Annotated in this window: 60 protein-coding genes, 1 pseudogene and 1 riboswitch (2 of these 62 running past the window's edge); of the genes and pseudogenes, 30 read left to right on the top strand and 31 right to left on the bottom strand. The window is 67.9% G+C overall.

Translation table 11 applies throughout. From position 1 onward, the window contains the following. The 4 genes and pseudogenes from ACWF9G_RS04580 to ACWF9G_RS04565 all read left to right on the top strand — a co-directional run. On the top strand, positions 1–124 hold the final stretch of the coding sequence (locus tag ACWF9G_RS04580) for an SPFH domain-containing protein (RefSeq protein ID WP_379305386.1). Its footprint begins 974 nt before the window's first position; only the last 124 of its 1,098 coding nucleotides appear in the window; the start codon falls outside the window, past its left edge; the stop codon is at positions 122–124. Between the two features lie 88 nt (positions 125–212). Continuing rightward, positions 213–560, top strand: coding sequence for a hypothetical protein (locus tag ACWF9G_RS04575; RefSeq protein ID WP_452513641.1), 348 nt, complete (start codon positions 213–215; stop codon positions 558–560). 77 nt (positions 561–637) lie between these two features. After that, positions 638–790 (top strand): annotated as a pseudogene (locus tag ACWF9G_RS04570) (type II toxin-antitoxin system Phd/YefM family antitoxin); the annotation flags it as partial. Positions 791–882: 92 nt separating this feature from the next. Then, complete coding sequence (locus ACWF9G_RS04565) at positions 883–1,284, top strand: type II toxin-antitoxin system VapC family toxin (RefSeq protein ID WP_452513639.1); 402 nt, start codon at positions 883–885, stop codon at positions 1,282–1,284. A 136-nt stretch (positions 1,285–1,420) separates the two neighbouring features. Here the strand turns inward: ACWF9G_RS04565 and ACWF9G_RS04560 are convergent, their stop codons facing one another. The 3 genes from ACWF9G_RS04560 to ACWF9G_RS04550 form a co-directional block, all read right to left on the bottom strand. Next, a complete protein-coding gene (locus ACWF9G_RS04560; protein WP_452513637.1) occupies positions 1,421–2,629 on the bottom strand; it encodes an O-succinylhomoserine sulfhydrylase in 1,209 nt (402 codons plus the stop codon). A 10-nt stretch (positions 2,630–2,639) separates the two neighbouring features. Continuing rightward, a complete protein-coding gene (locus ACWF9G_RS04555) occupies positions 2,640–3,056 on the bottom strand; it encodes a rhodanese-like domain-containing protein (RefSeq protein ID WP_379305392.1) in 417 nt (138 codons plus the stop codon). A gap of 18 nt (positions 3,057–3,074) precedes the next feature. Continuing rightward, a riboswitch (SAM riboswitch) is annotated at positions 3,075–3,191 on the bottom strand. 45 nt (positions 3,192–3,236) lie between these two features. Continuing rightward, a complete protein-coding gene (locus tag ACWF9G_RS04550; RefSeq protein WP_379305394.1) occupies positions 3,237–3,695 on the bottom strand; it encodes an Rv0361 family membrane protein in 459 nt (152 codons plus the stop codon). 191 nt (positions 3,696–3,886) lie between these two features. On the opposite strand from ACWF9G_RS04550, the gene ACWF9G_RS04545 reads away from it, so the two are divergent. Continuing rightward, positions 3,887–5,275 (top strand): FAD-dependent oxidoreductase, encoded by a 1,389-nt coding sequence (locus tag ACWF9G_RS04545; protein ID WP_379305396.1) that lies wholly within the window; start codon positions 3,887–3,889, stop codon positions 5,273–5,275. Between the two features lie 129 nt (positions 5,276–5,404). Continuing rightward, complete coding sequence (locus ACWF9G_RS04540; protein ID WP_379305398.1) at positions 5,405–6,271, top strand: amidohydrolase family protein; 867 nt, start codon at positions 5,405–5,407, stop codon at positions 6,269–6,271. A gap of 1 nt (position 6,272) precedes the next feature. Here the strand turns inward: ACWF9G_RS04540 and ACWF9G_RS04535 are convergent, their stop codons facing one another. Further along, a complete protein-coding gene (locus ACWF9G_RS04535; protein WP_452513634.1) occupies positions 6,273–6,755 on the bottom strand; it encodes a DUF456 domain-containing protein in 483 nt (160 codons plus the stop codon). A gap of 125 nt (positions 6,756–6,880) precedes the next feature. Between ACWF9G_RS04535 and ACWF9G_RS04530 the strand changes: the two genes are divergently transcribed. Together ACWF9G_RS04530 and ACWF9G_RS04525 are read left to right on the top strand one after the other, a co-directional pair. Further along, a complete protein-coding gene (locus ACWF9G_RS04530) occupies positions 6,881–7,978 on the top strand; it encodes a CaiB/BaiF CoA transferase family protein (protein ID WP_452513632.1) in 1,098 nt (365 codons plus the stop codon). 78 nt (positions 7,979–8,056) lie between these two features. Next, positions 8,057–8,422 carry a hypothetical protein gene (locus ACWF9G_RS04525; protein WP_379305404.1) on the top strand — a complete coding sequence of 122 codons (366 nt, stop codon included), beginning with the start codon at positions 8,057–8,059 and terminating at the stop codon, positions 8,420–8,422. 1 nt (position 8,423) lies between these two features. On the opposite strand, the gene yczR is transcribed toward ACWF9G_RS04525, so the two are convergent. Continuing rightward, positions 8,424–9,926, bottom strand: coding sequence for a MocR-like transcription factor YczR (yczR, locus tag ACWF9G_RS04520; RefSeq protein ID WP_379305406.1), 1,503 nt, complete (start codon positions 9,924–9,926; stop codon positions 8,424–8,426). Positions 9,927–9,987: 61 nt separating this feature from the next. Here yczR and ACWF9G_RS04515 point away from each other — a divergent pair, with 61 nt between their 5' ends. The 3 genes from ACWF9G_RS04515 to ACWF9G_RS04505 all read left to right on the top strand — a co-directional run bounded on the left by ACWF9G_RS04515 (position 9,988) and on the right by ACWF9G_RS04505 (position 11,848). Continuing rightward, positions 9,988–10,266 (top strand): hypothetical protein, encoded by a 279-nt coding sequence (locus ACWF9G_RS04515; protein ID WP_452513630.1) that lies wholly within the window; start codon positions 9,988–9,990, stop codon positions 10,264–10,266. Between the two features lie 49 nt (positions 10,267–10,315). Next, a complete protein-coding gene (locus tag ACWF9G_RS04510; RefSeq protein ID WP_379305410.1) occupies positions 10,316–10,879 on the top strand; it encodes a methylated-DNA--[protein]-cysteine S-methyltransferase in 564 nt (187 codons plus the stop codon). Positions 10,880–11,029: 150 nt separating this feature from the next. Then, entirely contained in the window at positions 11,030–11,848 is an 819-nt protein-coding gene (locus ACWF9G_RS04505) for an alpha/beta fold hydrolase (protein ID WP_452513628.1), read from the top strand. Between the two features lie 22 nt (positions 11,849–11,870). On the opposite strand, the gene ACWF9G_RS04500 is transcribed toward ACWF9G_RS04505, so the two are convergent. Further along, entirely contained in the window at positions 11,871–12,164 is a 294-nt protein-coding gene (locus ACWF9G_RS04500; protein WP_379305414.1) for a hypothetical protein, read from the bottom strand. Positions 12,165–12,264: 100 nt separating this feature from the next. Beyond that, complete coding sequence (locus tag ACWF9G_RS04495; RefSeq protein WP_379305416.1) at positions 12,265–13,554, bottom strand: adenylosuccinate synthase; 1,290 nt, start codon at positions 13,552–13,554, stop codon at positions 12,265–12,267. A 266-nt stretch (positions 13,555–13,820) separates the two neighbouring features. On the opposite strand from ACWF9G_RS04495, the gene ACWF9G_RS04490 reads away from it, so the two are divergent. Genes ACWF9G_RS04490 through ACWF9G_RS04480 form a run of 3 tightly spaced genes read left to right on the top strand, consistent with a single transcriptional unit; the run spans position 13,821 to position 16,163 of the window. Beyond that, a complete protein-coding gene (locus ACWF9G_RS04490) occupies positions 13,821–14,480 on the top strand; it encodes a hypothetical protein (RefSeq protein WP_379305418.1) in 660 nt (219 codons plus the stop codon). Beyond that, positions 14,477–15,265, top strand: coding sequence for a site-2 protease family protein (locus ACWF9G_RS04485; protein WP_452513625.1), 789 nt, complete (start codon positions 14,477–14,479; stop codon positions 15,263–15,265). The genes ACWF9G_RS04490 and ACWF9G_RS04485 overlap by 4 nt, the downstream gene beginning before the upstream one ends. Before the next feature lie 43 nt (positions 15,266–15,308). Next, a complete protein-coding gene (locus tag ACWF9G_RS04480; RefSeq protein WP_379305422.1) occupies positions 15,309–16,163 on the top strand; it encodes a glycosyltransferase family 2 protein in 855 nt (284 codons plus the stop codon). A gap of 4 nt (positions 16,164–16,167) precedes the next feature. On the opposite strand, the gene ACWF9G_RS04475 is transcribed toward ACWF9G_RS04480, so the two are convergent. From ACWF9G_RS04475 to ACWF9G_RS04465, 3 genes are all read right to left on the bottom strand, one after another. Further along, positions 16,168–17,334 (bottom strand): FUSC family protein, encoded by a 1,167-nt coding sequence (locus ACWF9G_RS04475; protein WP_379305424.1) that lies wholly within the window; start codon positions 17,332–17,334, stop codon positions 16,168–16,170. Positions 17,335–17,352: 18 nt separating this feature from the next. Next, positions 17,353–17,787 carry a DUF3151 domain-containing protein gene (locus ACWF9G_RS04470; protein ID WP_379305426.1) on the bottom strand — a complete coding sequence of 145 codons (435 nt, stop codon included), beginning with the start codon at positions 17,785–17,787 and terminating at the stop codon, positions 17,353–17,355. A gap of 128 nt (positions 17,788–17,915) precedes the next feature. After that, complete coding sequence (locus ACWF9G_RS04465; protein WP_379305428.1) at positions 17,916–18,122, bottom strand: hypothetical protein; 207 nt, start codon at positions 18,120–18,122, stop codon at positions 17,916–17,918. Between the two features lie 1,894 nt (positions 18,123–20,016). On the opposite strand from ACWF9G_RS04465, the gene ACWF9G_RS04460 reads away from it, so the two are divergent. Both ACWF9G_RS04460 and ACWF9G_RS04455 read left to right on the top strand, forming a co-directional pair. Continuing rightward, positions 20,017–21,054, top strand: coding sequence for an Rv0361 family membrane protein (locus ACWF9G_RS04460; RefSeq protein WP_452513622.1), 1,038 nt, complete (start codon positions 20,017–20,019; stop codon positions 21,052–21,054). Positions 21,055–21,152: 98 nt separating this feature from the next. Next, a complete protein-coding gene (locus ACWF9G_RS04455; protein WP_379305432.1) occupies positions 21,153–22,211 on the top strand; it encodes a fused (3R)-hydroxyacyl-ACP dehydratase subunits HadA/HadB in 1,059 nt (352 codons plus the stop codon). A 141-nt stretch (positions 22,212–22,352) separates the two neighbouring features. Here ACWF9G_RS04455 and ACWF9G_RS04450 read toward each other — a convergent pair whose 3' ends face one another. Both ACWF9G_RS04450 and fbaA read right to left on the bottom strand, forming a co-directional pair. Further along, the gene (locus ACWF9G_RS04450) at positions 22,353–23,471 is read right to left on the bottom strand and encodes a BTAD domain-containing putative transcriptional regulator (protein ID WP_452513619.1); all 1,119 of its coding nucleotides are present in this window, start codon (positions 23,469–23,471) and stop codon (positions 22,353–22,355) included. A 36-nt stretch (positions 23,472–23,507) separates the two neighbouring features. After that, the gene (gene fbaA, locus ACWF9G_RS04445; RefSeq protein ID WP_452513617.1) at positions 23,508–24,545 is read right to left on the bottom strand and encodes a class II fructose-bisphosphate aldolase; all 1,038 of its coding nucleotides are present in this window, start codon (positions 24,543–24,545) and stop codon (positions 23,508–23,510) included. A 157-nt stretch (positions 24,546–24,702) separates the two neighbouring features. On the opposite strand from fbaA, the gene ACWF9G_RS04440 reads away from it, so the two are divergent. Together ACWF9G_RS04440 and ACWF9G_RS04435 are read left to right on the top strand one after the other, a co-directional pair. Then, the gene (locus ACWF9G_RS04440; protein ID WP_379305438.1) at positions 24,703–25,422 is read left to right on the top strand and encodes a DedA family protein; all 720 of its coding nucleotides are present in this window, start codon (positions 24,703–24,705) and stop codon (positions 25,420–25,422) included. A 4-nt stretch (positions 25,423–25,426) separates the two neighbouring features. Continuing rightward, entirely contained in the window at positions 25,427–26,116 is a 690-nt protein-coding gene (locus ACWF9G_RS04435) for a DedA family protein (protein WP_379305440.1), read from the top strand. Between the two features lie 3 nt (positions 26,117–26,119). Here the strand turns inward: ACWF9G_RS04435 and ACWF9G_RS04430 are convergent, their stop codons facing one another. Next, positions 26,120–27,208, bottom strand: coding sequence for a glycoside hydrolase family 76 protein (locus ACWF9G_RS04430; RefSeq protein WP_452513694.1), 1,089 nt, complete (start codon positions 27,206–27,208; stop codon positions 26,120–26,122). Between the two features lie 201 nt (positions 27,209–27,409). Then, a complete protein-coding gene (locus tag ACWF9G_RS04425; protein WP_452513615.1) occupies positions 27,410–28,093 on the bottom strand; it encodes a TrmH family RNA methyltransferase in 684 nt (227 codons plus the stop codon). A 143-nt stretch (positions 28,094–28,236) separates the two neighbouring features. On the opposite strand from ACWF9G_RS04425, the gene ACWF9G_RS04420 reads away from it, so the two are divergent. Beyond that, complete coding sequence (locus tag ACWF9G_RS04420; RefSeq protein ID WP_452513613.1) at positions 28,237–28,683, top strand: hypothetical protein; 447 nt, start codon at positions 28,237–28,239, stop codon at positions 28,681–28,683. 10 nt (positions 28,684–28,693) lie between these two features. Here the strand turns inward: ACWF9G_RS04420 and ACWF9G_RS04415 are convergent, their stop codons facing one another. The 8 genes from ACWF9G_RS04415 to clpB all read right to left on the bottom strand — a co-directional run bounded on the left by ACWF9G_RS04415 (position 28,694) and on the right by clpB (position 37,578). Beyond that, positions 28,694–29,632, bottom strand: a complete 939-nt coding sequence (locus tag ACWF9G_RS04415) for an alpha/beta fold hydrolase (RefSeq protein WP_452513611.1) — start codon at positions 29,630–29,632, stop codon at positions 28,694–28,696. A gap of 67 nt (positions 29,633–29,699) precedes the next feature. Next, positions 29,700–30,398 carry a lysoplasmalogenase gene (locus tag ACWF9G_RS04410; protein WP_452513609.1) on the bottom strand — a complete coding sequence of 233 codons (699 nt, stop codon included), beginning with the start codon at positions 30,396–30,398 and terminating at the stop codon, positions 29,700–29,702. Position 30,399: 1 nt separating this feature from the next. Continuing rightward, on the bottom strand, positions 30,400–31,458 hold the full coding sequence (locus ACWF9G_RS04405; RefSeq protein WP_379305450.1) for a beta-ketoacyl-ACP synthase 3: 1,059 nt from the start codon (positions 31,456–31,458) through the stop codon (positions 30,400–30,402). 68 nt (positions 31,459–31,526) lie between these two features. Further along, entirely contained in the window at positions 31,527–32,090 is a 564-nt protein-coding gene (pyrE, locus tag ACWF9G_RS04400; RefSeq protein WP_378853601.1) for an orotate phosphoribosyltransferase, read from the bottom strand. A 76-nt stretch (positions 32,091–32,166) separates the two neighbouring features. Next, positions 32,167–32,925, bottom strand: coding sequence for an SDR family NAD(P)-dependent oxidoreductase (locus ACWF9G_RS04395; RefSeq protein ID WP_379305540.1), 759 nt, complete (start codon positions 32,923–32,925; stop codon positions 32,167–32,169). A 44-nt stretch (positions 32,926–32,969) separates the two neighbouring features. Then, positions 32,970–34,091: a hypothetical protein gene (locus ACWF9G_RS04390; protein WP_452513607.1), complete on the bottom strand. Its 1,122-nt coding sequence runs from the start codon at positions 34,089–34,091 to the stop codon at positions 32,970–32,972. Positions 34,092–34,159: 68 nt separating this feature from the next. Continuing rightward, positions 34,160–34,942: a DUF5666 domain-containing protein gene (locus ACWF9G_RS04385; RefSeq protein WP_379305454.1), complete on the bottom strand. Its 783-nt coding sequence runs from the start codon at positions 34,940–34,942 to the stop codon at positions 34,160–34,162. A gap of 62 nt (positions 34,943–35,004) precedes the next feature. Beyond that, positions 35,005–37,578, bottom strand: a complete 2,574-nt coding sequence (gene clpB, locus ACWF9G_RS04380; RefSeq protein ID WP_452513605.1) for an ATP-dependent chaperone ClpB — start codon at positions 37,576–37,578, stop codon at positions 35,005–35,007. 252 nt (positions 37,579–37,830) lie between these two features. Here clpB and ACWF9G_RS04375 point away from each other — a divergent pair, with 252 nt between their 5' ends. Next, a complete protein-coding gene (locus ACWF9G_RS04375; RefSeq protein WP_452513603.1) occupies positions 37,831–38,820 on the top strand; it encodes an NADP-dependent oxidoreductase in 990 nt (329 codons plus the stop codon). Positions 38,821–38,845: 25 nt separating this feature from the next. Here ACWF9G_RS04375 and ACWF9G_RS04370 read toward each other — a convergent pair whose 3' ends face one another. Both ACWF9G_RS04370 and ACWF9G_RS04365 read right to left on the bottom strand, forming a co-directional pair. After that, positions 38,846–39,688 (bottom strand): hypothetical protein, encoded by an 843-nt coding sequence (locus ACWF9G_RS04370; RefSeq protein WP_452513601.1) that lies wholly within the window; start codon positions 39,686–39,688, stop codon positions 38,846–38,848. Then, complete coding sequence (locus ACWF9G_RS04365; RefSeq protein WP_452513599.1) at positions 39,669–40,748, bottom strand: helix-turn-helix domain-containing protein; 1,080 nt, start codon at positions 40,746–40,748, stop codon at positions 39,669–39,671. Before ACWF9G_RS04365 ends, ACWF9G_RS04370 begins: the two co-directional genes overlap by 20 nt. A 94-nt stretch (positions 40,749–40,842) precedes the next feature. Here ACWF9G_RS04365 and ACWF9G_RS04360 point away from each other — a divergent pair, with 94 nt between their 5' ends. The 5 genes from ACWF9G_RS04360 to ACWF9G_RS04340 all read left to right on the top strand — a co-directional run bounded on the left by ACWF9G_RS04360 (position 40,843) and on the right by ACWF9G_RS04340 (position 47,952). Beyond that, positions 40,843–41,553, top strand: a complete 711-nt coding sequence (locus tag ACWF9G_RS04360) for a DUF6882 domain-containing protein (RefSeq protein ID WP_452513598.1) — start codon at positions 40,843–40,845, stop codon at positions 41,551–41,553. Positions 41,554–41,767: 214 nt separating this feature from the next. Beyond that, positions 41,768–42,082 carry a WXG100 family type VII secretion target gene (locus ACWF9G_RS04355; RefSeq protein ID WP_452513595.1) on the top strand — a complete coding sequence of 105 codons (315 nt, stop codon included), beginning with the start codon at positions 41,768–41,770 and terminating at the stop codon, positions 42,080–42,082. Between the two features lie 4 nt (positions 42,083–42,086). Further along, complete coding sequence (locus ACWF9G_RS04350; protein WP_452513593.1) at positions 42,087–46,829, top strand: WXG100-like domain-containing protein; 4,743 nt, start codon at positions 42,087–42,089, stop codon at positions 46,827–46,829. 8 nt (positions 46,830–46,837) lie between these two features. Continuing rightward, positions 46,838–47,242, top strand: a complete 405-nt coding sequence (locus tag ACWF9G_RS04345) for a hypothetical protein (protein ID WP_452513592.1) — start codon at positions 46,838–46,840, stop codon at positions 47,240–47,242. Between the two features lie 29 nt (positions 47,243–47,271). Beyond that, on the top strand, positions 47,272–47,952 hold the full coding sequence (locus ACWF9G_RS04340) for a hypothetical protein (RefSeq protein ID WP_452513590.1): 681 nt from the start codon (positions 47,272–47,274) through the stop codon (positions 47,950–47,952). A gap of 79 nt (positions 47,953–48,031) precedes the next feature. On the opposite strand, the gene ACWF9G_RS04335 is transcribed toward ACWF9G_RS04340, so the two are convergent. After that, positions 48,032–48,160, bottom strand: coding sequence for a hypothetical protein (locus tag ACWF9G_RS04335; protein WP_379305472.1), 129 nt, complete (start codon positions 48,158–48,160; stop codon positions 48,032–48,034). 134 nt (positions 48,161–48,294) lie between these two features. On the opposite strand from ACWF9G_RS04335, the gene ACWF9G_RS04330 reads away from it, so the two are divergent. Then, positions 48,295–48,783: a hypothetical protein gene (locus tag ACWF9G_RS04330; RefSeq protein WP_452513587.1), complete on the top strand. Its 489-nt coding sequence runs from the start codon at positions 48,295–48,297 to the stop codon at positions 48,781–48,783. A gap of 12 nt (positions 48,784–48,795) precedes the next feature. On the opposite strand, the gene ACWF9G_RS04325 is transcribed toward ACWF9G_RS04330, so the two are convergent. The 4 genes from ACWF9G_RS04325 to ACWF9G_RS04310 are packed head-to-tail and all read right to left on the bottom strand — an operon-like array spanning position 48,796 to position 51,834. Next, a complete protein-coding gene (locus ACWF9G_RS04325; protein WP_452513585.1) occupies positions 48,796–49,572 on the bottom strand; it encodes an ESX secretion-associated protein EspG in 777 nt (258 codons plus the stop codon). Positions 49,573–49,586: 14 nt separating this feature from the next. Further along, positions 49,587–50,918 (bottom strand): hypothetical protein, encoded by a 1,332-nt coding sequence (locus tag ACWF9G_RS04320; protein WP_452513583.1) that lies wholly within the window; start codon positions 50,916–50,918, stop codon positions 49,587–49,589. 3 nt (positions 50,919–50,921) lie between these two features. Then, positions 50,922–51,296, bottom strand: a complete 375-nt coding sequence (locus ACWF9G_RS04315) for a hypothetical protein (RefSeq protein WP_452513581.1) — start codon at positions 51,294–51,296, stop codon at positions 50,922–50,924. Positions 51,297–51,306: 10 nt separating this feature from the next. Further along, positions 51,307–51,834 (bottom strand): DUF3558 domain-containing protein, encoded by a 528-nt coding sequence (locus ACWF9G_RS04310; RefSeq protein WP_452513580.1) that lies wholly within the window; start codon positions 51,832–51,834, stop codon positions 51,307–51,309. Positions 51,835–51,922: 88 nt separating this feature from the next. Here ACWF9G_RS04310 and ACWF9G_RS04305 point away from each other — a divergent pair, with 88 nt between their 5' ends. Beyond that, positions 51,923–52,288, top strand: coding sequence for a hypothetical protein (locus tag ACWF9G_RS04305; protein ID WP_452513578.1), 366 nt, complete (start codon positions 51,923–51,925; stop codon positions 52,286–52,288). A gap of 750 nt (positions 52,289–53,038) precedes the next feature. Further along, positions 53,039–53,314: a hypothetical protein gene (locus tag ACWF9G_RS04300; protein ID WP_452513576.1), complete on the top strand. Its 276-nt coding sequence runs from the start codon at positions 53,039–53,041 to the stop codon at positions 53,312–53,314. 56 nt (positions 53,315–53,370) lie between these two features. Here the strand turns inward: ACWF9G_RS04300 and ACWF9G_RS04295 are convergent, their stop codons facing one another. Then, positions 53,371–53,796 carry a PIN domain-containing protein gene (locus ACWF9G_RS04295; RefSeq protein ID WP_452513574.1) on the bottom strand — a complete coding sequence of 142 codons (426 nt, stop codon included), beginning with the start codon at positions 53,794–53,796 and terminating at the stop codon, positions 53,371–53,373. Beyond that, positions 53,793–54,089 (bottom strand): type II toxin-antitoxin system Phd/YefM family antitoxin, encoded by a 297-nt coding sequence (locus ACWF9G_RS04290; RefSeq protein WP_452513572.1) that lies wholly within the window; start codon positions 54,087–54,089, stop codon positions 53,793–53,795. The genes ACWF9G_RS04295 and ACWF9G_RS04290 overlap by 4 nt, the downstream gene beginning before the upstream one ends. 334 nt (positions 54,090–54,423) lie before the next feature. Here ACWF9G_RS04290 and ACWF9G_RS04285 point away from each other — a divergent pair, with 334 nt between their 5' ends. Then, the gene (locus ACWF9G_RS04285; RefSeq protein ID WP_379305490.1) at positions 54,424–55,584 is read left to right on the top strand and encodes an FAD-binding oxidoreductase; all 1,161 of its coding nucleotides are present in this window, start codon (positions 54,424–54,426) and stop codon (positions 55,582–55,584) included. Between the two features lie 31 nt (positions 55,585–55,615). Next, positions 55,616–55,770, top strand: partial view of an FAD-binding oxidoreductase gene (locus ACWF9G_RS04280; RefSeq protein WP_452513570.1) — the beginning only. The gene runs 607 nt beyond the window's last position; only the first 155 of its 762 coding nucleotides appear in the window; the start codon lies at positions 55,616–55,618; its stop codon lies beyond the right edge, outside the window.

Raw genomic sequence — 55,770 nt, 5'->3', positions numbered from 1 at the left:
CCTCACCGTCCTCAACGGCCCCGACGGCGTCGGCGAACTGGTCAACGGGATGGTCGGCCAGGGTCTGACCGTCTTCAACTCCCTGCAGAAGGCGCTGTCGAACGGGGAGGCCGACAAAGTCTGATCCGCTTCCTGGCCGGGCGCGATTAACGGTGCCCGGCCAGCCGCCGATTCACTGTGGCGAACTCCAGGATCGAAACAAGGAATGACTGATGGGATTGTGGATCGGTAGCCCCGCACTCGGCGCATCCGAGAACATCGTCTGGCGCAAGCTCGCCAATCGAACCCAGGGCAGCCGGGCTGTCGGCGGCTGCCTCTACCTGACCGAGACCCGTCTCCTCTTCGTGCCCACCCACGTCGACGCGATCACCGGCGGCAAGCGCTGGGAAACTCCCCTGGCCCAGCTGCGCGCCGTCGGACAGCAAAGCCCGGACGGCGGCGTGTTCAGCGGCGGCCTCCGTACTCGCCTTCGCATCGACACCGACGCAGGCACCGAACTCTTCGTCGTCAACAAGATCGACGAGGTGATCGCGAACCTCGACGCCGCCAGGCCCGCGTGACGCCAAGGAGACCTACCGGCGCCTCGACCCTCGACCGACGTAGACATTGGTAGACAATTGCGCCCTATACTGGCGTCATGAAGTCCATCAGTGTTGGCGAGCTGCGACAGAACCCGTCCGCCATGGTCGCCGACGTCGAGTCGGGCGAGGTCTACGAGCTGACCCGGCACAACCACCGGGTCGGCTTCATCGTGCCCGCCGTCTCCTCGACCCAGATCATTCCGCGCAAAGTCGCCGGTCGGCCCAACACCAGTGCCATCCCCCGCCATGAGCTCAGAACCGCCACCTCGATCGACGAGTTGCTCGAATCCGAGAAGGGCGAATGGTGAAGTCGTTCTACCTCGACACCTCGGTTGCGGTCAGGATCATTCTCGGCCACTCACCGGAGGCCGCGAAATGGTTCGATAACTCCGCAGCCAGCGATGCCACGCGGGTGGTCTCGTCTCGGTTGCTGCGCACGGAGATCACCCGAGTCCTGCGACGTGAGTCGCTGCCGGTCCTGGACCGGGACCGGATCCTCGACTACATCGACATCATCCCGGTCGATCACGCCGTGCTCAACGAGGCGGAAGCGATCATCTCGCACATCAGGACACTCGATGCCATCCACTTGGCCTCGGCTCTGCGCAGCGGCTTGGAAGATCTCACCGTGGTAACCCACGACAAGAACATGGCCACCGTCGCCGAGCACCTCGGGTTCCCGGTCTACGACCCCGTGCGGTGAGCCTTCTGCTCAGAACAGCAGGCCGAGGAGCCATTCGACGAAGTTCGCGATCAGGCGGAAGATCCAGCGCAGGATTCGCGTGAAGAGGGATGGCCCGCCGGATTTCGACAAGCTGACTCGGCGGGCCATTCGTGAGCTAACTCAGGGCGTGGTCGAGGTCGCCGAGGAGGTCTTCGATGTCTTCGAGGCCGACCGAGATGCGGACCACGCCGTCGGAGAGGCCGATGGAGGCACGACCCTCGGGGCCCATCGCGCGGTGGGTGGTCGTGGCGGGGTGGGTGATGAGGGTTTTCGCGTCGCCGAGGTTGTTGGAGATGTCGATGATGCGGAGGCGGTTCAGGACCTCGAAGGCGCGCTTTTTGCCGTCGTCGCCTGCCAGTTCGAAGGTGACGACGGTGCCGCCGCCGGACATCTGGGAGGTGGCGAGGGCGTGTTGGGGGTGGGATTCCAGGAAGGGGTACTTCACCCAGTTGACCGACTCGCTGGTCTCCAGGAACTGGGCGACCTTCAGGGCGGATTCGGTGGACTGGCGCACGCGCAGCGGCATCGTCTCCAGGCCTTTGAGCAGGGTCCAGGCGTTGAACGGGCTCAGGGCGGGGCCGGTGTGGCGCATCAGGTTCTTGACGGGGCCGTCGATGTAGTCCTGGGCGCCGAGGATGGCGCCGCCGAGGACGCGGCCCTGGCCGTCGATGTGCTTGGTGCCGGAGTAGACGACCACGTCGGCGCCGAGTTCGAAGCCGCGCTGCAGCAGCGGGGTGGCGAAGACGTTGTCCAGCACCACCTTCGCGCCTGCGGCGTGGGCGAGCTCGGTGACCTTGCGGACGTCGACGAGGGTCTGCATCGGGTTGGCCGGGGTCTCGAAGAACACGGCCTGGGTGGGCACCGAGAGCGCCTGCTCCCACTGCTCGAGGTCGTCACCGTCGACGAAGACGGTCTCGACACCCCAGCGCGGCAGGATCTCGTTGCACACCACGAAGCAGGAGCCGAACAGGCTCCGCGCGGCGACGAGGCGATCGCCCGCCTTCAGCAGCGCGCCGAGCGCGGTGAACACCGCGGACATGCCCGAGGCGGTCGCGAACGCGGCCTCGGCGCCGTCGAGCAGCCGGATGCGCTCCTCGAACATCGACACCGTCGGGTTGCCGTAGCGGGAGTAGACGAAGTGCTCGACCTCGCCGGTGAACGAGGCCTCGGCGGCCTCGGCGCTCTCGTAGACGAATCCCGAGGTCAGATACAGCGCCTCGGAGGTCTCCTCGAAGCCGGAGCGGCGCAGGCCGCCGCGGACGCCGAGGGTGGCTGGGCCGACGCCCTCGGGCAGTGGCTTGTCGAACGAACCACCGGTGATCATGCGTTTCTCCTTATGCCTGACGCCACGGCAGGCCGACCGCGCGCCAACCGGTGCTGCCGCGCTGCCCGAACGCGTCGGGGCCGCCCTCGAAACCGTCGAGCACGTTGTAGGACGGGGCGATGCCCGCCGCGGTCGCCACGGTCGCGGCGCCGATGGAGCGCTGACCGGAGCGACACAGGAACACCACGGGCGCTTCGTCCGGCCGCCCGGCCAGCGCCTGCTCGAGCTCGGCGCCGAAGTTCGGGTTGCGGGTTCCGGTGCCGTCGACCCACTCGATGAAGTGGGCCGGGCGCTCGATGGAGCTGGTGTCGGGGATGCCGATGTGCGCCCACTCGCCCTCGGTGCGCACGTCGACCAGCACCGCGCCGGGGTGCTCGGCCAGGATCTCCCACGCCTTCTCAGGGGTGATGTCGCCGGCGTAAGTCATGTCGAAACCTCCTGCGTGAATCCGCTCTTGCCGTGGCGGTTGTCCGGCGCACGGCCAGGTCGTCACCCGGAGCACCCCACCGCGGAGGAGGGTTGCCGACCAGCGAGCCGGGGCTTGGGGCTGGTACTCATGACCTTGCGATCTGAGATTGCCCCGGCACAGGTCACCGTGTCAAACGGTTCATGGCGTGCAGACCAGCCAGGCGCCGTCGACCCTGGTCAGATTCCAGGTGCTGGTGGACGACTTGTCGCCGATCTGCACGGTGGCGTCGATCTTGGCCCGGTCGCCGTTGACGGTCGCCTTGTCGAAACCCTTCTTGTCGATCGCCACGGCCGATTTCGGGCCGCCGAGCCGCTCGGAGAGGCCGGATTTCTCCTCGTCGAAGCCGGGGCACGCGACACCGGGCGGCGGGCGCAGCTCACTGCGCGAGCGCGCGTCGATATAGTTGGAGACAGCGGCCGTGAGCCGGTCGGCCTCTGTGACATTTTTCTCAGCGGGTGAGAGCAGCCCGCCGAGCACGATGCCGATGAGCACGATCACCGCGATCACCGCGGCCGCTACGAACGGGACGACGGAACGCTTGTCGGTCTGATCCACCACGATGGGCTGGTCTTCCGAGCCTGATTGTTCCTCGTTCATGCTGTAATCCTGACAGACCGGGCGCGGGCAACCACACCGCGCGCCGGGTGGCTACAACGCCGCAGATAGAATCGCCTTCGAATGCGGCCTGCCGCCGACGTCGAAGGCAGCTGCCAGCCGCCGGATCGCCAACTTAGCCTAAGCTAAATTGACGCCGTCAACAGTTCTCGACCAAAGGGTGCGCGTAGAAAATGACCGAACAGAGTGCAGCGACCCGCCCGCTCCGCATTGCGATCGTGGGCGCAGGACCGGCCGGTATCTACGCCGCCGACGCCTTGATGAAGTCCGATGCCGACGTGAGCATCGACCTCTACGAGCGCATGCCCGCGCCCTTCGGCCTGATCCGCTACGGCGTCGCCCCCGACCACCCGCGCATCAAGGGCATCATCACCGCCCTGCACAAGGTCCTCGACAAAGAGCAGGTGCGGCTGCTCGGCAACATCGACTACGGCACCGACATCACCCTGGACGACCTGCGTCAGTTCTACGACGCGGTGATCTTCTCCACCGGCGCCAACGCCGACCGCGCCCTGCCGATCCCTGGTATCGACCTCGACGGTTCCTACGGTGCCGCCGACTTCGTCTCCTGGTACGACGGGCACCCGGATGTGCCGCGCTCGTGGCCGCTGGACGCGGAGAAGGTCGCCGTCCTGGGCGTCGGCAACGTCGCCCTGGATGTGGCGCGCGTGCTGGCCAAGACCGGTGACGAGCTGCTGCCGACCGAGATCCCGCCGAACGTCTACAAGGGGCTCAAGGAGAACAAGGCCGTCGAGGTCCACGTCTTCGGACGTCGTGGCCCCGCCCAGGCCAAGTTCACGCCGTTGGAGCTGCGCGAACTGGATCACTCGCCGACGATCGAGGTCATCGTCAACCCCGAGGACATCGACTACGACGAGGGCTCCGAGGCCGCGCGTCGTAACTCCAAGCAGGTCGACATGGTCGCCAACACCTTGGAGCAGTGGGCCATCCGCGATCATGGCGGCCGCCCGCACAAGCTGTTCCTGCACTTCTTCGAATCCCCGGCCGAGGTCATTGGAGAGGACGGCAAGGTCGTCGGTCTCAAGACCGAGCGCACCCAGCTCGACGGCACCGGCAACGTCAAGGGCACCGGCGAGTTCAAGCAGTGGGATGTCCAGGCGATCTACCGCGCCGTGGGCTACCTGTCGCAGAACGTCACCCAGCTGCCGTTCGACGACCAGGCGGGCACCGTGCCCAACGAGGCCGGTCGCGTGATCTCCGACGAGACCGCCGAGGGCTCGGACCGTTTCATGCCCGCCACCTACGTGACCGGCTGGATCAAGCGCGGCCCGGTCGGCCTCATCGGCCACACCAAGGGCGACGCCAACGAGACCATCGCCTGCCTGCTCGACGACGCCAAGGACTTCGCCCCGGCGCCGCAGCCCGAGCTGGACGCGGTCACCACGTTCCTCGAGGGCAAGGGCATCCCGTTCACCACGTGGGCGGGCTGGTACCGCCTCGACGCGCACGAGCGCGCCCTCGGCGAGCCCGAAGGCCGTGAGCGCGTGAAGGTCGTTGAGCGCGAGGACATGCTGCGCGCCTCCGAGCCGAACAAGGTCTAGGATCGGACTCCCAGAGGCCGGTGGGTGACAGGACGCCACGTCCTGCAACCCACCGGCTTTTCTGTTCTACGGCCACTGTCACAGGGGCCGGACTGTTCCAATCCGCCGAACTCGAGGCATTCTGTACAAGTGTTCGATGCCCACGTCCACATCATCGATCCGCGGTTCCCGCTGATCGAGAACGAAGGCTACCTGCCTGACCCCTACACCATCGCCGCCTATCGAAAGCGCATGGCGCACTTCGATGTTCGCGGTGGTGCGGTGGTCAGCGCGTCGTTCCAGGGTTCCGACCAGTCGTACCTGAAGGCCGCGCTGGCCGAACTCGGGGACGGCTGGGTCGGGGTCACCCGGCTGGATCTGGATGCCACCGACGACGAGATCATCGAACTGGACCGCGCCGGCGTGCGCGCCCTGCGGTTCAACCTCAAACGCGCCGCCGCCGACATCACCGAGATGACCCTGCAGGCGCTGCGCGCGCACGAGCTGGCCGGCTGGCACGTGGAGCTCTACATCGACGGGCAGATGCTGGCCTCGTTGCAGCCGGTCATCTCCAAGCTGCCCGCGCTCTCGATCGACCACCTCGGCATGTCCGAGGAGGGTCTGCCCTATCTGCTCGATCTGGTGGATCGCGGCGCCAGGGTGAAGGCGACCGGTTTCGGCCGGGTCGACATGGACGTGGCCGAGACGCTGCGCCGCATCCACGCGGTCAATCCCGGGGCGCTCATGTTCGGCACCGACCTGCCCGGCACCCGCGCGGGCAGGCCGTTCGAGGACGCCGATGTCGACCTGATCTGCCAGGTCGTCGGCGCCGATCTGCACGCGGTGCTCGAGGACAACGCGCGCGAGGCCTACCGGCTGCCCGCCGTGGAGCGCGCGGTGACCGACCCGATACCGACGATGCCGATCCGGCGCACCGACAATCCGACCGTGCCGATTCCACGCAACCAGCTGCCCGGCGCCGGCGAGCACACCCGCCCGCTGCCGGTCATCGAGTAGGTCAGGCCAGGATCGAGCCGGTCAGCCACACACCGGCGGCGACCAGCGCACCGAGCAGCTCGACCAGCATCGACAGCCCGACGCCCTTGAGCGCGTGCACCGTCGCGGGCCAGGCCAGCTGGTTGGTCTTCAAGCGGTACAGCTCGGCCAGGTAGACGCCGAGCACGAAGCCGATGAACAGGCCGACGATCGGGATGACGAAGAACCCGACGACGCCGAGGATCGCGCCGACCAGCAGCGCCCGGTTCGACACTCCCGCCTCGCGCATCCGCCTGCCCGGCCAGGTGTATTTCACGACGCCCGAGATGCCGAGCGCGACCGTGGCGATCGCGAGCACCGTCCAGGCCTCGGCGCCGCCGGTCATGAAGGCCCACACCGCGATCGCGGCGAAGATCAGGATGACGCCGGGCAGAATCGGCACGATCACGCCGACGAGACCGACCAGAATGACGAGGCCTATGATGACCTCACCCCACACGCTCACTACGGGTCCTCCCATTGTGGCGCCGAGTCGCGCCACCGGAATTCTCGCCCATGCCCTACCCGGGCCGCCATCCCGACGCTATTGTCAGACTGTCAATACCGTTCGACGATGAACAGAGGTCAGGTGTGAGCGAGTCCACCAACGCCAAGCAGGGCCCCCTCGCGGGGATCAAGGTCATCGAGCTGGCCGGCATCGGGCCCGGCCCCCATGCCGCGCTACTGCTGGCCGACCTCGGCGCCGACGTGGTCCGCGTGCAGCGCCCCGGCATGATGCCAGGATTCATGGAGCGGCCGCAGTGGCGTGGCCGGACCATTGTCGAAGCGAATCTCAAGGATCCCGCCGACGTCGCCAAGATCCTCGACCTGGTCGAGAAGGCCGACGTGCTGCTCGAGGGCTTCCGTCCCGGCGTCACCGAGCGCATGGGCCTCGGCCCCGACGACGCGCTCGCCCGCAACCCGCGCCTGGTCTACGGCCGGATGACCGGCTGGGGCCAGCACGGCCCGCTCGCCGATCGCGCGGGCCACGACATCAACTACATCTCTCTGACCGGCGTGCTCAACGCCATCGGCCGCAAGGGTGAGCGGCCGGTGCCGCCGCTGAACATGGTCGGCGACTTCGGTGGCGGCTCGATGTTCCTGGTGTTCGGCGTGCTCGCCGCGCTGGTCGAGCGGCAGAGCTCCGGCAAGGGCCAGGTCATCGACGCCGCGATGATCGATGGGGCGCTCGCCCTGTCGCACATGATCTGGGGCATGCGCGGGGTCGGCCTGTGGTCCGACGAGCGCGGCACCAACCTGCTCGACACCGGCATGGCGTTCTACGACACCTACGAGACGGCCGACGGCAAGTACATGGCTGTCGGCGCGATCGAGCCGCAGTTCTACGCCGAGCTGCTGGCCGGGCTGGAGATCGACCCGGAGGGTCTGCCTATGCAGATCGATCCGAACGGCCAGGAGCAGCTGCGCAAGCTGTTCGCGGACAAGTTCAAGACCAAGACCCGCGACGAGTGGGCCGCGATCTTCGACGGCACCGACGCCTGCACCACTCCGGTGCTGACCTTCACCGAGGCCGAGCAGAATCCGCACATCGTGGCCCGTACCGGCCTGATCGATATCGAGGGCGTCGTCCAGCACGCGCCTGCGCCGCGGTTCTCCCGCACTCCCGGTGGCGTGCCGACACCGCCGCCGTCGGAAACGACACCGATCGACACGGTCTGGGTTGACTGATTTGCCTGCCTGTCGTCGGTAGTCTTATCGGCTATCGACGACAAGCCACGGACCCGCACCGGCCACCGGCCACCGAAGGTGCTCGCCGCGCTCATCGCGGTCACCACCTTCGGTGCCGCGCTGCTCGCTTTCACCCTGGCCGAAGGAATGCTCGACGACCGCAAGACCCGGCTCATCGAATCCCGTTGCCGCAGTGAGTCCCCGGTGCCCGCGGCGGTCAGCGCGCTCAACGGCCTCGCGGCCGGACTGCTACTGGCCAGCACCATCTCGCTGATGTGCCTGTTGGTGCTGCTGTTCCGGTATCCGTCCGCGCGCAGCGCCGTCGCGGTGCCGCTCACCACGGTCGCCGTCCTGATCTCGATGCTGTTCATGCTCGGCGCGGGCTACGAGACCGTGCGACCCGCCTCCGCGTCGGCCGGCTCCCACCCGTGCGGATTCGGCTGACTCAGTAGCAGGTGAGCGGTTGCAGCGGATCGGCGGCGCGCGGGGTGAGAGCTTCGTAGGCGGCGGCGATGGACTTCACAGCCAGGCGCAGCTCCGGTTCGGGGTGGGTGAAGGGCAGGCGCAGGAAGCGTTCGAAGGCGCCCTGGACGCCGAAACGTGGTCCGGCGGCGAGTAGTACGCCGTGGTTGGGTGCGGTGGCGGCGAGTGCGGTGGAGACGGGGCTCGGGAGCTGGGCCCAGACCGACATGCCGCCCGCGCCGGGGGCGATGTACCAGCCGGGGAGGTCTTCGGCGACGGCGTCGAGCAGGGCGGCGCGCTGGGTGCGCAGCTGCTCGCGGCGGCGGTCGAGGATGGGTTCGGCGTTCTCCAGCAGGTGGACGGTGGCCAGCTGGTCCATCACCGGGGTGCCGAGGTCGACGGTGGCGCGGATGCCGAGAAGCTTGGTGATCAGCGCCTGATTGGTGCGGATCCAGCCGACCCGCAGACCACCCCAGAACGACTTCGACGCCGAACCGATGGTGATGATCTCCGAGCCCTTCGCGAACGCGGCGACCGGTGGCGGCATGGTCTCGCCGGACAGGTTCAGATCGCTCATCGATTCGTCGACGACGACGGTCATCCTGGTGTCGCGGGCGATGGCGGCCAGTTCGGCGCGGCCGTCGGCGTCGAGCAGCAGGCCGGTGGGGTTGTTGAAATCGGGGACCAGGTAGGCCAGCGTCGCCGCGGTCTGCCTGGCTGTGCTGCGCAGGCCGTCGAGATCCCAACCGGCGTGCGGGAATTCGGGCCGCAGCGGGAGCGGGATGGGGCGGGCGCCGACATCGCGGATCGCCTCGATCGCGTTCGGGTAGGTGGGGTGCTCGATCAGCACGCGCGCGGCGGGTGAGGTGAGGACGTTGAGCAGCAGCCGGAGCCCGTGCTGGGCGCCGAGCGTCACCAGGATCTGTTCGGGCTCGGTGGGCAGGCCGCGGGCGGTGTAGCGGCGGGCCAGCGCCTCGCGCAGGGCGACCACGCCGACCGGGTCCATGCCGTGCGTGCCGAGGTAGGCCGGAATGCCTTGCAGTGCGGTCGAATACGCCTCGTGCAATTCCGGCGGGGCCGACATCGCCGCGTAGGTCATGTCGATGGTCGGCAGTTCGGGCTGGGCCATCAGCGCCATGATCCCGCGGGTCGGCTTGGAGCCGTCGTGCTGGATGGCCGGCGGCAGCGCCACCGTGCTGCGGGAGCCCTGGCGGCTGATCAGGTAGCCGTGCTCGCGCAGCAGCGAGTACGTCGAAGTGATGGTGGTGCGGCTGACGCCGAGGGTGGTGGCCAGATCGCGCTCGCTGGGCAGGGCGACGCCGAGCGGGGCGCGGCCGTCGTGGATCAGCAGCCGGATCGCCTCGGCCAGGGCCAGATAGGCGGGGCGATGCGGGCGACGCTCGGGGGAATCGCCGCCGGTTTCGGGGTCACGCCACCGGCCGAGGTCGCGGGCCAGGCCGGATGCACCGATCACTCTTGTCGCCATGAAGTCCAGTATTCCGTAAGTGGATATTTATGAGCAAGGCCAGTCGGAGGATTCTTACGACATGACCACTTTCCTCGCCCTCGCCGTCGCCACCGCCTTCGGGTACGCCGTCTATCACTTCTCGCCGAAACGAGGGGAATTGCCGTTCTGGCCGTTCCAATATCTGCCGCACGACAGGGCTTTCGGCACCTACGATGACCAGCGCCTGTTCCGCGATCTCGATGCGGTGCGGGTGCACGAGGACGAGTCGGCGTCACCGGCGGTCGACGGAGGCAGTCCAGTCCAGTTGTCGAAAACTGGACCTCTCGAATCCGGCGAGCGCGGGCCGCTCGCCGCGTGAGCGCAGGGGCGGGCCGGAATCTGTCACCGGGTCGGCGCACACTGTGATCATGAGTTCCGGAACCAGGACCGAACCGGTTGCCGCGGCACTGTTCGACACGGCGATCGGCCTGTGCGCGATCGCCTGGCACGGCGAGACCGTCGTGCGGTTCCAGTTACCCGAGGCGAGCGAGGAGGAGACGCTGGCCCGGATCACCAGGCCACTGGGCGGCGTGCCGGTGGTCGAGGACGAACCAGGGCCCGCGATCACCGCGGCGATCGCGGGGATTCGTACCCATCTGGCGGGCACGGTCGACCCGTTGCGCTGGATCGACGTCGACCTGCGCGGTGTGCCCGAGTTCTACCGCGCCGTCTATGCCGTGACCCGCGAGATCGACCCCGGCCACACGCTGAGCTACGGCGACATCGCCACCCGCCTCGGCGCGCCGGGCTCGGCCCAAGCCGTCGGGCAGGCGCTGGGGCGCAACCCTGTTCCGCTGATCATCCCCTGTCACCGGGTTCTCGCCGCCGATCACGCGCTGCACGGTTTCTCGGCGCCGGGCGGGATCGGCACCAAGGCGCGGCTGCTGGAGATCGAGCGGACTCCCGGCTTCGGTGAGCCGACGCTGTTCTGATCCTCGAGGACCGATGAATCCTCGCGGCGTGCACCGTCTGTACGGATAGCCCAGGCATCGCCACGGCGTAAACCCGTGCCGACCTGCACCGAACCCGATCGCGTAACGTCGAGTCCGGTGGTCACACGGCCCGTATCGAGAGGAACCACAATGCAGACTGTGACGTCGGCCGACGGCACCACGATCGCCTACGACCGGGTCGGGGACGGCACGGCGGGGACGGTCATCCTGATCGGCGGCGCGTTCAGCTACCGCGAGTTCGCGACCATGGTCGAGCTCGCCAAGACGCTGGCCGCCGACTTCGACCTGACGGTGCTGAACTACGACCGGCGCGGGCGCGGTGACAGCGCCGACTCCCCCGGCGTGTACGACGTGGCCAACGAGATCGCCGATATCGCCGCGCTGGTCGAGGCCGCCGGCGGGAAGGCCGCGCTGTTCGGCTGGTCGTCCGGCGCCGCGCTCGCGCTGCTTGCCGCGGCCGAGGTGCCGGGCGTGACCGAGGTGGTCGCCTTCGAGCCGCCGTTCGTGGTCGACCCGAAAGACCATGTGCCGCCGAAGGATCTGGAGGCCAAGCTGCATCCGTTGATCGCCGCGGACAACCGCAACAAGACGGTCCGCTACTACATGACCAAGGCGATGGGTATGCCCTGGCTGATGGTCACCGCGATGCGCGTGACCCCGTTCTGGAAAGCCCTTGCCGCGACGGCCAATTCGACCGCCCACGACTGGGCCGTGATGAAGCCGTACATGCGCGGCAAGAAGCTCGACGCCACGGAGTGGAGCGGTGTCACCGTTCCGGTGCTCGTCCTCGCGGGCGACCGCACCGCCCCGATGCTCACCAAGGGCGCCAAGGCCGCCGCCGAGGTCCTGCCGAACGCGAAGTTCGCCGAGCTGCCCGGCGTCAGCCACAACCCGAAGGTCTCGATCCTCGCCCCCGCGATCGGCGAATTCCTCACCCGCACACGATGATCCACGCTGAGCGCAGCGGCGGTCAGGGTGGTGGCGGGTGGTCCCGGTAGAACTGGCAGGGATCGCCGGTGAGGTAACCGTCCATGCAGGCGAAGTAGGTCTGGACGCAGGCGTTGCTGGTGCAACCCGCCGTGTAGAGCATCCCGCGGATTCGCTCGTTGCGCTGCTGGGAGGGGGTGAGTGTCTGGGCTGGCGGGAGCACCGAGCTCACCGGTGACGGGCTGGGCGGCGGGGTCGGTTCGTCGGGCGAACTACAGCCGGGCAGGACGGCGAGGGTGAGCAGCGCCGACAGGGCCAGACCTGCACGCATCGCCATCAGCCACCTCCGTCCGGAACCGCTTCGACGGTACCCCGGGCCCTGAACCAGCGAAACTGCCCCTCTCCGAAACCGGGAAGGGGCAGTTCGCGAAGGAAACTCAGCCCAGCACGTCGTGGCGGACGATGGTCTGGTCGCGGCCGGGGCCGACGCCGATGCACGAGATCCGCGCGCCCGACAGCTCTTCGAGCCGCAGCACGTAGGCCTGCGCGGTGGCGGGCAGCTCCTCGAAGGTGCGGGCGTGCGAGATGTCCTCCCACCAGCCGGGCATCTCCTCGTAGATGGGCTTGGCGTGGTGGAACTCGGTCTGGGTGGTCGGCATCTGCTCGACCCGCTCGCCGTCGATCTCGTAGGCGACGCAGATCGGCACGGTGTCCAGACCCGACAGCACGTCGAGCTTGGTGAGGAAGTAGTCGGTGATGCCGTTGACGCGGGTGGCGTAACGGCTGATCACCGCGTCGAACCAGCCACAGCGACGGGCACGACCGGTGGTGACGCCCACCTCGCCGCCGTTCTTGGCCAGGAACTCGCCGAAGTTGTCGAACAGCTCGGTCGGGAACGGGCCGGAGCCGACGCGGGTGGTGTAGCACTTGAGGATGCCGAGCACCGTGTCGATCTTGTTCGGGCCGATGCCCGAACCGACCGCGGCGCCGCCGGAGGTCGGGTTCGACGAGGTGACGAACGGGTAGGTGCCGTGGTCGACGTCGAGCAGGGTGCCCTGCGAGCCTTCCAGCAGGATCGTGTCGCCGCGCTCGAGCGCCAGGTTCAGCTCGAGGCGGGTGTCGGAGATGCGGTGCTTGAACGACTCGGCCTGCTCGAGCACCTCGTCCACCACCTGCTGCGGGTCGAGCGCGCGGCGGTTGTAGATCTTCACCAGCACCTGGTTCTTGAACTCCAGTGCGGCTTCGACCTTCTGGGTGAGGATCTTCTCGTCCAGCACGTCGGCGACGCGGACGCCGACGCGGGCGACCTTGTCCTGGTAGCAGGGGCCGATGCCGCGGCCGGTCGTACCGATCTTGCGGCTGCCGAGGAAGCGCTCGGCGACCTTATCGATGGCAACGTGGTACGGCATGATCAGGTGCGCGTCGGCGGAGAGCAGCAGGCCGGAGGTGTCGACTCCGCGCTCTTCCAGACCGGCGAGCTCGTCGAGCAGCACACCCGGGTCGACGACGACACCGTTGCCGATGACGTTCTTGACGCCCGGGGTGAGGATGCCGGACGGGATCAGGTGCAGAGCGAACTTGTCACCGTTGGGGAGGACCACCGTGTGGCCCGCGTTGTTGCCGCCCTGATAACGGACGACCCACTGCAACCGCTCACCGAGCAGGTCGGTAGCTTTGCCCTTGCCCTCGTCGCCCCACTGGGCGCCGATGAGGACGATTGCCGGCATTTCGCGTCTCCTACAGATCGACAGCAGCACACTGTGTACTGCAGCTACCTGCCGTAGGACGCTGCGCGTCCAGTCACTGAGGCGGTGGCCGGAGACACAGTCTAGCCGACGCCTGATCAGGGACCCTCGACGTGCCCTGCCCGAGCGTGCCGCCCCCCGGCCCTCGCCGACGCCAGGATCGGCTACCGTTACTTGCCGGCAGGGGGTTTTGCCGTGTGCTTGTGGGCGACACACCGTCGGCCGTACCGAGGAGGGTGTACCGCAGTTTGAGTACCCACGTTCTCCGATGTGGTGACATACCGGTCCCGATCGCGCTCGCCTCGCTACCGACCACCCAGACCGGCCCGCTGCCCGACGTCGCCGTCATCGACGAATTGCTGCCCGTGCTGGCCGCCGACAGCCTGCCGCGGTTGATCGTGCTCGGCTCCGACGCCGGCCTCGCCGCCGTGCTCACCCATCTGATGCGCACCGAACGGCTGCACGTCGAGGTGGGATTCGTGCCGGTCGAGACGACCTACGCCGCGCGGGTCTATCAGACCGCTACCGGTAACGCCGCCGCGAAGATCGCGATCGACGGCCGCGCGATCGAGACCCCGCTGATCCGCGACGACACCGGCACCGTGCTCGTCGGCCGGGCCAGCATCACCGGCATCGACGGCGCCGCGCTGGAGGGTGAGGCCTACGTCGACGACACCCTGCTGTTCAGCGGCACCGTGGCGACGATGCTGATCTCGCCGACCATGACGATGCCCGGGGTCCGCGCGCGCGTGCGCAAGGGCTTCCGCAAGCGCACCTGGGTGTCCGGGCGCGCCGCGCAGCTCGGCACTCCGGGCGCGATCGTCACCAGGGACGGCATCACCACCGAACGCAAGGTGCCGCGCTCGACCTTCTACCGATTCGAACAACCCTGGCTCTTGGTGCGATGACCTATTCCTTCACGCCGGGCAGGCGCACCGGCCACAACGCCGTCCGTCCCAGCCCGGTCTTCCTGCTCATCGTGCTGATCACCGTGGCCGGTGGCGCGCTGGCCTGGGATGCCGACATCCAGTCGGTGCGAGCCAAGTTCGGCGTGTTCATCCTCGTGGTGTTCGGCTGGATCATCAGTCTGTGCCTGCACGAATTCGCGCACGCCTACGTCGCGTGGCGGGCGGGCGATCACGAAGTGGAAGTGCGGGGCTACCTCACCCTGAATCCACTCAAGTACAGCCATCCGGTGCTGTCGATCGGCCTGCCGCTCGTGTTTATCGCCCTTGGCGGAATCGGTCTGCCCGGTGGCGCGGTGTATGTGGACACCACCCGGTTCCGGTCGAGTGTGCAGCGGTTGGTGAGCGCTGTCGGTCCGGCGTCCAACGCGCTGTGCGCGGTGGTGCTGCTCGTGATCGTGCGGGTGTTCGGGTCGGTCCAGGAGCACGCGGCGTTCTGGGTCGGGCTCAGTTTTCTTGCGTTCCTGCAGATCACGGCATTTCTGCTGAACATTCTGCCGGTGCCGGGCCTGGACGGATACGGCATCATCGAGCCGTCGCTGAGTTACGAGACCCGCAGGGCGCTCGACCAGTTCAAGCCGTACGGCATGCTGATTCTCTTCGCTGTCATCTTTTTCACACCGCTGAGCCAGGTTTTCTTCAACGGCGTTTACGCTTTGTTCGAACTTTCCGGGGTACCAGAGGGTTGGGCTGCCTACGGCGGCCACATGACTCGTTTCTGGCGTTGATAGCCTGTCGCGGGTCAGTCACGACTCTGGAACGGAAACGCATATGGGCCCCACCGAATCGCCCGTAGTCCTGTCCGTCGTCATCCCGACGCTGGACGAAGCTTCCTGCATCACCGCCTGCCTGGAACGCCTAATCGGCCAGGACGCCGTCGACGAGATCGTCGTCGTCGACAACGGCAGCACCGACGGCACCCGCGAGATCGTCGCCGAACTCGCCATCCGCCACCCCAAGATCGAATTGCTGGAGGAGCCGGATCCTGGCGTCGCGCACGCGCGCAATACCGGCTTCGACAAGTCCCGCGGCGACTACATCGGCCGCATCGACGCCGACACCCTCGTCGGGCCCGACTGGGGCGCCACCGTGCGCGCGCACCTCGACGCGCATCCGGACACCATGGCGGTGACCGGCATCAGTACCTACCACGACTCCCCGATCGGCTTCTTCCTCGCGGCCGTCATCGGTGGGCAGGAGCGCCTCGGCCTGATCAAGCATCAGCCCGTCGGCAATGTGCACGGCGCGAACATGGCGATCCGGCGCAGCGCCTGGCAGCAGGTCCAGGAAGCCACCACCACCCGGCGCGACCTGCACGAAGACCTCGACCTGGCGCTGTGCCTGACCAAGGCGAAGCTGCGCATCGACCAGCTGCCGCAGCTACGGGCCGAGATCTCAGCGCGCCGCCGCAAGACCCCGCCGAGCGTCTGGTGGACGTACCAGCTGCGCGGCCTGCAGACCATCGCCAATCAGGGCTACACCGTGGTGCCCTTCCACCGCGCCGTGATCACCGGCGCCTGGCTGATGCACACCTCGCAGTGGCCGATCTACCGGGTGTGGGACTTCGATCGCAAGCGGTTCTCGCTGCGGCCGGGCCGTCCCCGGGTCTCCCCCGTCGGCGACTGAACCCTCATTCCTCCGGCGTCACATACGGATTGGGCACGGTAGGCGGGAGCAGCGCCATCGCCGAGATGCGCTGCATCCCGCACACCACCATCAGATCCACCACGATCGACCTGATCTGGGCGAACACCACATGCGCCGAAAGGCCCGCCCCGGCAACCAGTTCCGGGCGGGCGTTCTTGGCGACACTGCGCAGTGCGCGGGTGGCCTCGGCCTGATCCGGCTGCTCGCCGGGGTCGGCCAGCATCATCTTGCGGACCACGTCGGTGGCATTGCCCAGCTGGTTGACCAGGTCGATCAGGCGCGGGTCGAGCACCTCGTCGTCGCGGACCAGGGTGAGTGAACGGCGCAGCAGCACACGGGTATTGCGGACGGCGTTGTCGAGCGGATCCGCCGCCGAATGGATGCGGGCGAGCCGCTGGCGGGAGTTCCAGTACAGCGGCGAGATCCGGCTGACCTCACGGCCGCCCGCCAGCGCCGAACGCAGCGCATCGATCTGGCCCTGGGTGGCGCGCACCGCCGACAGCGCGTCGTGCACCTTGGCCGAGTCCTGCTCGAGCAGGCCGTCGGCACAGGTGATCATGGATTTACTCATCACCGACAGCACGTCGGCCGCGTGTTCGCGAGCCCGGCGCACCGGGTGCAAGGGGATCAGCCCGACCATCAGCACGCCGACGAGGCCGCCGACCAGCGCGTCGATCATGCGGCTCGGTCCCGCCCCGGCGGCCTGGCTCAGCGTGGAGACCAGCACCGCCGAGCCCGCCGCCTGGATCGAGATGATCGAACCACCGTCCAGGAACACCGCGCACGCCATCGCGCACGCGACGACCAGTCCCACCTGCCAGACACCGGTACCGACCTGCGCGATGAACAGGTCACCGATGCCGATGCCGACGGCGACGCCGACCACCAGCTCCACCGACCGGCGGACGCGGGCACCGAAGGAGATGCCGATGGAGACGACCGCCGCCGTCGGCGCGAAGAACGGCTCGGGATGGCCGAGGATGTTGTGCGCGATGAACCAGGCCAGCGCCGCACCGAGCGAGCACTGGATGATCGGGATCGCCGACAGCCGCAGCCGCACCGAGGACGCCTTGAAGCGATCGACGGTGCTGGTTTTAGCGGCCGCTACTACCGGGGACGCCGCGGCGACGACGGAGTGGGAATCGCTCACCTACGAATCGGCCACGACTCAGTCCAGGCCGAGTTCGGCGGCCGCGCGCGGATCGCAGTCTTCGAGCAGATCGAGGCAGCGGGCGTACTCTTCGGTCTCGCCGATCGTCTTCGCGGCCCTGGCCAGCGCGCCGACGCTGCGCAGGAAGCCCTGGTTCGGCTCGTGGTTCCACGGGACCGGGCCGAAACCCTTCCAGCCGTTGCGGCGCAACAGGTCGAGGCCACGGTGGTAGCCGGTGCGGGCGAACGCGTACGCGGCGACAGTGTCGTGATTGACCTCGCCGCCGGCGCGCTGCAGCGAGTTCTCGGCGAGCTGGGCCCAGGCGATGGACGCGGCCGGGTGGTCGGCGGCGACCTTGACCGGGTCGGTGCCCGCCGCGATGGCGTCTTCGGCGTCGATCAATTCGGGAAGGAGGACCGGCTGCGGTCCGAGCAGGTCACCGAAGGAGGTCATGGGTTCATTGTGCACCGAGCCGCCGAACGACGTCGCCCGGCCCGCCGCGGGGCGATCGGCGAACTCCCCCGCGCGGCGCGCATTAGGCTGACGCAGGAGTGGCAACGTTCGAGCCTGAGCGAGGGGTACTAGGTGTCCGACCCGACCGACGAGAACAACCCGGCAGCCGAGCCTGCCGACCCCGGCGCGACCGGGCCGAGCGCCCAGCGTGGCGCCGATTCGTCGAGCACCGCGCCGCCGACCGGCGCACCCAAGTCGACCCCGGAAGCGGTCACCGAACCGGGCAGGGCGACCGTCACCCCGACCGCAGGGGGGACCGCGGAGACGGTCGTCATCCGGCGCGGTGAGCTGCCGGGTGCCGCGGGCGCGCCCGGCGGACCGCGGTCCCAGAGCGGTCCCGGCGCGCCGCAGCAGGCGGGTCACCCCGGCAACGCACCCCAGCACCCTCCGGCACCACCCCGCCGCGCCCAGCCCGTCGGTCGATCGGGGAATGCCGCGGGTGGACAGCAAGCCTCGCGACCGGGCAGCGCTCCCGGCCAACAGCCAACGGGCCGACCCGGGACGCCGCAGGCTGGTTCACGCCCCCAGAGCGGTCCCGACTCGCCGCACGGCCCAGGCAACTCGCCTGGCGGGCAGCCGTCCGGCAACTCGCCTGGCGGGCAGCCGTCCGGCAACTCGCCTGGCGGACAGCCGTCCGGTCAAGGCACTGCGCCTGGTGGGCGACAGCCCCTCGGCCCCGGCGGACCACGTCCCCAAGGCGGGCCCGGTGGGCCACAGCCGGGTGGGCGCCCCGGCAATGTGCCGGGCGGACAACGGCCTTCAGGTGTCGGCAACGCACCTAACGGACTGCGGCCGCAGGGTGGGCCAGGCGCGAGCGCGGGCAACGCGCCTGGTGGACAACAGCATCCGGGTGGTAGCAACGCCCCTGTCGGACCGCGGCCCCAGGGCGGGCCAGGTGCGGGCGCGGGCAACGCGCCTGGTGGGCAGCAGCGTTCGGGTGGCGGCTACGCCTCCGGTGGATCGCAGGGCGCCGGGCAGCGGCCGGTCGACAGGCCGGAAGGTGCGCCGCGAGCAGGCGGACCGGGAGCGGGCTCTGCTGTCGCGGGATCGCAGGACGTCGGCGGGCAAGTGCCCGCTGCGGGTCGGGTCGGCGACCAGGGGCGTGGCGCGCAGAACTCCGCGCAGGACCAGGGCTCGAATGCCGCGGCCGCCTCGCCGTTGGCTGGACTGTCGCAGGGTCTGCCCGGCGGGGACCGTTCCGAGCAGGCGAGTTCGGAGAGCACAGGCCGTCAGGGCGATCGCCCTGTCGACCCCGCGAGCCCTGATGCGCCGACCACCGCGATGCCCATCCCTGGTCAGAAAGCATCTGCAGCTCAGGGTGATTCGACGAACGACGTCACCGCGAAGATTTCGAGCGCTCAGTCGAAAGCCGCGCAAGCGGATATCCCGACGGCCGGCATGAGCCAGGTCGACCGTCCGTCGACGTCGGCTGCGAAGTCCGGCAAGGCATCCGCCGCCGCAGGTGCAGCAGCGGGTGCGGCGCTCGCCGGTGCTGCCACAACAGGTGCAGCACCTGACGGCACCTCGGCCGACGACACATCTGCTACCGCGGATCGTCCGGCTTCGAACGAAGGCCCTGCGGACCGCACGGCCGCCGCATCAGCGGGTGCTGCCGCGGCTGGCACCACCGAAGCAGCGGATGCCTCCGCGTCGGCCACGGGTGACACGGCGGACAGGGGCACCGCGGCAGCGACCACAGGCTCCGCGACCGGTGCGGGTGCTGCGGACGCCGAGTCGGGACGCGACGCGAATCGCCAGGATTCGACCGGCGCAGGCTACAGGTCGACCGATGGCGGCGACGATTCGAGGACTCGCGGCTCGGGCGGAGCTGACGGCGGCGCGGATGCGGATGCACCCACGGTCTCCGGAGTTGTCGTCGGCAAGGGTGGTTCACCCGCTGACGCGGATACGACCGAGAAGTTCCAGACCGGAACGCCGGGGCGTGCAGCAGGCGACAAGCCGGGCGCCGACCGCACCGGGCCGGGTGGCAACCCGGGCGCAGGGCAGGCCGGGCCGGGTGCACGGCAGGCCGGGCCGGGCGACAAGTCCGGCGTGCGGCCGGGTGCTGCCGCGGCCGCGGCGGCAGCTGCTGGGGTAGCGGCAGCCGCTGGGGCGAGCTCGCTGGTGAAGAAGGGCGGGGGCGAAGTTCCCCCGTCCGAGGATCAGACCATGGTGATGCGGGTGGTCGATGCGGCGGATGCGCCGACGACGGCCATGCCGATCCAGCGGCCGACGGATCGAGTGGTGCCGCCCGCCGGTGGCAGGCCGATGACGCCGCCGCCGAATACGCCGCGTGGGCCCGCAGGGCCGCGACAGGCGGGGCATCAGGGTCCGAGTGGGCCGCACGGACCCGGGGTCGAGGAGACGCAGCCGTCGCCGCCGCGTGGGCCGAGTGTTCCGCCGAAGCCGGCGTCGGCTCCCTCGCCCGCCGATATCCAGCCGACGCGCCCCGCGCAGCAGCTGGCCGAGGGCAAGCGCCAGGTCGCGCCGCCGGACGGCCCGCGGCCGGGCCAGCCGGGCGGCCAGCCGGGTCAGCAAGACGGGCCGGGCCGAGGGCAGCAGTCACCGGACGGCCCACGGCAGGGCCAACAGCCGTCAGGCGGACGGCCGGGCCAGCAGGACGGACCGGGCCGAGGCCAGCAGTCACCGGGCGGCCCGGGTCAGCAGCCCTCGACCGGGTGGGCTGGTCAGCAGGACGGCCCGCGGCCGGTCCCACCGCCGCAGCGGTTCGACGCGCCACCGGTCGCGGTGGCCGAGGACCCGAAGGCCGCCGCGAGCTCGAAGCGCTGGCTGCTGGCCGCGGGCGGCGCCGCGGTGCTGGTGGTCGCCCTGATCGCGACCGTCGTGGCATTGATGTCCGGCGACAACTCGCCCGAGGGTCAGGTCCGTACGGCGATCGGGGCCTACGCTGACGCACTGCGCAGCGGTGACCTGGATGACCTGCGGTCGAGCACGTGCGGTCAGCTGCACGAGTTCTACCAGGGCATCACCGCCGAGCAGTTCAACGGCGTGCATCAGCTCTCGACCGAGCGTGGTTCGATCCCGGTCGTCGACAGCGTGGATGCGGTGCGCGTCACCGGCGACACCGCGCTGGCCGAGGCGACGGTGTACACCTCCGCCGACCCGTCGAAGCGGACCGCGCGCACGTTCGACCTGCAGCGCACCGACGGCAACTGGAAGGTGTGCGACCCCGCAGGCACCCCGTAACCCGGCCTCGACCCGTCGTAGCGGGCATTCCTGCCTGCTATGACGGGTCACACATAACTGGGCATCCGGTTGGATTCTCGACTAACATTTTCCGGATCATGAGCAAGGTACAGACAGTGTCGCAGCCGGACATCGAAGCTGTGGTCCCGGACGCGTCGCTGGTCGGCCAGCGCTTCGGGTTCCGCGATCACTACGAGGTCGGCCGCGAGAAGATCCGAGAATTCGCCAGGGCCGTGCAGAATCTGCACCCCGCCCATCACCAGGAAGTCGACGCGCGCAAGCTCGGCTACGAGGGCATCGTCGCGCCGCCGACCTTCGCCTCGGTGATCGGGATGAGCGCCACCAGGGCACTGCTCGACACCGTGCTCACCGAGTACGACCTGTCCCAGGTCCTGCAGACCGACCAGGTCTTCGAGATCCACCGGCCGATGCTGGCGGGCGACCGGATCAGCACCGAGATCGATATCGAGTCGATCCGCCAGTTCAGCGACAACGACTTCATCAACGTCGGCTTCAAGCTGATCAATCAGGACGGCGAGACAGCCGTGCAGGGCACGACCACCATCGTTGCCCGGCGTGGCGTCGAGGTCGACCCCGGCATCGTCGATGCCGTCGAGAACATCAGCATGCACCCGCGTCCGGCCACCATCGCCGGTCTCGACACCGCCGACACACTGATCCGCCGCACCGGCCCCGCACCGGCTACCGCGCCGCGCGAGTTCGCCCCGGTCAACACCACCCCCGAGTTCGACTCCCTGGTCAAGGGCGGCGAGCTGCCCGCCGGTATCGCCCGGGTGACCCGCGGCGACCTGGCCAACTACGCCGGCGTCTCCGGCGACCCGAACCCGATCCACTTCAGCGACCGCGCCGCCGAACTGGCGGGCCTGCCGACCGTCGTCGCCCACGGCCTGCTGACCATGGGCCTGGCCGCCCAGTACCTGACCGACTGGCTCGGCGACCCCACCGCGATCGAGAAGCTGGCCGTCCGCTTCTCCGGTTTCGTCCCGGTCCCCCCGGCCGAAGCGGGCATCATCGAGTTCTCCGGCAAGATCAAGTCGATCGACCCGGAACGCCGCGCCGCCACGATCCTGCTGAGCGGAATCTCCGAGGGGCGCAAGCTCTTCGGCCGCGCCGTCGCCGACGTCCGCCTCACCTAACCGCCTCCACGCGAATTCTGGCCAGACTCAGGGCAGGTGTCGCCTTGGGTCGGCGGCCGGCGGTGCGTGCGGAGCGGGGTTAGCCCGTCCCCCACGAGTTACCCATGTGCTTGCGAGATCTGTGGGTAGCTCGTGCTGCGCCTACGAAACGGCGATAAACGTCAAAACCGTTGCGCCGACCCGGATGACATCGCCGTCGGCCAGCAACGCACCACTGTCGATCGGCACCTCGTTCACGTAGACACCGTTGGCCGAGTGCAGATCCTTGATCAGCAGTCCGGCGCGGCTCGGCATGATGTGCGCGTGGTAGCGGCTGGCTTTCGGGTCGTCGAGCACCAGCTCGTTGTCCGTCATGCGCCCGATCCTGATGCCGCCATGCGGAATCGGGATGGTGCGGCCGTCGGCGAAGCGCAGGTTGCCGTTGCGGATCGAGCGCGGCACCTCGGTGACCGTCTCGGTCATCGCGGCGGCGAGCTGCTCGGATCGCTTGGCCTCCACCAAGTTAAGCGGCTCCTGCCGCAGCACCCGCTGTTCCAGCTCGATCAGCGCGGCGCCGGGGTCGATGCCGAGTTCCTCGGCCAGCACGCTGCGCACCCGCCTGCATGCCTCGAGCGCGTCGGCCTGCCTGCCGGACAGGTACAGCGCGGTGATCAGCTGACCCCACAGCGGCTCGCGCAGCGGGTGCTCGTTGGTCATCGAGACCAGCTCACCGATCACCGAAGAGGCGCGCCCACAGGCGATTTCGGCGTCGACACGGGCGGAGACGGCGAGCAGCCGCTCCTCGTCCATCGCAGTCGCGAAACCGTCGGCGAACTGCAGTCCGGCCAGGTCGGACAGTGCCCGGCCGGTCCACTCGCGCAGCGCCACACCGAACAGATTGGCCGCGCCGGGGTGGTCGCCCACCTCGAGACAGCGCGAACCCGCCTCGCGGGCGTTCTCGAACCGGCCGAGATCACAGGCGGTGTCCGGGATTTCGAGCCGGTAGCCCGCGCCCTCGGTCCGCAGGACCTGCGCGGAGTCGATACCGGCGTTGCGCAGCGCCTTGCGGATGTTGGAGACGAACACCTGCAGGCTGGCGGCGTAGGAGTCCGGCGGATCCTCGTTCCACACCATCTCGGCCAGCACGGCAGAAGACACCGCGCGCCGCCTATTGACGGTGAGCGCGGCAAGCAGAGCGCGCGGCTTGGGCCCGCCGACCGCCACCGGCTCACCGCCGACCAGCAGTCGAACGGGCCCGAGCACACGGACATCAAGACTCATGAGCTCGGGCCCCGTTTGATTGTTGCGAAAAACCGATCAGGAACCCGACACCGAACGACCGGCCGAATTGAGGTCGTTGCAGGCCTCGACGACGCGATCGGCCATCGAGGTCTCGGCCTTCTTCAGGTAGCTGCGCGGGTCGTAGACCTTCTTGTTGCCGACCTCACCGTCGATCTTCAGGACACCGTCGTAGTTGGTGAACATGTGACCGGCGACCGGGCGGGTGAAGGCGTACTGGGTGTCGGTGTCGACGTTCATCTTCACGACGCCGAACCGCAGCGAGTCCTCGATCTCGGACTTCAGCGAGCCCGAACCACCGTGGAAGACGAAGTCGAACGGCTGCGCGTCGGCCGACAGGCCGAGCTTGGCCGCCGCGACGCGCTGGCCCTCGGCCAGCACCTCGGGCTTGAGCACCACGTTGCCCGGCTTGTACACACCGTGCACGTTGCCGAAGGTGGCGGCCAGCAGGTACTTGCCGTTCTCGCCCGCGCCGAGCGCGTCGATGGTCTTCTCGAAGTCCTCGGGCGAGGTGTAGAGCTTGTCGTTGATCTCGGCCTCGACACCGTCCTCTTCACCGCCGACGACGCCGATCTCGACCTCGAGAACGATGTTGGCGGCCTTCGAGAGCTTGAGCAGCTCCTTGGCGATCTCGAGGTTCTCGTCGATCGGGATGGCCGAGCCGTCCCACATGTGCGACTGGAACAGCGGGTTCAGGCCCGCGTTGACACGGTCCTGCGAGATCGCGAGCAGCGGACGCACGTAGGTGTCCAGCTTGTCCTTGGGGCAGTGGTCGGTGTGCAGCGCGATGGTCACGTCGTACTTGGCGGCGACCACGTGCGCGAACTCGGCCAGCGCCACCGCGCCGGTGACCATGTCCTTCACGCCCAGACCGGAGGCGAACTCGGCGCCACCGGTCGAGAACTGGATGATGCCGTCGCTGCCCGCCTCCGCGAAGCCCTTGATCGCGGCGTTGATCGTCTCCGACGAGGTGCAGTTGATAGCCGGGAATGCGAACGAGTGCGCCTTGGCCCGGCCGAGCATCTCGGCGTAGACCTCCGGAGTCGCGATAGGCACAGCAGTGACCTCCGTCTGTGGGGGAAGCGAAAAACCAATTCTGTCAGGCCACACCCTAAGTTAGGAAGCGATCGCGGGGTTCACCGGCTTGTTCCCCGCGCATCTGCGAACACCGCAGGACACTCATGTCACAGATCGGACCGGTACTGTGGGGGCCGTGACTTTGCTGGCGGTATCCGATGCGGTGACGAACAACCTTGCGTTGACCCAGTTGCTGGACCCGTTGTATCTGCTCCAGGAGACTTGGCTGAAGAACGCGGTTCTACCCGCCATCCTGGCGATCGTCTTCATCGAGACCGGCCTGCTCTTCCCGTTGCTGCCCGGTGACTCGCTGCTGTTCACCGGCGGCATGCTGGCCGCGCAGGGCAGCCCGAACATCTGGGTGCTCGTGCCGCTGGTCATCATCACCGCCTTCGCGGGCGATCAGTGCGCGTACTGGATCGGCCGTAAGATCGGGCCCGCGATCTTCCGCAAGGAGGACAGCCGCTTCTTCAAGAAGCAGTACATCGTGGAGACGCACGAGTTCTTCGAGAAGCACGGCCCCAAGACGATCATCCTGGCCAGGTTCGTGCCGATCGTGCGCACGTTCATGCCGGTGCTGGCGGGTGTGTCGAAGATGAGCTACCGCAAGTACGTGGCGTTCGACATCGTCGGCGCCGTGCTCTGGGGCGGCGGTGTCACGATCATCGGCTACTTCCTCGGCAATGTGCCGTTCATTCGCGACCATGTGGAAGCGATCTTCCTGCTGATCGTGTTCGTCTCGATCCTGCCCGCGATCATCACGGTCGGTAAGAAGGTCCTCGATCGTCGCGGCGCCGCGCCCACCGAGGCCGCGCCCGCCACCGAGCTGGCCGCTTCGACGAACGAGGCGCACTGATCACGTGACCGCAGTACCGTCGATTCACGCTCTGGGCAGCTTCGATCCGCTGATCTCGGCAGGCCCCGCCGTGGTCTGGACGGTGGTGCTGGTCTTCGTCTTCCTGGAGTGCGCGTTCATCATCGGGCTGTTCCTGCCCGGTGACTCCATGCTCATCACCGCAGGCATCGTGATGGCCTCGCATGCCAACGGCGAGGCCCAGGTGTGGGCGTTGTCGGTGGGCACCATGCTGGCCGCGATCGCGGGCAATCAGGTGGGGTATGTCGTCGGCCAGCGCACCGGGCATCACCTTGTCGCGCGCAAGAACGGCCGCTATATCAACACCAGGAATCTGGCGAAGGTCACCGCGCTGCTGGAGAAACACGGCTTCTTCGCCGTGCTGATCGCGCGCTGGATTCCGTGGGTGCGCACGCTGTGCCCGATGGTGGCGGGCGCTGCCAAGATGGATCACCGCCGCTACACCGTCGCCAGCACCCTCGGCGCGATCATCTGGGCGCCGGTTCTGCTGCTGATCGGCTATTACGCCGGCGAGTTCCTCGAGCAGGTGCCCTGGCTGATGCCTGCCGTGATCGGCATCATGATCGTCGGCCTGGTCGTCGGCACGATCCTCGGCCTGCGGCACTACCGCCAGGAGATGGCCAAGCCGGTCGAGGACTTCGATCTGGATCGGGCGGCGGCCGACGCCGACCACTGAGGGTCACAACCCCGCGGCGGTCACCTGGTAGGCGGCTTCCATCAGCATCCAGCCGGACAGCTGCACCGACAGGTCGCGTTCCGGCACGGCGGAGGCGGTCACCGAACCGCCCGCGGTGAACTTGCCCGCACCCGCCGTGCCGCCGGGTAAGCGGGCAGGCTTGCTCCAGTCGTGCCCGAACAGCGGCTCGCCCTCCACCTCGAGGCGGTTGGCCCAGGCCGCGGTGGCCGAGGCCTTCACGATGGCCGCCGCGATGCGCCGATCGCCCTCCTGCTGCTTGCCTTCGCCGGGCAGCATCAGGGCGACGACCGCCAGGTAGCGGGCGAGGATGCCGTTGAACAGGCCGCCGTCCCCACCGCCGCCGCCGGAGATCACCAGCCGGGTGGTCATGTTCTCCTCGACCGCGGCCAGCAGCCTGCTGACCCGCTCGGCGTGCCGGTCGTCGTCGGTCTGCACGGCCAGTTCGGTCTCCAGGCCGAGCACAACGCCCTGGCAGTAGCTGAACACCGGACGCTCGATTTCGCCCGACGGCAGGTGGATGCCGTCGAGGATCAGGCCGGATTCGGGGTCGCGCAGGGTGGCGTCGAGCCAGTCGGCCATCTCCTGCGCGCGCTCGACCCGGCCAAGGCGCAGCAGCGCGATGCCCGCCGGACCGTTGGCCGGTGCGTTGAAGAAGTCGGAGCGGAGCCGCCACGGGATGCCGCCGCCGGTCTCGGGAGCCCAGGCGCCGTAGAGCTGCTGCTCGAGCGCGACCAGGCCGCGGCGGGCCTCGGTCAGGTCCTGGGTGCGCTCGGCGCGTTCCAGCGCGATCGCGAGCCAGGCCATGTCGTCGTAGTAGCGGTTGGTCCAGCCGGTGAGATTGCGGATGCGGATGGCGCGGGCGATGGCGCCGATGCGCCTGCGGCGCGCGGGGGTTGGCACCCGGTTGGCGGCGTCGACCGCGATATCGAGCAGGTGTGCCTGCCACCAGTAGTGCCAGCCGGCGAACGCGCGCTCGCGCCGGGTCGCAGGCCAGCCGACGACACCCAACTCCGTTCCGGGACAACCCCACAGCATGCGCAGGTGCCGCGAGACGATCGCCGACTCGGCCATGTCGGCACGCTCGGACCACAACGCCGGAGTCGGCACGGATCCGGCGCGATCAGTGGGCTGTGGGCGCCGGCCGCTGCGCGAGGTCATGGGACCATGGTGCCAGTTGCCGCCCGGTTTTCGCGCCCGTTCTGTTACCGATTCGAAGCTGATTCGATCACAACCAGGCCGGTACACACATCAGGACGGTCAGGAACCGACCGGTCACCAGGCCAGCGAGAGGTCGGCGTGCTGGCGGATCCAGGCGTGCATGGCGATGCCGGCGGCGACACCGGCGTTGATACTACGGGTCGAACCGAACTGGGCGATCGAAACAGTCAGCGCCGCAGCATCTTTCGCGTCATCGCTGACACCGGGGCCTTCCTGGCCGAACAGCAGCAGGCAGTCGCGCGGCAACTGGGCTGTCTCCAGCGGGACCGCGCCGGGCACATTGTCGACCGCGACGACGGTCAGCCCCTCGCCTGCGGCGAACTCGCGCAGTTCGGCCAGATCGGCGTGGTGCATCAGGTGCTGGTAGCGGTCGGTGACCATGGCGCCGCGCCGGTTCCAGCGCCGTTTGCCGACGATGTGCACGGCGGCCGCCGCGAAGGCGTTGGCGGTGCGGACCACGGTGCCGATATTGGCGTCGTGGCCGAAGTTCTCGATGGCGACGTGGAAGGGGAAGCGGCGGGCGTCGATGTCGGCGACGATCGCCTCGCGGGTCCAGTACCGGTACGCGTCGACGACATTGCGCCGGTCGCCCTCGGCCAGCAGCTGCGGGTCGTAGCGGTCGTCGGTGGGGGCGGGGGTGCCGTATTCCTGCTCCCACGGTCCGAGTCCGTACGGATGCTCGCCCCATTCGGTCGGACCCGCGACCTCGACCTCGGGCGATGGCACTGACTCGTTCACCCCGAGAATGCTAGGTGGGGCCCGGTCCGGCCGACGACCCGGCCGGGGCTGGGTACACCTGCGCGAATCGTGATCGCGAGGCCGCCGACGACACGAACACGCGACCTATCCTGGAACCGTAGGGCTCACGGGTGGTTGTCGGTATGGAGCACACGCGCATTGTTCAGGCGCTGACCTGCGTCGTCGCGATGTATCTTGTCGCGCTCGCGGTGTGGCTCGGCTGGCTCGCGCCGCACACACCGCCGGGGACGCTGCCCTATCAGGTCTTCATCATGGTCGGGCTCTTCGGCGCCGCCTCGGGCATCGCCATGGCGATCGCCTCGATGCCGACCAGAGCCGACCGGCAGCTGCGCAAACACGGCCTGGAAGGCTGGGCGCGCATCAACGGCGTGCGGCCGCTGACCCGCACCGATCATTCCAGTGAGCTCACCGAACTCGATGTCGAGCTGACGGTGCCCGGGTCCGACAGTTACCACGGCAAGATCGTGGTCGACGTGATGCCGGTGGACAAGCCACGGATAGCCATCGGGGAAACCATCCCGATCCGCGTCGACCCGACGGACCGGGACCGAATCATCCTCGTCCTGTGACTGTGTCCGCTCAGCCGGGGGCCGCGTCCAGGGAGGGCAGGGCGACGATCGGCTTGCCGCGGCGCAAGGTCCGCTGCCAGCGCTGCGGATCGAAGACGGCCGGTTGGGTGCTGTCGATGAACGCGCGGATCAGCTTCACGAAGCGGTCCGGGTCGTAGTGGTGCGGGAAGTGGCCTGCGCCTTCGAAGATTTCCAGCATGGAACCGGGGAAGGCGCGGTGCGCGCGTTCGGCGTGGCCGGAGGGGATGACGGTGTCGCGGGTGCCGCCGACGATCAGCGTCGGCAGATGCGCGGCCAGGTAGCCGCGGTCGAGCATGGTGATGGACTGGCCGCGCCGATCGGCGGCCGCGCGGATGGTGCGCAGGAACGCGTTGCGCGCCGCGGTGTCGGACAGCTGGCCGTAGAGCCGCAGCACATAGTCGGCATCCGGCCCGAGACCGAGCCCGCCGAGGCCGTGCACGACCGGGATCGATGCCCGCACGAACGTGCGCACCGGCCAGCTGGTCAACGCCAGCAGGCCGGGTCCGGCGCCGGGCAGCGTCGCCAGCCGGAACACGGGGTGCACCCCCGCGCCCATTCCGGCCGGGCAGACCAGCGCGAGCCGTTCCACCCGCTCGGGGAACTGGTAGGCGAACTGCATCGCGACGCCGCCACCGAGCGAGTGCCCCACCAGGGTGACCCGCTCGATGCCGAGCACGCTGAGCAGATCGCGCATCCCGTTGGCGTAGGCCGCCACGGCGTAATCCGCGCGCGGCTTGTCCGATTCGCCATGGCCGAGCAGATCGGGCGCGAGCACGGTGTAGTGCTCGGCCAGCGCGTCGAACACCGGCGCCCAGGTTCCCGAGCTGTCGGAGATCCCGTGGATGAGCAGCAGTGGCGGCCCCGACCCGGCCATCCGGAACGCGCGGCGATAGCCGTGCACCTCGATGAACTGCACCTGCCCGGTCATCTTCGAAGCGTGCGCGGCGGGTGTTGCGCGCGATGAACACTCAGGTAAGCGCTGTGTGACAGGGGTATCAGGCACCACGCGCTGGCGCGGCCACCTCGGGGTCCGTGAGCAGGTACTGGGCGGCCGCGTAGGTCGCCAGGATGACGCCCTCGCTGATTCGGCGGGTGCGGTCGTCGCGGGCGAAGAGGCGGCGGAGCACGATCAGGCCGTCCGAGACCGTGAACAGCAGCGCGCCGAGACCTAATCGGCTCCGTGGGTCGCTGTTCGGAATGTTCAGTCCCGCAATGTTCGTCGCGCCGGGAGACAGCGCGGGGTCCGATGCCAGGGTCGCCGCGGTGCCGAGGGTGGCGCCGTAGGCGGTGAGCGGGATCGCGAGGACCGGTGCCTTCGCGCGCAGCAGACCGGCGGCACCGGCCCACGCCACGAGGCGGGGTGCGGCGATCGCGGCGCGCGGCCGGGCGCCACGCCGCCACCACAGCAGCGAGTAGCCGGTCTGCATGACCGCGAACGAGGACGCGCCCGCGATCAGGCGCCGGTCGTCGTCGGGATCGATGAGCAGCACGTCACCGACGGTGGCCGCGGCCAGCGAACCGAGCAGGATCCGGCGCTCGGCCGGATCGAGCTCGACGCCGCTGGTGACGGTATCGGCCGCCAGCAGCGGCATCAGCAGCGGCTTGGTCAGCCATTGGAGCCGGTCGCGGCCGGTGACGGCACCGAAGACGGTGACCGCCGCCGCTGCGAGATAGCCGGCGCGCAGCGGTCGCACGTCAGAAGCTCGCTTCCTGCGGCGCGGGCGGCAGGGTGACGACCTGACCCGCGTAGCTAAGACCGGCGCCGAAGCCGAGCAGCAGCGCCAGCTGACCACCCTTCGCCTTGCCGGTGACCAGCATCTCCTCCATCGCCAGCGGGATCGAGGCGGCCGAGGTGTTGCCGGTGTTCTCGATGTCGTTGGCCATCGGGATGCCCTCGGCCAGGCCGAGGTTCTTCTTCATCAGCTCGTTGATCCGCGCGTTGGCCTGGTGCGGGATGAACACCTCGATGTCCTCCTTGGCCACACCGGAGGCGTCCAGCGCCGCCGACAGCGCGCGCGGCAGCGTCACCGCGGCCCAGCGGAAGACCTTCGGGCCCTCCATCCGCAGCGCCATCTGGCCGACCAGCTCGACCTCGGGGTCGGTGCCCTGCATGTCCTGGGCGCGCTTCTGGAACGCGAGGAAGTCGATGTTCTGGGCGATGGCCTCGGCGTTCTCGCCGTCGCTGCCCCACACCGTCGGGGAGATGCCGTTCTCCTCGGCCGGACCGACGACGACAGCGCCGGCGCCGTCACCGAAGATCATCGCGGTGCCGCGGTCGGCCTTGTCCAGGCCGACGGTCATCGTCTCCGCGCCGATCACCAGCACGTAGTCGAACGAACCGGCCCGGATCAGGTCGGCGGCGACACCGAGGCCGTAGCCGAAGCCACCGCAGCCGGAGGTGAGGTCGAAGGCGGCGACACCGTTGAGGCCGAGATCGGAGGCCACCGACGGGGCACCGTGCGGGGTGAGCTTGAGCCAGCTCGACGTGCACAGGACGACGGCGCCGATCTTCGTGCGCTCGATCGGGGTGTTCCTCAGCGCGCGGTCACCCGCGGCCACCGCGATCGACCGGATCGTCTCGTCACCGCTGATCCAGCGGCGGTTGTGGATCCCCGTGCGGTCGAAGATCCACTCGGGCGTGGAGTCGAGTTGTTCACACACCTCGGCATTGCTGACGATGCGCTGCGGTCGGTACGCACCGATCCCGAGCATCGCAACGTTGTCACGACTCTTGTTTACTGCAATGCTCACCACAGGTGACTCACACGTCCTTCAGACTTTCCGGACGACCACATCGTCATCCAGGGTTACCGTTGTTCAGGCTAACTCAGAGCAAGGTCATCGAGACCGAGGATGGATCGATACTCCAGCCCCTCGGCGGCGATGACCTGGTCAGCACCGGTTTCCCGGTCGACAACGGTAGCGACGCCGACCACGATCGCGCCCGCGTCACGCAGCGCGCGCACCGCGGTGAGCGGCGAATTGCCGGTGGTGGTGGTGTCCTCGACGACCAGCACACGCTTGCCGACGATGTCGGGGCCCTCGATCTGACGCTGCATGCCGTGCGCCTTGGCCGCCTTGCGAACCACGAACGCGTCGATCGGGCGGCCCGCCGCGTGCATCACCGCCATCGCGACCGGATCGGCGCCCATGGTGAGCCCGCCGACGGCGTCGAAGTCCCAGTCGGCGACCAGCTCGCGCAGCAGCGAACCGATCAGCGGGCCAGCCTGGTGATGCAGCGTCGCGCGGCGCAGGTCGACGTAGTAGTCGGCCTCCTTGCCCGAGGACAACGTCACCTTGCCGTGCACGACCGCGAGCTCGCGCACGAGCGCGGCCAGCTGGTCGCGATCTGCCTCGGTGAGCGCCTGACGTGCCTGGTCGATCATCGTTTGCGTGTCCTTTCGGTCATGATCCGGGCCTATGGTTACGCTACGCTCCGCGTCCGGGCCCGACGCTCATGCCCTAGGTCCGTCCGCGCGCGTTGAAGAGTCCGCGATTCATGCGGGCCACCAGTGTTCGTGGGACGAAGCCCGCCACCGCGGTGAGCACCTTGTACTGCACCCCCGGCACGCTGATCACGCGGCCCGCGTCCAGGTCGTGCAGACACCCGTCGACGACCTGGTCGACGTCGAGCCACAGCCGCTTGGGCAGCGAGCTCATCTCGATGCCCGCCCGCTCGTGGAACTCGGTGTGCACGAACCCGGGGCACAGCGCCTGGATGCGGACACCGGTGCCCGCCAATCCACCCGCCAACCCTTCCGAGAAGGATACGACGTAGGCCTTGGACGCCGAGTAGGTCGACCCCCGTCCCGGGATCAGCCCGGCCACGCTCGCCACATTCACGATCGACCCGGTGGCCGCGGCGATCATCGCGGGCAACGCGGCCCTGGTCAGCTGTAGTACCGAGGTGACGTTGACATCCAGCTGAGCCTGCAATTCGGCGGGCTCCAGGGTCCAGAACTCCCCCGAATGCGCGAAACCCGCGTTGTTGACCAGGAATTCCAGCCCCTTGGCTGCCCGATCGGCGACGCGGGCGCGGTCGTCGTCATCGGCGAGGTCGGCGACGAGCACCTCGGTGGAGGTGGCGTAGCGGCGGCCGAGCTCGTCGGCGAGTGCGCGCAGACGTTCCTCGTTCCTGGCGACGAGCACCAGGTCGTAGCCGAGCGAGGCGAGGCGGTGGGCGAAGCCCTGCCCGATGCCGGACGTCGGTCCGGTAATCATGGCGACCGGGCGATGCGAGCCGGGCAGGCGAATCGGGCTGTCGGTCACTTCGGTACGGGACCCTGGTACGGACGGAAACCGGGGTGGAACGGTCCGCCGGGCTGACCCGAGTCGGCGTCCTCGTCGCGCGATGCGGGAGCATCGGCGCGCGGACGCGGTTCCGGGACGACCGCCAGCGACGGCCGCTTCGGCGGCTCACCGAGCGGACGACGGCCAGGGGCAGGCTGGTCTTCGAAGTCGGGATCGTCGAGGTCGGGGTCGTAGTCGTCGCCGGTGTAGGCCTGCGGTCGGCCCGCGGGTCCGCGACGGCCGAAGTCGTCCGGTTCGGAGGCTTGGGCGGCCGGGCCACGGCTGCCGTACGGCTTGTCGCCTCCGTAGCGGTCGTCAGGATCGGCGTCGTCGGGTCCCGGGAAGCGGGCGCGGCCCGGCTCGTCGTTGTCACCGGCGGCGGGACGCCCGAATTCGGCGGGCTCGCGGTCGTCGTCGTACTCGTCGCGGAAGCCCGCGCCCAGCGGCTCGTCGGCATTGCTGCGCGGACGGGTGTATTCGCTCGGCTCGGCCACCGGCGGCAGCACATGCAGCAGGCCGGACAGGCGAAGCACCGCGTCGATCGCGGTCTCCCAGTCCTTGGAACCACTGCCGACGGGCAGCATGCCGAGAGTCCAGTTGCCCTCACTCCACAGCATCTGCACGGTGTCCGAGAGCGACTCGATGAAGCCGACCATCCGCTGATCGACCGCGTGCCTTGCGATCTCGGGATCGGTCGCGAACACGACCCGGTCGCCGATCGCGCCGAGCAGTTCCAGATCGTGGTCCTTCGGCGGCGACGCGGTCTTGAGCCGCATGTCGACGTCGATCTCGGAGCCGATCTGGCGGCGCACCGCCACCAGGGTCGCCGCGTCTTCCAGGTCGAAGAGCACGAACTTCTCGCCCTTGCGGATGCCGGAGACCACGTCGACCGCGGAGAGATAGCCGAGCTTGGCCAGGGCGCCACGACGCCACGTCGAGGCGAGCGCCGGCTCGACCGAGACGTAGGTATAGCCCTGGGACTTCGCCCAGACCTGGCGCGCGTGCCCGGTCCGCTGTCGCTGGACCCGATCGAAATAGAGCAGTACGACCGCACCAACGAGTGCGATCGCCGCCAACCCGAACCACATAGCCGTCATCGTCGCCTAGCCTATCCAGCCGTCGCCGTGATTGCCCGGCAGTGCCGGGCTTTCGACGCGCGGGTCGCTCATCGGGGGCCGCTTGGTAACGCCGTACTGATGATGATCTTGGCGTGGATCGACCCGTCTGGGTTCTTGTCGCCCTGCACCATAACCATGTCGCCGACGGGCAGCTCGCTCGCCTTCGTGCTGGTCAGCGAGATCACCTGGGTGGCATCGTCGATCAGCACCCGGACCGTCGACCCGCCGAGGGTGCTCATGGTGATCTCGGTGCCGGTGTTGGCGGTGATGCTGCCCATCGTCGCGCCGAGATCGTCGCCACCGCCGAGACCGGGCAGGCCGGGCAGGCCGCTCGTTGTCGGCGGCACGACCGGAGTCGTCTGTCTGCCGGTCGGCGGCACCAGGAATTGAGTGGTCGTCGGCGCCGCCGCCGTGGTGTCGTCGGACTCGCCGCCGCTGACGACCAGACCGGCCAGCACGCCGCCGACCGCGATCAACGCGAGGACGCCGAGGCCGAGCGCGATCCACAATCCGGTGTTCCGCCTCGGCGGTTCGCCCTGGTCACCGTCCTGCGGGCGGGGCGGGTAACCCGGCGGCGGTGCGCCTGGATAACCCTGGTCGTAGCCGGGGGGCGGTTGGTGCGGTGGTGGTTGCGCCGCGGGATAACCACTTTCGTAGGCACCCCATTGCGCGTCGTGCGGCGGCAGCGCCTGCGTCGGGTTCGACGGCTGCCCCCACTCGTCGAACCCGCCACCGCCGTACGGCTTGGTCGAATCCATGCCCGGCGAACCCAGCCGTTCGGTCGGCGAATCCTCCGGGCGTTGCCCCCACGGATCGTTCGGGTTCGTCATGAGCTCCAGCGTAGGACAGCGCGGTGCGTTGGGAGGTCCCTACGCACCGCGCTGTGGATATTTCACGAGCTGTGGACAACCTCGCGTCCGACGACCAGCTTGTCGGTGGCGTCGTCTACGCTCACCCGCACCGTGTCGCCGTCGGTGACCGCGCCGGAGAGCAGTTCCTTGGCCAGGCTGTCGCCGATGGCCTGCTGGATCAGCCTGCGCAACGGCCGCGCGCCGTAGGCCGGGTCGTAGCCGCGCACCGCCAGCCACTTCTTGGCCTCGTCGGTGACATCGAGCGTCAGCCGCCGCTGCGCGAGCCGCTTCTGCAACTGCCGCAGGTTGATGTCGACGATCGATTCCAGCTGCTCGGCGTCGAGCGCGTGGAACATCACCACGTCGTCGAGCCGGTTGAGGAACTCCGGCTTGAACGCCCGCCGCACCGCCTCCATCACCTGGTCCTTGTCGCCACCGGCACCGAGGTTGGAGGTGAGGATGAGGATGGTGTTACGGAAGTCCACCGTGCGGCCCTGGCTGTCGGTCAGCCTGCCTTCGTCGAGGACCTGCAGCAGGATGTCGAAGACGTCCGGGTGCGCCTTCTCGATCTCGTCGAACAGCACCACCGAATACGGACGCCTTCGCACCGCCTCGGTGAGCTGTCCGCCCTGGTCGTAGCCGATATAGCCGGGCGGAGCACCGACCAGGCGAGCCACCGAGTGCTTCTCGCTGTACTCGCTCATATCGATGCGGACCATGGCGCGTTCGTCGGCGAACAGGAAGTCCGCCAGCGACTTCGCCAGCTCCGTCTTACCGACACCGGTCGGGCCGACGAACATGAACGACCCCGTCGGCCGGTTCGGGTCGGCGACCCCGGCCCGCGCTCGCCGCACCGCGTCCGACACGGCCCGCACAGCCTCTTCCTGCCCGACGACACGCCCGGCGACCTCGGTCTCCATCCGCAGCAGCTTCGCGGTCTCGCCTTCGAGCATCCGGCCGACCGGCACCCCGGTCCACGACGAGACCACGTCGGCGATGTCGTCGGGCGTGACCTCCTCGTTCAGCATCACGTCGCCGTCCGGCGCCGCACCGCTGACCTGCTCGGCCGAAGCGAGCTCCTTCTCCAGCGCGGGGATCCGGCCGTAGCGCAGCTCGGCGGCCTTGCCCAGGTCACCGTCGCGCTCGGCACGCTCGGACTCCCCGCGCAACGTTTCGAGCTGCTCCTTCAGTCCGCGCACCGAGTCGATCGCGTTCTTCTCGTTCTGCCAGCGGGTGGTGAGGTGGCCGAGCTTCTCGCGGTCATCGGCGAGTTCGGAGCGCAGCTTCTCCAGCCGCTGCTTGGAGGCCTCGTCGGTCTCCTTCTCCAATGCGACCTCTTCGATCTCGAGCCGGCGCACTGCCCGCTCGACCTCGTCGATCTCGACCGGCCGCGAGTCGATTTCCATGCGCAGCCGCGAGGCCGACTCGTCGATCAGGTCGATCGCCTTGTCGGGCAGGAACCGGGAGGTGATGTAGCGGTCCGACAGCGTCGCGGCGGCCACCAGCGCGGAATCGGTGATCCGCACGCCGTGGTGCACCTCGTAGCGTTCCTTGATGCCGCGCAGGATGCCGATGGTGTCGGCCACCGACGGCTCACCCACGATGACCTGCTGGAACCGGCGTTCCAGGGCGGCGTCCTTCTCGATGTACTTGCGGTACTCGTCGAGCGTGGTCGCGCCGACCAGACGCAACTCACCACGGGCGAGCAGCGGCTTGATCATGTTGCCCGCGTCCATCGCGGAATCGCCGGTGCCGCCCGCGCCGACGATGGTGTGCAGCTCGTCGATGAAGGTGATGATCTCGCCCGCGCTGTTCTTGATGTCGTCGAGCACGGCCTTGAGCCGCTCCTCGAACTCACCGCGATACTTCGCGCCGGCGACCATCGCGCCCAGGTCCAGCGAGATGACCTTCTTGTCGCGCAACGATTCCGGCACGTCGCCTTCGATGATGCGGCGCGCCAGGCCCTCGACGATGGCGGTCTTGCCGACGCCGGGCTCGCCGATGAGCACCGGGTTGTTCTTGGTGCGGCGCGAGAGCACCTGCACGACCCGGCGGATCTCGGTGTCGCGGCCGATCACCGGGTCGAGCTTGCCGGCGCGGGCGAACTCGGTGAGGTCGGTGGAGTACTTCTCCAGCGCCTGGTAGGTGGCTTCCGGCTCCGGGCTGGTGACCCGCGCGCTGCCGCGCACCGTGGCGAAGGCATCGCGCATCGTCTCCGGGCTCGCGCCGTGCCTGCGCAGCAACTTGGCGATCTCGGAGTCACCGTCGGCGAGCCCGACCAGCAGATTCTCGGTCGAGACGTACTCGTCGCCGAGCTCGGTGGCCAGCCGCTGCGCGGCGGTGAGCGCGGCCAGCGCCTCGCGGCCCAGCTGCGGTGTCGTGGTCGCCCCGGTCGCGCGCGGCAGCCGGTCGACGATGTCGCCCGCCTCGCGCTCGACTGTCGCCGGGTCGACTCCGATGGCCTTCAGCAGCGGGGCGGCGATGCCATCGGTCTGATCCAGCAACGCCACCAGCAAGTGCGCCGGACGGATCTCCGGATTGCCTGCCGCCGAGGCGGCCTGAAGGGCGGCGGTCAGCGCCGCCTGTGTCTTGGTGGTGGGATTGAACGAGTCCACAGATCTCCTTGGGTGTGTCCGGTATCGACTGGTTCAACGCGCACAAAGTTGAGTCTGTTCCGCTCAACTCCAACTTTTCCCGATGGACGCCGGAATCGGTGTTCACGCTACGCCGCGACACCACCGAAGACGATCAATCACCGCACGTCGCAGCCCTGCCCACCTAAGATTGCGCAACGAGATGCTCGATCTGCCGCAACCCGTTTCGCGGCGCGCTCGACGACCACCCGGGTCCACCGACACAGGAGACATATGCGCGCGATCGTGGTTCAGAAGTTCGGCGCCACCCCTGAACTGGCCGACGTGCCGGTGCCGGAGCCGGGACCAGGTGAGGTGCAGGTCGCGCTGGACGCGGCGGGGGTCAACCCGTTCGACCTGAAGATGGCCGACGGCATCCTCGAGGGCAAGATGCCCACCGATTTCCCGATGATTCTCGGCGTGGACGGCGCGGGCACGATCTCGGCGATCGGGCCAGGCGTGCGCTCGTTCGCCGTCGGCGACCGGGTGGTCGGCAAGTTCCTCACCGCGCCGGCGGGCCACGGCAGCTGGGCCCAGTACGCGACCCTGCCCGAGGACGCGACCCTGGTCCCGATCCCCGACGGCGTCACCTCGGTGGCCGCGGCCGCGCTCCCCGTCGCCGGCGTCACCGCCCAGGACCTCGTCGACACCGCCCAGATCCGGCCCGGCCAGACGGTGCTCATCGTCGGCGCGACCGGCGGCGTCGGATCCTTCCTGGTCCAGCTGGCCAATATGGCGGGTGGCCACGTCATCGCCACCGCCCGCGGCGACGCCGCCGACCAGGTCGCCCGCCTCGGCGCCACCGAAACGATCGACTACACCAAAACCCGCCCCGCCGACCCCGACGTCGTCGACCCTGACCCGGCCACCAGCCGCGACTCCAGCGTCACCGGCGCCGTCCGCTTCACCCACCCCGACGGCATCGACGTCCTCTTCGACCTGATCAGCGGCCCCGCCGATTTCGCCTCCCACGCCACCCTCGTCCGCCGCGGCGGCCGCGCCTACTCCACCACCTGGGCCGCCGACGAACCCGCCCTCAGCGAACACGACATCACCGGCGGCAACTTCGAATCCAAAGGCCGCGGACCAGAACTGACCCGCCTGCTCACCCGAGTCGCCTCCGGCGACGTAGTGGTCCCGGTCGAAGCAACAGTCCCCCTGGAAGCCGCCCCCGCCGTCCTCGGCGCCGGCAGCGCCCGCGGAAAGACCGTCCTCGCAATCTGATTCGCCAGCGGCAGCGAGCGTCACATCATGACTTCCTGCCGACCGCCTTCACCAGATCGTCCGCAAGGTACGCGACCGACACGGCAACCTGATCCGGTTCACCAACACCTTCCTCGGCGCGGCCGGCCATTCGCGCCCCCTGGGCTCGAGGTCCTGAGGCGAACAAGTCGTCCAGGTATCCGATTGCCTCGCTGGTGACCTCGGCGCTGATCGGGTCGGCCAGAAGAACACGAATCGCGGCACCGAGCCGTTCGGTGTCGACAGCACGCAGGATCCGGTATGAGTCGTGGGCGTCCTTGTCGTTCAGGCGACCAGGCGTGGCGATACGTTCGAAGATCTTATGCATCTTGGCGACCAATAGCGCAGCGGGACCAGCGACGTTGGCGACGATGACTCTCTGATCGAGGGGATCAATCGCGGGCACGGCCATCGGACAGAAGTCGACGATGACGGCCTCGAGTCCGCGGGCGCGCCTCGTAGCCTTCCTACTGTGTGGCGGGATCCGCGCTCCGCGCGCCTGACTACCGCCACCACCCGCGAGCAACTCGGGCACCATGAGATCGACCGGAATACCGTCCGCGTTCACCCATGATCCAGGCTGCTGCATCGCGGACGGCTGAAATCCTGCTCTGGTCATAGCTGCTTCGATCCGTGGATCATCTGCCAGACAGCGGGGGTCGAGAGCTACATCGCTGTCCTTGGTCGCTTCAGCGAGCGCGACGTCGACACCCCCGGTACGTAGGTGAACCGCCTGAGCACCGATCACGATCACCGCGTCGCGGTGATCGGCGAGCGCCTCCAGAGCATCGAGCAGGACCGAGCGGGCAAGGGCGAGCAGGTCGGCACGATCAACGCCAGGAGTTCTCATTTCTTCCCATCCAGGAGAGGAGCTCTTCGGCTTCGGCAGGGGCCCGTCCGGGGCCGGTCATGAGGTCTACGGCCACTTGAGTCGGCGCCGCCAGGCGTAGACCGTTGAGCGCGATTTCGGTTCGGGTGAACGCGATGTCGTAGCTGGGGCGAGCCAGGAGCACGTTGGCACCGCTCTCGGCGGGGCGGAGACCCCAGGCTTCGGCAGCTGAGGAAGGATCGGGGGTGTAGATGGAGGCAGCGCGCACCGGAGCCGTTGGTTCCCACGCCTCGGCGGCCACCGAACCAGTCACCGCGTAGTCCTCGAAAGCAGCTTCGCGCATGCGATCGAGCAGAGCAGGGATACCGCGGGGAGCGATCCAGCGGGTGACCGCGTTGCTGGAAATGAACTGATAGTCGTCGCTCCAACGACGCAGGACCGCAACCCAATCGGGGATCGAGACCTCCCCGTTCTCGGCGCGGACCGCGAGTCCTTCGGATTCGAGGAACTCCAGCACCCGATACACGGAACCGATCGAGACGCCGGCTTCTGCCGCCAACTCGCGTGTGCGCCACGACCCTTCGGTATCGATCAGCGCACGCACAACCTTTGCGGCCGGAGCGCCCTTGAGATCGCCCTTCGGACGACCTCGACCTCTCCACGGATCACTATCGGCTCCCCGATCGGAGAGGTACAGAGCGGGGGAATCGTTTCGTACCAGCAGATTTCCGGTCGTGTCGACATAGGACAGGCCGGCTTCGGCGATCCGTCGCCGAACCGGTTCGGACAGATACCGGGCGGCAACAACACCACCAGCAACAGACCTACGATCGGCCTGCGAGGAGAGCCGCGTGATCACGGCAGGGACATCTCGCCCCAGCAATGACCGCCGGACTTCGACGACGAGTCGCACCCGCCTGCCGTCCGGCGCCTCCAGCCCGAGTTTCAAGTCGGCCTTACCGTCGGACTCCGGCTTGGTGACAGTCAGTTGCCACGCACTGGGCAAGCGGTCCCGGAGCAACCGAACGACGACATCTAGCACGTCTCGCTCGGAAGGCATCGCCCCTGGCCGATCAGTCATGTTCAGATAATATCACTGTTCCGTTGACAACGGAACGCATCAATTACCCGAACAGACCGGGGTTCGCCGGTGCAGCCTCGGTACCCTCGCCACCATGTCTGAAGTGACACTGGCGAACCTGTTGGACGATGCGGCCCTGTTCTCGTTCGAGCATCAACTGCATCTGATGGACGTGGTGGGGGATCGCCCGTGGAGCGTCGACCTGCGCGCGGGCCGGTTCACCTTCACCGGTGAGCAGCCGATCGAATGCTCGGCCGTCCACCTGCTCGGCTCGGCCGCCCCCGGTCCGCAATCCTGGCTGTGGTCGTGGGGCAATCCGGCCGGCTACCCGGAGACCGTCACCGGCCTGGCCCAATCGGCCCGCGACTTCGGAATCCACCACCGCATCAGCGAACTCGCGAACGTGGAAGTCCCCTTCGCTGCCCTACCCGGCACCCCGACCCAGGCCGAGGGCGCGGTGAACACCTTCATGGATGCTTGCAAAGCGATCTCCGGCGTCTGGACCGCCTACAACGGCCCCGTGGGCGGCGGCACCCGCGCCGCATTCCTCATCGAACACCCACTCTTCCAGCTCCCCGCACCCGCGGCACCGCGCATCACCCGAGTCCTCCAGCAGGGCCTCACCGAATTCCCCCTCAACGACCACCGCCGAGCCCTGCACGCCTACGCCAACCACCGCGGCCTCACCATCACCTGGTCCCCCGACTACACCCAATCCACCGTCACCGGACCAGGTTTCACGGCCCCCCTGACCTTCGACGAGCTGGCGCGAACCAAGAGCATCGACGTGCAGATGGGGCACTGATAGCGAGCGATCGACTAACGAGACATAGCGCACAATCGGGATCCGCGGTCTGATTCGAAACGTCCAATATCTCGACAGCATTGGTGCCGAGAGTGGGACTTTCGATGATCGACGAGCTGCCCGCGACGGTGTGGGCTGAGAACGACGTGGCGCGTACCGAGAGGGGACCGGCGTCGGATTCGTTGACGCCGAAGCCTTTCCGGGGGCTGCTGGCGTGAGTTCGATCAACGCTGATCCCGCTGCGCTACGCAGCACGCAACCCTCGTTCGACGCTGTCGCATCGACCATCACCACCGCGGTCGACAAGCTGGCGGCCGCCCTCGCCGCCGAAGGCGAGTGCTGGGGCGGTGACGAGATCGGGCAGGCGTTCGCCCAGAACTACACGCCGGGTGTGGAAAAGGGCAAGACCTCGGTCACCAATCTGGCGAAGTCGATGACCCAGCTCGGGACGAACATGGTCACCATCGCCACCGAGTTGTCCGAGCAGGACACGGCGACGGCAGCCCAGCTGAACCAGACCGGCACCTGACCGCGTGGGAATCGAAATCCCCGATTCGCTGCAATGGGTAGCGAAATACATTCTCGGCGCCGGTGATTGGCCCGAAGGCGACGAAACCGCCATGCGGCGAGCCGCCGACGCGTGGACCAGCATGGCGCAAACCCTCAACAGCGTCGACGACGAGGCGGCCAAGGCGCTCAACTCCGCGCTGACCGCGTTGTCCGAGGGCGAGACGCACGACGCGCTCGCCACCTACCGCGACAAACTCCTCGCCGGTGACGAGGCCGCGTTCACCGCGATCCGCAAATGGTGTGAGAAGCAGGCCGAACTCCTCGACGACGGCGCCAACGACATCGAGCACACCAAGACGGTCATCATCGGCACGATGATCGTGGCCGCCGTGGAAATCGGTGTCGCACTGGCGACCTCGTGGACCGGTATCGGTGCCGCCGCCGGTGTCGCCGCACGGATCGCGGCGCAGGTCGCGGTGCGCATCGCGATGAAATCGCTGCTCACCCGCATGATCGCCCGCGGCATCGCCAAGGCGGCGGCCCGAGCGGCACTGCGCGGAGCGGCGTTCGAAGCGCTCGAAGAAGGCGGGATCGACGGCATCGCGCGCACCATCCAGGTCGCCAACGGCGACCGTTCGATGGACGAATTCGGCTGGTCCGACCTGGGATTGGCGACATTCGGCGGCGCGGTCGGTGGCGCTGTCGGCGGCAGCCTCGGCAGCAAGCTCGACGGTGTCGGCGACGGCATCACATCCGGGCTGGGCAAGCTCGCCGCGAAAACCGCGACCGGTGCGGCCACCGAACTCGGCGCCGACCTGTCCGCTCAGGTCGCCTCCGCCGGAGCGGCATCCCTGTTCATGGGGCAGGATTTCAACCTCGATATCGGGGTGGACACGTTCACCAGCGCGGGTGCCGGTGGTGTGCAGAGCGCGCTGGAATCCAGTGGTGGAAACGGGAACTCGCCCGCGCCGACTGTTCCCGAGTTGGGCGATGATGTGCCCGGCGATACCGACGCGCCCACGACACCGGCGGGCACTGGTGAGCCGGGCGATTCGGCACCGGAGACGACTTCACCCGCGTCGACGGGTGATCCGGGAGCCACCTCTCCCGCATCGGCCGGCGCAGGGACGCCGTCGGCGGCAGAGGGCAACGGAACTCAGCCTGATGGGGCGGGAACGCCCTCGTCACCGGGTGAGGGATCGCCCTCGACCAATCCCGCCGGGACGGGACAAAGCGGCGATCCAGCCAGCGGCACTCCGTCGAATGACGGCCCAGCCGACAGCCCCAACACACCCAGCGACGGGGCTCCGAGTTCGCCGTCTGATTCCGGTGCACCGGACAACCCGAGCGGCACGCCGAACTCCCCGAGCGAGCCCAGTGGAACACAGCCTGGCACCCCCGCCTCGCCTGGTGATTCGACCCCCGCACCGAACACCGATTCACCCGCCACGCCAGCCGAATCGAGTCCTGGACCGTCGCCGCAGGGCGACACCACTCCTACAAACCCGAGTTACCCCGGGGCCCCCTCCACACCGAGCGACAACGGAAATGCCGCGCCTTTCACGCCGAGCGATGGCGGAAATACCGCGTCGCCCGCGCCGAACGATGCCGGAAATACCGCGTCGCCCGCGCCCAACGATGGCGGAAACACCGCGTCGCCCGCGCCCAACGATGCCGGAAACACCGCACCTGCCGCGCCGAATGATGGCGACTCGACCGCGCCTACCTCGACCCCCAGCAGCGGCAACCCCAGCACGCCTGCCAGCCCCGCGACACCAGCCGAATCCCCCTCTCCCACCTCAACCGGTCAGCCCAGCACACCCGCTGCACCTTCCCCCAGCCCGTCATCACCGGATCTTCCGCCAGCCGACACCCCGTCGACCACGCAGCCGACCGCACCCACCACGCCGACTGATTCATCCCCAGCCCAGCCGAATTCGACTCCGCCTTCCAACCCCACATCTACTGCGCCCGTCAACCAGCCGACGAACACGGCCGAACCGGCCTCCACCACCCCGAACCCCAGCACCAACCCGTCGACCACGGTGCCCGGAACGACTCCGCAATCCGGCAACCCGTCGACTGCGGCCGTAACGCCGACGACGCCGACGCCAGCCGACCCCAGCCGTCAGAACCCGTCGACCGACACAGACACCACCGCGGCCGCGACAACAACTGCTCCGTCCCCGACAGCCACGACACCCACCGCACCGACAACGACGGCGCCCCCGCCGACCACTGCCGCAATACCTTCCAACCCCGCCTCCACGTTCCCTGGATCGACCCCGCCGATCGGCACCACTCCGGTCACGCCGCCGAGGAATCAGCCGGCAACGACGAATACTCCACAGTTGTCCACAGGCAACCAGTCGAGTGCACCGCCACGAGACACGCCGAGCCCCACCCCCACACCGACATCAACTCCGGCAACGACGCCTACTCCAGCCACTTCCCGGCCGGGGAGCAGCACTGCCGATACCGAGCCGGAACGATCAGCCTCGCCTGCACGCATCGACACCAATTCGCCTGCAGCCACTTCGACGACCCCGTCAGAATCCAACCCCGCAACAAACCCGGCCCGGCCTACCGACCCCACAACCCCGACCGACACCCGGCCGACCCACAACACCAACCTCACCCCGCAACAACTGGAGAACGCCAACCGCGCCCGCCAGGCCCGCGAATCCCTACGCCCGCTCTCCCCAGAAAACAACCAAGCCCTACAGGTAAACCCCACCACCGGCCGCCCCTACCTGAGCGCCAGCTACCCGAACGCCCTCGGCGCACCGGTCCGCGTAGTCCGCGTTACAGCAGCCGTAACCAGCTCCCCCACAACATCACCCGACACGGTCGCCACCATCACCGACCGCACCCAACTGGCCACCGACCACACCTTCAACCAAGGCAGCCAATTCCCCCTCGGCGACTGGCTCATGGTCGACGTCGTCCCCACGACAGACCAGACCACCGCCGACCTCACCATCGACGCCGACACCGACCCAACCCTCACCGACCTGGCCAACACGGTCCGCTCCAACCTCGGCCTACCACCGAGCTCGACCCCAACTCTGACCCCCGACGACATCAGACAACTCGGCGCCGACATCTCCCGAGCCGACCTAGCCAGGTCCACCACCCCGTCCTGGGCAGACCAACACACCGATTCCACCCCACCCCCCACCGACTCCACTCCCACGCCCGAGACCAACACCGACACCGACACCGACACCGACACCACGGTCGACCTCGACGCCATCCACAACCAGTTCGCCGAAAACACCCCCGCAGGCGTCTCCCACCACCGCGGCGACCCCACCATGGGCGACCTCCCCCACCGAGTCCCCGCCGACCCCACCCGCTTCACCGCCGACACCCACATCACCCCCGACGGCCAAGCCCGAATCGGCCCCCACACCCTCACCCCCGAGCAATACGGCGACCTCCTCCGCCGCTCCGGCTGGGACGGCGTAACCCCCATCCGCCTAATCGGCTGCGACGCCTCCTCCAACGGCTTCGCCGACCGCCTGGCCCAGCACCTCGGCGTCGAAGTACTCGCGCCGACCCAAGCTGCGTGGACCGACAGCAACGGAAATGTATTCAGCACCAGCGCGGTAACCAACCCCGACGGCACCCGCAGCCCCCGAGTTCCTCCAGACGGTCAGTGGCAAACACATCACCCCGACCGGCCGACGACACCCCACGGCACCGATCCCACCCCACCCGGAACCACCCCGGCGAATGCCATCGACGCGGAGAGCGCGGTCGATCGCTCCCAACCGACGCCGCCCAACGCCAACCCTTCGGGCCACAATCCGAGCGTCCCCGTCACAAATACTCCACCAGGCGAACAGATTCCGTTCGGTGACGGTCGGGACGCCGTCCGCCACAGAATCACGCCACCACGGCGAGTGGTGAACGGACCCTTGTTCGATCCGAACAATCCCGACCATGCGAACATCCGCGGCACCTTGCGACCCGACGACTACCCGCTGCCGACTCCCGAAGGCGAACCCACCAGAGTGGTTCGCGGAGAGACAGAGAACGGCGTACCGTTCACCGATTCCATATACGGAGACCCCCCGGACCACACAACTGTTCGTGACTATCCCCCACGCGCAGTGGAATATCCACGGCGGACTGGGGGAACATTTACGGCGCTACGCCATGAGCAGCATGTTATCTATCCGCCTGATGCCGACGGCAATATTCGATCGGTTTCGCGATCCCAAGTGGGCGACAATGTGGTCCAGACAGAGTCGATCAACGGCCGGCATGTTTCGACCGAAGGTGTCATCCGCCACGACTTCTCCAGCTCCGACAAAGTCAAGCGCAAAGCCGATAGCGCCGAGAGCACCGCAGCAACCAATACGGGTCATGAGGGCGTAGACCCGACGGGCGGTGGGTTGACGTACGATGGCGGGCATGCGTCCAGCTACCGAACCACTCTGGACCGGGGATTGGTGAATCTCTTCGCACAAGAGAGGTGGTTCAATCAACAGGAGTTCAAAGTGCTCGAGACAGCCATCGCGGGTTGGCCGAGTTCGGGCCCCGGCCGGGAAACACGCGTCTTCTTCGAGACCGATCCGCCTGGTGCAGTCACACCCGAGACAGTGACCGGACGGGTGAGCATGACCGATTCCAACGGAAGGGTTTTCCAGGAGTTCCCTATCGATTTCAGCAATCGCGGTGGCAACGATTTCAAGCGCAAGGACTATGGAATCGAGCTGAAGGATTTCAAGCGGTATGACGAAAATGATTATATATAGGAGGATCTTTGTCGGATATTGATGAAGCCGAGCTCACTACAGAACTGGTACAGGCGACAGGAGAAGCTGCCACCCTCGCGTACCCAGACTGGACACACGCTGTATCGGCAAGGGTCTTGCCCTCACGAGGGGTTGGTACCTGGGAAGTGGTTGCTTATCGCGGCGACGAGGGGACCGTGGTGAGACTATTCGGCCATCGCGCGATCGACCGGCGTGTGCAAACCGCTTCGACCAAATTGCTTGCCGCACAGGGGGAAGAGTGCATGGGTTTGAAGTGCACTGTGGCGCGATCGGGGCACTTCAGGGTCGAGTACTCCTATGACATCGACGAAGCCATCAAGTGGGCGAACCAGGTCTTCAGCGGACTGACACCAGAAGAGTTGGTGGAGAACCTCCGGCCGCAGGATCTCTGACCTGCATAGAGATTGGTACGGGAAGATCGATGATTGACGTCGCAACCTCGGCACAGCGCATCTGGGATGCATTGGCGGCGAGGGGTTCCGAGCCGGTCATGCGGAGGGGTTTCGAAAGTCCGAACCGGTATGAGGAACTGACCGGAGAATTGGCTCCGGCAGAGGTCACCGACCTGTGGTCAGCGCTCGGTGGTCGCGATATTCTCGGGATGTGTCTGGAAGGGGCAGACTCAGCCGGCCAGATGTGCGCCGCCCGTGCGAATGAAGCCGAGTCCAGCGGTCCCGGAGTGCCATACGCGGAACTGGACGGCACGACCGATTGCGCGGTGCGAAAGGTGTGGTGGGACCGCGCATGGTGTCCGCTGGTGGCAACAGCCGACTTGGCGATCGTGGTCGATTCCCATCCTGGCGCCACCGGCCATATCGGGCAGGTCGCCTACTGCAACCTGGACGAAGACTCCGATCGTGAAGCGGTGTGGGGTTCTGTCAGCGAATTCCTCCGCGACGTCCTGACGGTTGTCTCGTCGGATGCATTGGTGGTCGAGGACGGGCACGGGAGGATGCCAGACCCTGACGGCTGGGACCTGACCGTAACGATGGCAGTGTTAGAAGTCGGACGGGCCCGCCGAGATGGCCGCCCGATCCCACTACCCGGAATCGCTGGGGGCTCCTCACCACACTCGACGGGCGCCGGAGCCGATCGCGCCTGACTGCAAGAAGGTGACGGTTCGAGTAGCGCAGCCGAGGGCCACCCAGCCGGTGTGACTACACACCAGCAATGGTGTATAGTCACACCACATGGTCAGCAGGGGGCGGCACCCGAAGAAGGCAATCAATGCGGCACTCGCTGAGCTCGACCTCGGCCACTTCGAGGTCGAGGAAATGCACCGTGGACACCGGTGGGGTGTCGTTCGCCACCGGGCGACCGGTGACACAATCGCCATCTGGTCGACCCCACGTGTACCCGAGGACAATGCCGATGCGATTCGACGGTTCGCGCGGCAGCACACCGATACGAAGGAGTCGCGATGAGTCACCACGAGTTCACGCTGGTGCTCGATCACACGCCGACTGACAAGGAGCTCGACTCGCTGTATGAAGCGGGGCTCGACGACTCGACGCCGGAGTTCGGACCACGCACGACCCCGGTACTGCATGTACATCGCGATGCCGACTCGTTGGCGTCCGCCATCATCAGTGCCGTCGGGCAGACCGAGGCGGCCGGATTTGCCGTCGTTGGTGTGCGAACCGAGAACCTGGTCACCCTGAAGACGATCGCGGCGAGAACTGCACGGACCTACGAGGCGGTCCGCCGACTTGCCAACGGGGACCGCGGCCCAGGGGGCTTCCCCACACCGATGAGCGGCGATGGCTATTCCCTGTACTCGTGGACCGAAGTCGCTCGATGGTTCGCCGAGCATTACGGGATCCCGGACACCACCACGTACTACGACCGAATCATCGCGGCCGCAGATCATTTGGTGCGGGCCAGGCGGCTGATGGGTGGCGAGGCCGGTGAGCTGTCGGCTCTGGCGAGCTGAACACCGCTGTGGTCAGTGGGGGCGGTAGGCGCCTGCACGGGCCTTGGTTGCGGTGGTGGTGAGGATTGAGGTGAGGGTGGCCTGGAGGCGGGTGGGGGTGGTGGGTTTGGCTATGAAGGTGGTTTCGCCGTAGAAGACGTAGCGGCCGTCGCCGGTGAGGTCGTGGAGCTGGAAGTCGTCGCGGCCTTCGGTGTGGCGGTTGTCGACGCTGCCGTGGGCATAGACGCCGATGTGGGTGAGGGTGTCGGTGGGTTTGGCGAGGAAGGTTTCGAGTTGTTCCCGGGGGGTGGGGTTCCACGGGTCGCGGACGTGCGGGCGGGGAGCCGCGAGTTCTGCTGCGGTGACTTTGATTTCGCGGCCGTTTCCGGGGGCGACCTTGGGAAGCGTGGAAAGAACTGCGGCGGCGAGTGTTTCGGTGGCGAGGAGGTGGAGGGTGATATCGCCCGCGTTCGCCTCGTCTCCGGGGGCTTGCACGGCCAGCGCGGCGTAGTTGTCGCGGGTGCCGCCGTATGCGCGGATAGTTCTTGTGCCACGGCAGGATCCGGCGACCTCGACGCGTGCGTGCGGGGCCAGCAGAGCCGCGACGGCGTAGTCGAGATTGGTGTCGAACTGGGCTTGCAGTGACTCGGCGGCCTTGCGGCGGAGCCGATCGGTATCAGCGCGGAAATCGGTCGTGTGGCGATGGTGCAGGGGGTACGGGAGGACGTCGCGGCCCGTCGCTTCCCACAGCGTGCGGAACTCTAATGCGGTGAGATGCCAGGTGTGCACGGAAGATCTACTCTGCTCCATCAGAAAACCAACGACTAATCCGCGCCGATGACGGGCGGGACCGATTTGGGCATGTCGTCCAGGCCGGTGAGTTCGTCACCGTGTTCCTGCGTGACGAGATAGTCGGGAATGCCTTTCGTGGACTCGTCGTCCTTGCCCCCACCCCGCGCGCCGGGCGACATCATGCCCGGCATCCCGGCGCGACCTGCCGCGCCCGCGGTCGAACCACCCACCCGCGCCACGCCCGACGGGTTGCCCGCGGTCGATGGTGACCCGGGGACCGCTCCGCCGGGGGACGGAGCGCCCGCGCCGGGGGAGCCACCGCCGGGACTTCCCCCGCCGCCCGGACTTCCGGACGGGCTCCCGGCGCCGGCGGGGTTGACGCCGGAAGGTGTTGTCGCCATGGGGTCGGTCGATTGCGGGTTCGTCGATTGCGGGTTCGTCGATTCGGGGGACGACGAGTCGTCGTCTGACGTCGCGGTGTCGGGCGAGTCGTCGTCAGTCGCTGTGTCGGGTGTTTCGTCAGTAGGCTCCGGGGTGGTTCCGGGGTCCGCCGACGACGGCTGCGTCGTGTCGGGCGTGCCGGATGACGGGTTCCCTGAATCGGGTTGCCTTGTGCCGCCCGGATTTCCGGGGTCGCCGCTGTTGTCGATGGCCTTCGGGATGGGGATGACCGGAACGTCGGTGTCGGATTCGTGGACCACCGGGGCGTAGACGGACTCGAGTACCCGAACGGCCTCGGCCTTCGCATTCCGTTGCGCCACATCGTCATTGCGCCAGCCACGGCCCGCCAGGAAACTGTGCAGATTGTCGCCTCCGCTGCGATGCTCGGGCGGGTACGGCACGAGATTCTTGGTCGGCTCCAATCCGGTGCGGAGTTCGTCGAGTTTATTGCTGGTGAGGGCCGCCGCTGTGGTGACCCGCTTACCGGTGTTGTCATACGCCGCAACGGTTTGCGCGGCCGCGGTCGCCGCCGCACCGGACCAGACGTCGGGAGACATGCCGCGGGTGATCTGCTTGCGGAACTCGTCCAGCGAGGTGGTGTTGCGGGTCGCTATCTCCTTCCACGCGTCGACCAGGTTCGTCACGGCTTCGAGATTGATCTGGTCGACCTTTGCCCGCAGAGTGGCGAGATCCGGCTTGTCGAACTCATCGGTGCCGTTCACCGTCTTGGGGCGGTACTCACCGTCGAAACCGAGATCTTTGGCATTCTGGCGAACCGTCGCGCGCTGGTCGTTGAACTTGTTCTGGACCTCGGCGGCGTCGGGAGCTTCGGCCTCACCGTTGCCGGTGATCAGGTCGCCGATCTGGCGCTTCCAGGTGGAGAGGAAGTCGACACCTGCGAGGTGTGAGGTGGGGTTGGTCATGGGTTACACCTGGCCTGCGGTGTAGTCGAGGGCGTTGGCGGTTTCGATGTCCTGGCCGGTGAGGCGGGTGAAGGAGATGGAGAAGACTTCGCGGAGTTGTTTCACGGCTTCGATGTCCTTGAGAATGACCTCGTAGATCGAGTTCGGCTCGCCAACGGCTTGGGCGCGGAACTTCGCCTCGAGCGTCCTCGCCATGTCAAAGTCACCGAAACCGGTGACGTTCTGCACCACCTGCGCGACAGTGAGCATGCCTTGGAGGTCGGACAGTCGCGCATCGCATGCCTTGTACATGTGGTACGCGGCCGACTCGTCGTTCAGGTAGACCTCACCGGCTTTCGCCTGTGCGGCCAGCTGGCTGTAGGGAGTCGTTTCCGTCATGGTCGACGCCCTATTTCGGAAAGGTTGGAACCAACACGGCGCCGGCAAGCTGGAGGTGCTCGCATGGGTCAGCCAGTGGACCATCCGCGATCGCAGAGTTGCCGACAGCGAGCTGGACGACCCCCTGATCAGTGGGGAACACAACATCGCACATCAGGTTGCGGGAGTCACCCTGCACCTTGAACTGGCGTCCCGACCTATTCGCGATAGTGACATCCGAGAAGTTGATATTCCCGGGACGCTGCTCAAAATACGCCACCGTCTTATCGGTTGTGTAGACGGTGAGGGAGTAGTCAGGCCCTCGCCACCCGCAGATCTCCCACCCCGACTGAGGAACGCCACCGGCCCCAGTCTCCTCTGTACCCGGATCCACCCCCGCGGCCCGCAACACATCATCCGCAATCTCCGTACACGGATTCCACAACGCCGGCTTGGCCGCAGCGGTCGTCACCTCGGGCGACGTCTCCCCCGCCGCACACCCGGCCAGCCCGGCCACCGCCAACCCCGCAACCAGCACCGCTGTACCTGCGCGTTTCATCCCCACCCCTTCTCGCCGGACACTGCTCTGACCAGGGACATTAGCACGGGAAAGCGGCTGAGGACGGCGCCGCGTAGGTTGGTCGATCATGAGTGAACTTCGACTTTCGGCACCGTTCGACGGGCGCGACGCCAGGGGCAAACCGGTGGTGAATCGTCCGGCGATCGACCCGCGGATCAGCGAGCGCGTGCTCGACTACCTCGCCCACGCGCCGGTGGTTTTGAGCGCACGCAGCTACGACACCGACGACTTCGACGCGCAGGTTCGGGATGTGCCGATGAACTTCCACACCGACGGGGTGTTCGTGTGGCCCGGCGCTGTCCCGCACTACCTGCGCAAGTACGGCCTGCCGCCGGAACCGGTGCTGGTCCAGCACATCGTCGGCAAGAACTTCGAGATCGGGGAGGTCGGCGAGGACGCGCGGCAGGCGGCAGTGCGGTTGGTTGTCGGCTGACCAGTAGGGATAGATGTCGGCCATGGCGGGAGGCGCCACAACCGAGTGGGTCTAGAACCTGCCCTGGCGGCTGTCAGTGCTCGGAAACAACTTGATGGGCCAGCTATGTGCTGGCGACGAGCACCAGCCTGGGGTTATGCGGTATGGACATTGTTGCTCGCCAACGGGTTTGGGGTGTACCGTCGCGAACGAAGAACGGCTCCCGGCAGCGCTACCAACGCTACCGAGAGCCTGGGTACGAAACAGACTGCAACTGTTCGCACCGTAGGGGGAACCCTACCGCCAACACCTCGGCGTGCTCAAAGGCCGAGGCCGCCCGTCTGATGCCAGGAGCCGACGGCTCCCGCGTCCGGGTGTGAGCTGTCTCGTTTCGTTCTCAGGCCTGAGAGCCGTTCCTGGTCGTCACCGACGAGCCCGACCAGGGGAGCGCCAACCCCGTCACACCAGCCGTCTGCGAGTACCACTGTCGTACGCCTCGCACGTACGCACCGTGTCGGCCGGGCGTGCACACCTTCGACATGGTCCAACCAGCCGCGCGTCGATTCGACGCGGGGCCAGAAGTGTTGGCCGAGACGGTCTATCGGGGCATGGTGATCGGGAGTCCGGGGCAGTGGGGAGACGACACCGGCACCCCTGGGTGCTCAGTTCGGCGGGAGATCAGTGGGTCATCGGCCCCGCACGACTACCCGACGTTTCGGTAGCCTGCGAGGAGGGTTCCAGCAGGCCCTCCCAGTCGGAAGAGGTCGATAGGTGAGCCGGACAGTCACTGAGACACTGGGGGTCTGGGTACAAGCAGTTGTCGGAGTCGTCTTCGGCGCGATGTTCTGGACCGGCGTCCTGGTGAGGACCCCCGAGATCGGTCACTGGCTCGTGAATGCCCTCGTCTTGGCACCGTCGCTGGCTCTCGCGTTCGCAGGGTTCATCCACGCCAAAGTTCGCCGCCTCGCGGTCTTCGGCTGGTCGTTTGTCGGCGGTACGGCCGTCTACGGCTACCTGTTCACCTTCCTCGTCCTGGTCCACTTCTAGCGGACCTGGTTCAACCAGCCGCGCGTCGATTCGACGCGGGGCCAGAGAAGTGAGTTCTAGTCGCCATCCCACGGACAGATGAGTGGAACGTCGACCGCCTGGAAATGCCGGACGTTGCGGGTTACCACCGTCAGGCGGTGGGTGATCGCTGTCGCGGCGATGAGTGCGTCGACCGGGTCGATCGGGCGGCCCGCGTGGTCTGCGCTCGCTCGGCAGGCGCCCCACTCGAGCGCCACGTTCGCATCCGCCGGTAGCAGTCTGCGCTCGAATCGCGCCGGGAGTTCCTCGGCGAGCCAGCGTTCGAGCCGAGTCCGGCGTTCACCGTTGGGCAAACGGTCTATGCCCCTGCGTAGTTCGCCCAATGTCACCACACTCAGGTGGGTGCGGTCTTCGTCGATCTCGGCCAGCCAGCTCAGTAATCCACGGTCGGGGCGGGGCTTCACCAGCTCCGAGATGACGTTGGTGTCGAGCAGGTAATTCACAGTTCGACAGCTCGGTGCGCCGGGTCGCTGCGCTCGCGATCGAAGAGTCGCTGCTCGTCGTCGCTCAATTCGGCCAGCGGGGATGCGGCGAAGAACTCGGCCAGGGTGCCGGTGCGCGCGGTCGCGCGGCGCCACTGTTCGACCGGAACGACGACGGCGACCTCACGGCCATGCTTGCTGATCACCTGCGGACCCTCCCGTTCCACCGTGTCGATCAACTCCGAGAACCTGGCTTTGGCATCGGCCAACGGCCACGCGACATCGAACGACCGTTCCCCGTCCTTGCGGGCCATCACCTACACCTCCCCGATTTTTGACTACTCTGGTCATAATCGAGAGTAGCGAGGGCACGGCGCGTCCACCAGGGACTACCGGCCCTGAGCATCGGCCAGACTGCCCGGCTCGTGTAGTCGATCTTGGCGGACCGAACCCGCCAAGGTCACCGACGCATATCGATGCAGGCGACGCCGCGCCGAGGCGCGGTCGAGGGCTTACGATCCGTCCGGCGAATGGGACCGTGACGAGCATCCCTGCACCCAGCGGCAGGTTTCGGGGGATACTTGACACGGCACCCGCTCCGAGGCGGGGCCACATTGCAGCAATTCCAGGGAAAGGGAGCTTGACGACGTGGATGCGCGTTCGCTTGCGCTGGTCCGCGCCGATTTCCGCGGGGTGTCGGAGACACCCGGTGGTCCTGAGCGGCTGATCAGCGCTTTCTACGGTCACCTGTTCGCGCAGAACCCGGCGTTACGGGAGCTTTTCCCACCCGCCATGGACATGATGCCCAAGCGTCTCGTGACGGCGCTGCAGTATGTCCTGGACAATCTGGAGGACTTCGAGCGCGCCCAGAGGTTCCTCGAGCAACTGGCCCGCGACCACCGGAAATACGGGGTCGAGGCCGACCACTACGACATGGCGGGCAGAGCGCTGCTCTCGGCGCTGCGCACCTTCCACGGCAACCGCTGGACCAGGGAATTGCACGAGGGCTGGAGCGACATCACCATCCTCGTCTCGGCGTCGATGGCGATCGGCGCCAACGAGGACAAGTCGCAGCCGTTCTGGGGCGCGACGGTGGTCGGGCACCGCAGGGTGCTCGACGACCTGGCGATCGTGCGGTTGCAGGCCGACGGCCCGATCCCGTTCAAGGCGGGCCAGTACGTGCCGGTGCAGGTGCCGCAGCGGCCGAACATGTGGCGCTACCTCTCCCCCGCGATCCCCGCCAATCCCTATGGAGAGATCGAATTCCACGTGCGCCGGATCAGCGGTGGCTGGGTGAGCCCGGCGATCGTCAACGACACGAAGGTCGGTGACCGGTGGAAGATCGCCGGTCCGCTCGGCGGCCTGCACATCGACCGGGAGTCGGGGCGCGATGTGCTGCTCATCGGCTCCGGCACCGGGATCGCGCCGCTGCGCGCGCAGCTGATCGAGATGAGCCAGCGCGGCATCAACCCGCGGGTGCATTTCTTCACCGGCGGCCGGTACCCCGGCGACCTCTACGACGTGGACAACATGTGGCAGCTCTCGCAGTCCAACCCGTGGCTGACCGTGGTGCCGGTGTGCGAGGAACGCGACGATCCCTGGTGGTATCCGCAGGCGCCCGCTTCCCCGTCGACGGGTATGTACCGCCGTCTCGTCGGTAATCTGGGTGCGGTGGTCACCAGCTTCGGCGCGTGGTCCGACCGCCAGATCCAGATCGCCGGGTCGCCCCGGATGATCGCCGACACCCGCCGCGCGCTGATCAGGGCGGGCACCCCGCCCCAGATCATCGCCGCCGACCCGGTCGGCTGAGCACCCTTCCCGCCCTTCGTGAAAGAGGCCGATGAGCAGCAGCGAGTACCCCGATACCGGCTGGACGGCGACCGTTGTCGGTCATCACCGCCTGCGCAACGACCTCGCCGTGATCCGGCTGATCGGTGACTTCGTGCCGTTCGCGGCGGGCGGGTCGGTCGAGGTGGAGGTGCCGCAGCATCCCGG

It is taken from the genome of Nocardia sp. NPDC055029, assembly GCF_053608525.1.
This window is presented reverse-complemented; position numbering and strand designations above follow the sequence as displayed.

Bases quoted from the DNA above. Each gene is read 5' to 3' on its own strand.
- ACWF9G_RS04450 (WP_452513619.1), bottom strand. From the start codon at position 23,471: ATGAGTCTTGATGTCCGTGTGCTCGGGCCCGTTCGACTGCTGGTCGGC.
- ACWF9G_RS04485 (WP_452513625.1), top strand. From the start codon at position 14,477: ATGACCTATTCCTTCACGCCGGGCAGGCGCACCGGCCACAACGCCGTC.
- ACWF9G_RS04460 (WP_452513622.1), top strand. From the start codon at position 20,017: ATGGTGATGCGGGTGGTCGATGCGGCGGATGCGCCGACGACGGCCATG.
- ACWF9G_RS04555 (WP_379305392.1), bottom strand. From the start codon at position 3,056: ATGACTTACGCCGGCGACATCACCCCTGAGAAGGCGTGGGAGATCCTG.
- ACWF9G_RS04340 (WP_452513590.1), top strand. From the start codon at position 47,272: ATGATTGACGTCGCAACCTCGGCACAGCGCATCTGGGATGCATTGGCG.
- ACWF9G_RS04315 (WP_452513581.1), bottom strand. From the start codon at position 51,296: ATGACGGAAACGACTCCCTACAGCCAGCTGGCCGCACAGGCGAAAGCC.
- ACWF9G_RS04390 (WP_452513607.1), bottom strand. From the start codon at position 34,091: ATGACGGCTATGTGGTTCGGGTTGGCGGCGATCGCACTCGTTGGTGCG.
- ACWF9G_RS04545 (WP_379305396.1), top strand. From the start codon at position 3,887: ATGACCGAACAGAGTGCAGCGACCCGCCCGCTCCGCATTGCGATCGTG.
- ACWF9G_RS04515 (WP_452513630.1), top strand. From the start codon at position 9,988: ATGACCACTTTCCTCGCCCTCGCCGTCGCCACCGCCTTCGGGTACGCC.
- ACWF9G_RS04495 (WP_379305416.1), bottom strand. From the start codon at position 13,554: ATGCCGGCAATCGTCCTCATCGGCGCCCAGTGGGGCGACGAGGGCAAG.
- ACWF9G_RS04455 (WP_379305432.1), top strand. From the start codon at position 21,153: ATGAGCAAGGTACAGACAGTGTCGCAGCCGGACATCGAAGCTGTGGTC.
- yczR (WP_379305406.1), bottom strand. From the start codon at position 9,926: ATGGCGACAAGAGTGATCGGTGCATCCGGCCTGGCCCGCGACCTCGGC.
- pyrE (WP_378853601.1), bottom strand. From the start codon at position 32,090: ATGATCGACCAGGCACGTCAGGCGCTCACCGAGGCAGATCGCGACCAG.
- ACWF9G_RS04360 (WP_452513598.1), top strand. From the start codon at position 40,843: ATGTCTGAAGTGACACTGGCGAACCTGTTGGACGATGCGGCCCTGTTC.
- ACWF9G_RS04480 (WP_379305422.1), top strand. From the start codon at position 15,309: ATGGGCCCCACCGAATCGCCCGTAGTCCTGTCCGTCGTCATCCCGACG.
- ACWF9G_RS04415 (WP_452513611.1), bottom strand. From the start codon at position 29,632: ATGACCGGGCAGGTGCAGTTCATCGAGGTGCACGGCTATCGCCGCGCG.
- ACWF9G_RS04365 (WP_452513599.1), bottom strand. From the start codon at position 40,748: ATGACTGATCGGCCAGGGGCGATGCCTTCCGAGCGAGACGTGCTAGAT.
- ACWF9G_RS04575 (WP_452513641.1), top strand. From the start codon at position 213: ATGGGATTGTGGATCGGTAGCCCCGCACTCGGCGCATCCGAGAACATC.
- ACWF9G_RS04465 (WP_379305428.1), bottom strand. From the start codon at position 18,122: ATGACGACCGTCTCCGCGGTCCCCCCTGCGGTCGGGGTGACGGTCGCC.
- ACWF9G_RS04470 (WP_379305426.1), bottom strand. From the start codon at position 17,787: ATGACCTCCTTCGGTGACCTGCTCGGACCGCAGCCGGTCCTCCTTCCC.
- ACWF9G_RS04395 (WP_379305540.1), bottom strand. From the start codon at position 32,925: ATGATTACCGGACCGACGTCCGGCATCGGGCAGGGCTTCGCCCACCGC.
- ACWF9G_RS04560 (WP_452513637.1), bottom strand. From the start codon at position 2,629: ATGATCACCGGTGGTTCGTTCGACAAGCCACTGCCCGAGGGCGTCGGC.
- ACWF9G_RS04500 (WP_379305414.1), bottom strand. From the start codon at position 12,164: ATGGCGATGCGTGCAGGTCTGGCCCTGTCGGCGCTGCTCACCCTCGCC.
- ACWF9G_RS04505 (WP_452513628.1), top strand. From the start codon at position 11,030: ATGCAGACTGTGACGTCGGCCGACGGCACCACGATCGCCTACGACCGG.
- ACWF9G_RS04510 (WP_379305410.1), top strand. From the start codon at position 10,316: ATGAGTTCCGGAACCAGGACCGAACCGGTTGCCGCGGCACTGTTCGAC.
- ACWF9G_RS04305 (WP_452513578.1), top strand. From the start codon at position 51,923: ATGAGTGAACTTCGACTTTCGGCACCGTTCGACGGGCGCGACGCCAGG.
- ACWF9G_RS04375 (WP_452513603.1), top strand. From the start codon at position 37,831: ATGCGCGCGATCGTGGTTCAGAAGTTCGGCGCCACCCCTGAACTGGCC.
- ACWF9G_RS04385 (WP_379305454.1), bottom strand. From the start codon at position 34,942: ATGACGAACCCGAACGATCCGTGGGGGCAACGCCCGGAGGATTCGCCG.
- ACWF9G_RS04290 (WP_452513572.1), bottom strand. From the start codon at position 54,089: ATGGCCCGCAAGGACGGGGAACGGTCGTTCGATGTCGCGTGGCCGTTG.
- ACWF9G_RS04430 (WP_452513694.1), bottom strand. From the start codon at position 27,208: ATGGCCGAGTCGGCGATCGTCTCGCGGCACCTGCGCATGCTGTGGGGT.
- ACWF9G_RS04320 (WP_452513583.1), bottom strand. From the start codon at position 50,918: ATGACCAACCCCACCTCACACCTCGCAGGTGTCGACTTCCTCTCCACC.
- ACWF9G_RS04420 (WP_452513613.1), top strand. From the start codon at position 28,237: ATGGAGCACACGCGCATTGTTCAGGCGCTGACCTGCGTCGTCGCGATG.
- ACWF9G_RS04310 (WP_452513580.1), bottom strand. From the start codon at position 51,834: ATGAAACGCGCAGGTACAGCGGTGCTGGTTGCGGGGTTGGCGGTGGCC.
- ACWF9G_RS04325 (WP_452513585.1), bottom strand. From the start codon at position 49,572: ATGGAGCAGAGTAGATCTTCCGTGCACACCTGGCATCTCACCGCATTA.
- ACWF9G_RS04550 (WP_379305394.1), bottom strand. From the start codon at position 3,695: ATGAACGAGGAACAATCAGGCTCGGAAGACCAGCCCATCGTGGTGGAT.
- ACWF9G_RS04565 (WP_452513639.1), top strand. From the start codon at position 883: ATGGTGAAGTCGTTCTACCTCGACACCTCGGTTGCGGTCAGGATCATT.
- ACWF9G_RS04370 (WP_452513601.1), bottom strand. From the start codon at position 39,688: ATGAGAACTCCTGGCGTTGATCGTGCCGACCTGCTCGCCCTTGCCCGC.